Consider the following 54,693-nt stretch of genomic DNA (forward strand, 5'->3'; position numbering starts at 1 on the left):
CGTCGGCCCGCGGCTGACGCGGAGCATGTCGGCATCGGGCCTCTGGCCCGTCACCCTGCGCGCCGGGGACCTCGCTCTCCGGCCGCTGCGGATGGGGGACCGCGCGGAGTGGATGGCCGTGCGATCCCGGAACAGGTCCTGGCTCGCCCCCTGGGAGGCCTCCAACCCCCAGCCCGGCGGCTCCCTGCCCACGTTCCGGGACATGGTGCGCTCGCTCACCCGGCAGGCCCGGGAGGGGTCGGCGCTGCCGTTCGTGATCACCCTCGACGACCCCCGGGCGCGCAGGGCTCCCATTGTCGGGCAGCTCACGGTGTCCTCGATCGTGTGGGGCTCGGCGCTCATGGCCACGCTCGGCTACTGGGTGGACCGCGAGCATGCCGGCCGGGGGATCGCGCCGACGGCGGTCGCGCTCGTGACCGACCACTGCTTCCGTGAGATGGGCCTGCACCGGATGGAGATCAACATCCGCCCGGAGAACGCCCCGAGCCTGCGGGTGGTCGAGAAGCTCGGATTCCGCCACGAGGGCCTGCGCCCCCGCTACCTGCACATCAACGGGGCGTGGGCGGACCACGAGTCCTTCGCCCTCACGGCCGAGGAGGTCCCCGAGGAGGGACTGCTGGGCCGCTGGCTCACCTCCCGGCGGTGAGCGGCGCACGACGGCGCGTCCCCGCCGTCGGCGGCCGCCGCGCCTTCCCGCTGAGGTTCTCGCGACACACCGGCGCTAATACGGGCACGGCCCCGGCGATCCTCCTACGGTTCTGAGTATGGATTTCGCCCTCAGCAGCTCGACGGTGCTCGGCGCTGCCGTGCTCGTGTGGCTGCTGTGGGTTGCCCCGTACTTCCTCCGCCGGCGCGCTGCCGAGCAGCCTGCTGGCGAGGCGACCCTGCTCATGGAGTCGGTGGACCCGCTCCGCCGCGACGTGGCGCACTCTGCACCCTCCTCCCCGGGCAGGGAGCCCCGCACCGGTGCCACGTCGTCTCCGACAGGCCGCGGCGCCGGGCAGCAGCGCCTGCGCATCCGGTGGGGCCGCCTCGCCGTGGCCCTGACGGGGCTCTGCGCCCTCCTGGCAGCCGTCGTCACCCTCGTCCTCATGATCGTGGGCGTCCCTGCCTGGGTCCCGCTGGCCAGCCTGGCTGCCGCCGTGGGCTCCGTCGCCGTGCTCCGCTCCCTGGCCGTGCGCGACCGGAAGCGGCGGCTCGAGACCGCGTTCGGCGCGGCCATGGCCACCCGGGACCCGATCCCCGCTCCGCCCGCGCGGACCGTGCGGAGCGAGGTGTTCGACGCCGGGCGGGAGCCCGCGGCCGCTCCGCGCACGGTGAGCCGGGAGGAGCTGAGGTCGATCGCCCTCGAGGTTGCGAAGGCCTCGCAGGCCAGCGCTGAGGAGGCGGCGCGGGCCAGCGGAGAGCAGGCCCCGGAGTGGGCGCCCGTGGACGTGCCCCGGCCCTCCTACCTCGACGCCGCAAAGGCCGAGCGGCCCGACCCCGAGCCGCTCCAGACCGCCGCCGAGCCCAAGCCCGAGGGGCGTCCCCTCAAGCCTGCGGCAGAGGCCCCCGAACCCGGCTCTGTGCCCGGAGTCCCGGCCCTGGGTACTGCCAAGGCGCCCGCCCGCGGGGGCGCTCTGGGGAACCTCGACGAGGTCCTCCAGCGCCGCCGCGCCTAGCCCGTCCGCGGACCGGCTGGAGCCCGGTACACAGGCCATTGCGATTTGGATTTTGGCGGCCGCACCAGTAACGTAGTTCCCGCACCGAGGGGTCTTAGCTCAGTTGGTAGAGCGCTTCGTTCGCATCGAAGAGGTCAGGGGTTCAAATCCCCTAGGCTCCACATTGTCTCTCGTCAGAGGGCACTTTCAGGGTCCCAGCCGTTCAGGCTGGGACCCTGTCTGCGTTCCTGGCGAGCCAGCTTCCAGCCAGCGCTAGGGCCGCCCGCTGCCCGACCCCGAGTCGGCCTCCGGGCCGCTCCCCGGCGCCGGCGGGTAGGGCGGCTGCTGGGCCGGGTCCTGTGGCTGCTGCTGGGAGCCGTAGGGCGGCTTCTGCTGCGGCGGGTACTGGGGCTGCTGCTGGGACGTGTACGGCGACTGCTGCGGCGGGTACTGCGGCTGCTGCTCCGGCCGATAATCCGGGCGATAGGGCGTCTGCTGCGCCTCGGACCGCCGGAGGTAGCCGGTCCCGGGGTACCTGTCGAAGCGCTGCCCCTGGGGGTTCTCCCGCTGCACGAGCATCACGATCAGCGCGATCCAGCCGAGCACGGGAATGAGGGCGAGCAGCAGGAACCAGGCGCTCAGATTGGCGTCGTGGAGCCGGCGCGCCGCGACGGCGAGGCCGGGCACCACCGTCGCGAAGAACCACAGGCCGCCGAGGGGGCTGGTGCCGGTCGTCTGGCCGTTGATCATGGTGGGGCCGATGGAGTTGAGGATCCCCGAAGCAATCGCCGAGGCGAGGGCCCACCACCAGTATTCGCTGCGGCTTGCGCGCCCCGTGAAGACTGCGTACTTCTGGAAGACGCGCTTGACCGCTTCGACCGGAGGAGCGCCGTAGTAGGGGAGTTCGAGCGGGGGGACTGCTCCGCCGGCCGCGTAATGGGGCTGCTGGATGGTCATGGGAGGCGTTCCTTTCGCCGGATGGTGGGCGATGCCACCATGCTAGGAACGGCGCGGACCGGCGGAGAAGGGTATGAAGGCCCTGAGCGCTCAGCCGAGGAGGCCCAGCCCGCGCACGGCATCCCTCTCCGCCTCGAGCTCCGCGACGGACGCGTCGATCCGCGTGCGGGAGAAGGCCGGGACGTCGAGGCCCTGCACGATCGAGAACCGGCCGCCCTCGCTCCGGACGGGGAACGAGCTCACCAGCCCCTCGGGCACCCCGTAGGAGCCGTCGGAGACCACGCCGGAGGAGGTCCACCGCCCGGGCGTCCCGTGCACCCAGTCCCGGACGTGGTCGATCGCGGCGTTCGCCGCGGACGCGGCGGACGAGGCTCCGCGGGCCTCGATGATCTCGGTCCCGCGCCGGGCGACGCGCGGGATGAACTCGGACTCGAGCCAGTCCTGGTCCACGAGCGTGGGGACGGGCTGGCCGCCCGCGGTGGCGTGGGTGACGTCCGGGTACTGGGTGGCGGAGTGGTTGCCCCAGATGGACACCCCGTCCACGTCCGGGGTGCGGCAGCCGAGCTTGGCCGCGAGCTGCGCGACGGCCCTGTTGTGGTCGAGCCGCGTCATGGCGGTGAAGCGCTCCCGGGGCACGTCCGGGGCGCTCGCCGCCGCGATGAGCGCGTTGGTGTTCGCCGGATTGCCGACCACGAGGACGCGCACGCCGCTGGCCGCGTGGTCGTTGATGGCCCGGCCCTGGGGCGCGAAGATGCCGGCGTTCGCCTCGAGGAGGTCCGAGCGCTCCATCCCCGCTGTCCTGGGCCTCGAGCCCACGAGCAGGGCGATGTCGGCGCCGTCGAACGCCTCCGCCGGACTGTCGGTGACGTCGACCGAGACGAGGGGACCGAACGCGCAGTCGGCGAGCTCGAGGGCCGTGCCCTCGGCGGCCCGCACCGCGGCGGGGACCTCGAGGAGCCTGAGCCGGATCGAGGTGTCCGTCCCGAGCATGGCGCCGCTCGCGATGCGGAAGAGCAGCGCGTAGCCGATCTGGCCTGCGGCTCCGGTGACAGTGACGGTGACAGGCTGCTGGTCGGTCATCCGGCCAGCCTAGCTGCCGCCGCCGAGCCGCGGGAGCCCGCCGTCGGCCGCCTCGTCGACGGGGAGCGGACGGCGCATCGGCCCGGGATCGCGGGCCGCGAGGACCACGAGCGGCACGTCGGCCGCGTGGAGGGCATCGGCGAAGTCGAGGAATGCCGAGACGTCCCCGGAGGCGGCGGCGTCCAGGCGGGGCACGCCGTCGACCACCCAGAGGGCGTGCCGCGGCGCAAGCTCCGCCCAGCGCACGCCCACGGCCCCCGCCCGGCACACCTCGGGGAAGGCGAGCCACAGCAGCTCGGTGTCCGCGGTGCGGGCGTGGAGCACGCCCCCGGGCACGGGGACCTCCGTGCCGTCCCCGGGCGGGACGAAGAGGCCGAGGGACCCGAGCTGCTCCTCGGTGCCCGGCACGAGCACGCGGCCCGCGTCCCAGCCCGGGCGCCCCGCAGCCGCGCCGCCTCGGCTCACAGCCACTGCTTCCACTTAAAGACCAGCCACAGCGCGAAGCCGGCCACCACCATGAGCACGAGCGCATACGGGTAGCCGAGGTCCCACTCGAGCTCGGGCATCGTCTTGAAGTTCATGCCGTAGATGCCCGTGACGAGGGCCGGGGCGAAGAAGATCGCGGCCCAGGAGGAGATCCGCTTGACCTGCTCATTCTGGGCCAGGCTCGTCTCGTTCTGCCGGTTGGCCGTGAGGGTGCCGTCGAGCACGAGCGCGTTCTGCAGGAGGTCGCGGAAAGCGTCGGCGCGGGAGACGATCTGCTCGAGGTGGTCGTGGACGTCGCGGAGGCTGCGCTGGAGCTCGACCTCCACCTTGTACTTCCCGAAGCCTCCCTCGAGGCCCTCGACCATGCGCTTGAGCGGGTGGACGGCCCGCTGGAACTGGATGACCTCGCGCGTGAGCTCGTAGATGCGCCGCGAGACGGCGGGGTCGTTGGCGAAGAGCTGGTCCTCGATCTCGTCGATGTCGTTCTCGAGGCCGGCGACCACCGGCTTGTAGTCGTCCACGACCCTGTCGAGCAGGGCGTACAGCACCGCCTCGGGCCCGTGCCGCAGCAGGCCGGGGTCGGACTCGAGGCGCTTCCTGACCATGCTCACGCCGGCTGTCTCGGCATGCCGGACCGTGACGACGTAGTTCGGGCCCGTGAAGACGTGCAGCTCGCCGAACTCGACCGTCTCCGTCTCGTCGACGTACCGCGCGGGGCGCAGCACGGTGAAGAGCATCTCGTCGTAGCGCTCCATCTTGGGCCGCTGGTGCGCGTTGATCGCGTCCTCGACGGCCAGGTCATGGAGGTGGAACTCGTGGGCGACCTCGGCCATCTCCTCGGGGGAGGGGCGGTAGAGGCCGATCCACGCCATGCTGCCGCCGGTCGCCTCGAGAGTCTCGAAGGTCTGCTCGAGCGATTCGGGGTGGGCGGCCCTGCGGCCGTCGACGTAGACGGCGTTGTCGATGATGGTCACCGGTCCATTATCGGCAGCCCTGCGTCCGACGCCGGTGCTGCCGCGGCCTCCGCGGCGCGGCGTGTGCGGTCCACGGCGCGCCGCAGGAGCGAGTCGGCGCGGTAGGCGATGTGGGCGTGGAGGGCGAGGACCGTCTCCGAGCGGATGACCCCTTTGATGCGCAGCACCTGCCTCAGGGCGGACTGGAGCTCGTGGGTGTCCCCGGCGACGAGGCGGCACCAGATGTCGCCGCGGCCGGAGATCTCGTAGGCCTCGAGCACGGTGGGGATGCGGCGCAGCCCCGCGACGACCGAGTCGAGCTCGCGGTGCACCACCTCGAGGGTGATGAACGCGACCACGTCGTAGCCGAGGGCCTCGAGGTCCACGTCCCGGCCGCTGCCGCGCAGCACCTCGGCGCGCTCGAGCCGGCGCAGGCGGCTCTGCACCGTGTTGCGGGCCACGCCGACCCGGGCCGCGAGCTCGGCGATCTGGGCCCGCGGCTCCTCGACGAGGGCCAGGACGAGTCGGAGATCGGTTGCGTCCAGTGCGCTCATTGATCACTCCAGGGTCAGCGGCGGAACGGATTTTGATCATCGTGGTCAACAGGGGCCGGACCAGATGATCCTCAGGGCCATTCTGCCCGAACGTGAAGCCATGACCCTGATTGCCGAGCTGCGCATGCGGGCGCCCGCGGCCCGGACCGGCTGGGACGCCACGCGCACCATGCGGCTCGTGCTGTCCGGAGCCGTCCTCTTCCTGCTCCTCGTCGGCGCGAACCTCGCGACCCCCTTGTACGCGGGCCTGCAGCAGCGCCTCGGCTACGGCAGCTTCGGCACCGCGGTCGCGTTCGCGAGCTACGTCGTGGCCCTCGTCGGGGTCCTCGTGAGCGCCGGCCACTGGTCCGACCACCTGGGGCGCCGCGCGGCCATGGTCCTGGCCGTCCTTCTCGGCATCGCGGGCAGTGCCGTGTTCGCGTCCGCGGGCTCGCTCGTCCAGCTCTGCGCCGGCCGGGCACTGCAGGGGATGGCCGTAGGCCTGGCCACCGGGGCCTGCGCGGCGGCCCTGCGCGAGCTGCTGCCGCACCGGCCCGAGTGGGCCTCGCGGTTCACGCTGCTCGCCTCCTCGGGCGGGGTCGCGCTGGGGCCGCTCCTCGGCGGGGCCCTGGCCCTCGCCCCGGGTGGCGCGGCCGTGCCGTTCCTCGTCCACACCGCCGCCCTCGCGGCACTGCTGGTACCCCTCGTGCTCGTGCGGGCCCGCCCCGCCCCGCAGCTTCCCGCGGGCGGCCGGCATGGCCGGGTGCTCGCTCCGCGCAGCCTCCGCGGCGCCCTCCCAGCGCCGCCGGCACGGCGCTCGTTCTGGGTCGCCGCGGCCACCGGCTTCCTCAGCTTCGCCGTGTTCGGCTACCAGCTCGCCCTCTCGCCGGGCGTCTTCGCCCGCGCGTTCGGCCTCGCGTCCCCGCCCCTGCTCGGGGCGCTCGCCGGGCTGACCCTCGCGTCCTCGGCGGTGAGCCAGGTGCTCGCCCCGGCCGGCCGGCGTCGTGCCCCGGCGGATGGGCCGCTGGGCCTCGCGCTGCTCGCGGCCTCCCTCGCCGCCCTCGCGTGGGGCACCGCCACGGGGAGCCCGGCCGTCCTCGTCGTCGCGAGCGTGGCGGCGGGCGCGGGGCAGGGCACCGCGTTCCGGGCGGGGTTCGACGCCGTCGCGGGGTCGGTGCCGGCGGAGGAGCACGCCCGCACCGTGAGCCTGCTCTATGTCGTGACCTACCTCGGAAGCGCCGTTCCGGTGGTGGGACTCGGCGCGATCGTCGGGGCCGTGGGCCTGGGGCCGGCGGCCGTCGGCTTCCTGTGCGCTTGCGCCGCGGCGGCGGCCCTGCTCGCTGCGACCTCCCTGCCCCGCCCCGCGCGGGGGCGCTGACCCGGCCCCGTCCGCCGGCGCGCCAGGGGGGCCGGGGGAGGCGGGGAGCGGAAGGCCAGCAAAGGAAAGACTGCAAAGAAGTGCTTGCAAAGAAGTGCTTGCAAAGGACTCTTTGCGAACCTATCCTCGAAGAGTGGAGACAACCCCAGGTAGCGGCACCCCCGGCCCCAAGCGGACCGTCGACGTCGCCTCGCTCAAGGCCCTCGCCCATCCGCTGAGGGTGCAGATCCTCGACACCATCTCGCGGCTCGGCCCCCAGACCTCGGGGACCCTGGCCGAGATCCTGGGCGAGTCCACGGGGGCCACGAGCTACCACCTGCGCCAGCTCGCCCGGCATGACTTCCTGCGGGAGGTCGAGGGCCGGGGCTCGGCCCGCGAGCGGTGGTGGGACCGCCCCAAGGGCAGCCTCCAGATCGTCACGCGCGAGCTCGCCGACGACCCCGCGACGAGCGAGGCCGCCCACCTCGTGAGCCGGGAGTTCGAGCACCACAGGGCGGCCGCCCTCGCGGACTTCATGGAGCGCGGCTGGCTCGAGGAGCCGTCCGACTGGTCGGATTCGGCGCTGGTCAGCACCTCCAATGTCCGCCTCACGGCCGCCCAGCTCGCCGAGGTCTCGGCCAAGCTCGAGGCCTACGCCGAGGAGCTCCTCGCCCCGTACCGCGGGCAGGACGGCGCCGAGGGCGTCCGCCCCGTCCAGGTCCACATCAACGCCTTCCCCCTCGCCGCCGGCAGGCCCGCCGCCGCGGCCCCGCACACCCCCCAGGAGAAGCCATGAGCACCGCCGCCATCGCCCGTCCAGCAGCCCGTCCCGCCCATCGCACCGCCGCCGAGGAGCTCGCGCTCCGGCTCGGCGAGGCCCTGGTCGCCTGGGCGGAGCGCCCCCGCCGCGGCGGGATCGACGTCGAGCGCCTCGCGCAGGCGGAGGACCGGCGCGCCGACGCCCGCTTCGCCGAGCCGCTCGGCCTGCACCACTGGCTGCGCTAGACCCACGCCCGCAGGAGCCGGTGGGGCGGAGGACTCAGTCGGGCAGCGGGCCCCTGCCGGGGATCTGCTCGAAGACGAGCGTCGTCTCGGTGTGCCCCACCACCGGATCGGTCGTCAGGTGGTCCAGGACCCAGTCGCGCAGCTCCTCGGTGCTGCCCACGGCGATGTGCAGCAGGTAGTCCACCGCACCGGAGGTGTGGAACGTGGCCAGCACGCCCGGGAGCTGCGGCACCCGGGAGGTGAAGGCGTCGATCTGGTCGCGGTCGTGCGCGCGCAGGCGCACCGAGATGAGCGCCTGCACGCTGCGCCCCACCGCCGAGAGGTCCACCTTGGCCTCGTACCCCGTGATGATGCCGCGCTCGGAGAGCGAGCGCGTGCGCATGAGCGCCGTCGAGGGGGCGATGCCGACCATCTCGGCAAGCTGCTTGTTCGTCATCCGGGCGTCCTCGACGAGGGCGGCGAGGATCCTGCGGTCGACCTCGTCGAGGGGCTCGCCGCCCGGAGGATGGTGCCCGGCGGCGGGCTGCGGTCGGCCGGGGCTCGGCGTGGTCACGGGTTTCCTCCTCGGTTGGGGCCTGCCCATGATATGTGAGCGGAGCTCAGCGGTCGGAGGGATGCACCGCCCAGGAGGCGACCGCCGTCGTGAGCGCCACCCCTGCGACGCCCAGCACGAGCGCGGCCCAGCCCCCCGCGTGGAACACGAGCCCCCCGGCCCAGCCGAGCAGGCTCGAGCCGCCGTAGTAGCCGAGGTTGTACAGGGAGGCGGCCTGGGCCCTTCCCGCCGGGGCGAGGGCCCCGGTCCAGCCCGAGGCGATCCCGTGGGCGGCGAAGAACCCCGCGGTGAACACGAGCAGGCCGGCCAGGACGGCCGGGAGCGATTCCGCGACCATCGCGACGGCGCCTGCCGCCATCGCGGCGGTGCTCGCCACGAGCACGGTGCGGCGGCCCCAGCGCTCGCTGAGCCGCGCGGCGAAGCCGGAGCTGAAGGTCCCTGAGAGGTAGGCGACGAACACGAGGCTCGCCAGGCTCGCCGGGAGCCAGAACGGCGCCGCCTCGAGGCGGAAGCCCAGGTAGTTGTAGACGGCCACGAAGGAGCCCATGAGCAGGAATGCCTGCGCGTAGAGCATGAGCAGGCGGACGCTGCGCAGCTGTGCGGCGAGCCTGCGCACCACCGAGGCCGCGGCGGCGCCGATCCCGCCCGGCGCGCGCGGGGCTGGGGAGAAGCCCCGGGCCCGCGGGGCGAGGATGATGAAGGCGACGGCCGCCCCCGCCCCGAGCACCGAGACGGCGATGATCCCCAGGCGCCACCCGATCAGGTCCGCGAGCGGGCCGGCGACGAGGCGCCCGGCGAGGCCGCCCACGGTGGTGCCGGCGATGTAGGTGCCCGCGGCCACGGCGGCGTGGGCCCTGCTGACCTCTTCGCTCAGGTACGCGATCGCGATCGCCGGGACGGAGCCGAGGGCCACGCCCTCGAGGAAGCGCAGGGCCAGGAGCGCCTCGAAGCTCGGGGCGAGCGGCCCGGCGAGTCCGAGCACGGTCGCCGCGAGGATGCCCCAGCGCATGGCCCCGACCCGGCCGATCCGGTCGGCGACGAACGACCACGGCAGGACCGCTACGGCGAGGCCCATCGTCGCGAGGGAGACCGTGAGGGCCGCGCGGGCCGGGTCGATGCCGAGCTCGGCGGCGAGGCGGGGGAGGAGGGCCTGGGGCGAGTAGAGCTGGGCGAAGGTGGCCACGCCGGCGAACGCGAGCGCCAGGATGAGCCGCCGGTAGCCGCGGCTGCCCTTCGGGTGGCCCTGCCATCGTGCCGCTGCTGGTGCTGTGCCGGGGCCTGCGCTCATGCCTTCCACCCTAGGAACGCCGCGATGCATGCGTCCAATACACTTGTCGACAGAATGCATGGCGCGAACGCATAGGTGGTGTGCGATGACCTCAGCCAGGCCGCCGGCCCCGCTCCACGGCGAGCTCGCGAGGCTCCTGCCGCTCCTTCCCGTCCTCGACGCTGTCGGCCAGACCCGCCACGTCACCGCGGCGGCCGAGCTCCTGGGCGTGCCCCAGCCGACGGTGAGCCGGGCGCTCGCCCGGGCGGCCGGCGTCGTCGGCGCCGAGCTCGTGCGGAAGGAGGGCCGCGGCATCAGGCTCACGGCTGCGGCGGAACAGCTCCTGCCCGCCGTCCGGACGGCCCTCGAGGAGCTCCAGCGCGGCCTCGATGCGCTCCACGAGCGCGCGCACCAGGCCCGCGGCCTCGTGCGGCTCAGCTTCCAGATGACCTTCGGCGAGTCCGCCGTGCCCGTGTTCGTCAGCGGGTTCCGGGCGGACCACCCTGACGTGCGCTTCGAGCTCATCCAGGGCTCCCGCCAGCACTGCCTCGACACCCTCGCGGACGGCCGGGTGGACCTCGCGATCGTCTCCCCGCGCCCGGAACCCACGCGGGACGTGGACAGCGCCACCCTCCACGTCCAGGGCGTGCGGCTCGCGGTCCCGGCGGGGCACCGGCTCGCCGGGAGGGCGTCCGTGCGGCTCGCCGAGGTCGCGGACGAGCCGTTCGTCGCGCTCGAGCGCGGCTTCGGCATGCGCAGCATCCTCGACCGGCTCGGGCGCGACGCCGGCTTCCGGCCGGACATCGCGTTCTCGGGCCAGGATTCCCGCACGCTGCTCGGGCTCGTCTCGGCGGGGCTGGGCGTGGCGCTCGTGCCGCCCTCGAGCGCGGGGCACGGCGCCGTCTACGGCTCGACGCGCCACGGCGAGGCGCTCGGCTGGGCCGAGCTCGCCCTCGAGGACGAGGGCGCGTTCCGCGAGATCGGGCTCGTCTGGCCGCGGATCGTCGGCGAGCCGCCGCAGGTGCGCCTCTTCCGCGAGCACGTGCTCGCGCTCGACGCCGGCCTGCTCGCCGACGCGTTCGGCCGCTAGGCCGCCCTCGCGCGGGCCCGGCCACGCCGGCGCCGGAGCGCTCAGTGCCCGAACGTCTCCGGATCGGCGGCCTCGGGCCCGTGTCCGTCCAGCGCGTCCAGCGCGGCGAGCTCCTCGCGCGTGAGGTCGAAGCCGAACACGTCGAGGTTCGCCGCGAGCCGCTCGGGGTGGGCCGACTTCGGGATCGCCACGAGTCCCTGCTGCGTGTGCCAGCGCAGCACGGCCTGGGCCGGCGTCACCCCGTGCGCCTCCGCGGCAGCGACCACCGCCCGCTCGGCCAGCAGCTCCTGCCCGCGCCCGATCGGCGTGTAGGACTCGGTGACGGTGCCGTGGCCCAGATTGAACGCGCGGGCCTCGTGCTTGACCCAGTACGGGCTGATCTGGAGCTGGTCGACGTCCGGCGCGACCCCGGTCGAGTCGATGAGCCGCTGCGCGTGCGCGGGGAAGAAGTTGGACGTCCCGATCGAGCGGACCTTGCCCTCCGCCCGAAGCCTGATCAGCCCCTCCCAGGCCTGCACATAGGTGTCCTGGTCGGGGTTGGGCCAGTGGATGAGGAACAGGTCCAGGTACTCCACGCCCAGCCTGCGGACTGCGTTCTCCCAGGCGGTGCGGACGCCGTCGGCGCTGTGCCACTCGCGGTTGAACTTCGTGGTGATGAACACCTCCCCGCGGTCGAGGCCGGAACGGCGGATGCCCTCGCCGACGCCGGCCTCGTTGCCGTAGTTCTCCGCGGTGTCGACGTGCCTGTAGCCGAGCTCGAGCGCGGCCGCGACGACGTCGGCGGCCTGGGCGTCGTCGAGGGGCCAGGTCCCGAGGCCAATTTGCGGGATGTGGTGTCCGGACGGAAGCGTGATGAGCGGTGCCGTTTCCATGGGCCCAGCCTATGACTCCAGCGGCGGATGCGGACCTGGCCGATCGGCGTGCGGGGTCAGCGCCCGAAGCGGGCCACCACGTCCGCGGCCGGCTCGTCCCGCGCCGCGCGCCAGCCGGTCCCGGCCCACAGGCTCGTGCGCTCGGGGCTGCCGGCGCGCACCGAGGCCGCCTTCATCGGGGCCGTGAGGTGGTGGAGCACTGGATAGGCTGCCGGCGCGTCGGGGAACCTGCGCATGAACCCGTTCTCGAGACCGCGCGCCCACTTGCCCGAGAAGGCGCGGGTCGTGGCCGTCCGCGCGAAGTCCGGGGCCGCGAGGGCTGCCCGGTGCACCGCGTTCGTCCCCGCCTCCGGCGTGCGCACGAACGCGGTGCCGAGCTGGACCGCGGCCGCCCCGGCGTCCCGGGCGGCCGCGGCCGCCTCGGGCGTGCCGATCCCGCCGGCGGCCACCAGCGGCAGCCGCGCACCCGCCGCCGAGAGGGCGGCACGGACGGCGGCGACGAGCTCGGGGAGGGTGCCCGCGAACGCCGGCAGGCCGAGGAAGGCCCCCGAGTGGCCGCCGGCATCGGGGTGCTGGACGACGAGGGCGTCCGCGCCGAGCTCGGCGGCGGCGACCGCCTCCTCGGGGCCCGTGACGGTCTGGAGGACGAGTGCTCCCGCAGCCTGGAGGGCCGTCACGGCGCTCCGGGCCGGCAGCGCGAACGTGAACGAGACTGCAGCCGGGACCCGCCCGAGGAGGAGATCGAGCTTGGCCGGGTACCCGTCGTCGTCCGTCCAGCGTGGCTCCGGCACGTCCGCTCCCACGGCGGCGGCCTCGGGCAGGAGCCGTTCCCGGAAGGCGAGGACGGCGTCGCGGTCCGCCTCGGCGGGACCCGGCACGAAGAGGTTGACGCCGAACGGCCGGGCGCCGTCCATCGCGTCGAGCTCCGCGGCGAGCGCCTCGGGCGTCTTGTAGCCGCCCGCGAGGAACCCCAACCCGCCGGCGGCGCCGACCGCCCGGACCAGGTCGGGCCGGCTCGGCCCTCCCGCCATGGGTGCGGCGACCACGCCGCCTCCGAACAGGTCCACCGGCAGCGTCGCATCCATGCGCCCACCCTACGCGGTCAGTAGGCTGGGCAGGTGAGCATCCAGACCCCCTCGGCCGGCCCCATGATCGGCCTCGACATCGGCGGCACCAAGACCCGCGGCATCAAGGTCGTCGACGGGGAGGTGGTGGCCGATCTCGAGGTCGGCAGCGCCAACGTCCAGAACGTGAGCCGCGAGACCGCGGCAGCCAACCTCGCCGAACTCTTCGCGCGGCTCGACGCCGCGGACGCCGCCCTCGTCTTCGCCGGGGCCGGCGGCATCGACACGGCGGCCGACGCCGAGGCGCTCGCCTCGCTGATCCGCCCGCACGTGCCAGCCGCGAGGGTCGAGGTCGTCCACGACTCGCGCCTCCTGCTCGCCGCCGGCGGCGCCCGGACCGGGGTGGCGGTGATCGCGGGGACCGGCTCGGCAGCCTGGGGGACGAACGCCGCCGGCGAGGAGGCCCGCGCCGGCGGCTGGGGCTATCTCCTCGGCGACGAGGGCAGCGGGTACTGGCTCGGCCGCGAGGCCGTCCGCTACAGCCTCCACCGCATGAACCTCGGCCTCGAGCCGGATGCCCTCACCCTCGGCCTGCTGACGGCCACCGGGCTCGCCGAGCCCGGGGAGCTCATCGCCCACTTCCACTCGCCCGAGACGGGCAGGCGCTACTGGGCGCAGCAGTCACGTGTGGTGACGCAGGCCGCCGACGCCGGGCACGCCGGCGCCCGCTTCCTGATCGACCAGGCCGCCCACGACCTCGCGCGGATGGCCGCGCAGGTTGCCAACCAGCTCGGGATCGACGGCCCCGTGATCCTCGGCAGCGGGCTGGGGATGAACGTCCCGCGGCTGCAGGAGGGGTTCCGAGCCGCGCTCGCCGAGCAGGGCATCGACGACGTGCGCGTGCTGGACCGCGACCCCATCTTCGGCACGATCGAGCTCGCCGCCGGCGCGGACGGGGGAGAACCCCTGCCGTGAGCCTGAACGGCCGCCCGACGGACATGGGGCGGCGGACTCCGCAGCACGCCGGGGCCCGCGGCGTGCTGCGCTGATAGGCTCCCCTCAGCACGCCGAGACAGACCGTCAGCGACCATTGAGGTGTACGTGTCCGATCCCATGATCGAGTTCCACGAGGTGAGCAAGGTCTACGGCGGCCTCAAGGCCGTCGACCGCCTGAGCCTGAGCGTGCCCCGGGGGCAGATCACTGTGTTCGTGGGGCCCTCCGGATGCGGAAAGACGACGTCGCTGCGCATGGTCAACCGCATGGTCGAGCCCTCCTCCGGGACCATCACCGTGGACGGCCGCGACGTCGCCGCCGAGCCCGCGCCGCTCCTGCGCCGGTCCATGGGCTACGTCATGCAGGCGGCAGGGCTCATGCCCCACCGCACGGTCGTGGACAACATCGCCACGGTCCCGCGGCTCAACGGGGTCTCCCGCGCCGCCGCCCGGGCCCGCGCACGCGAGCTGCTCGACGTCGTCGGGCTTCCGCAGGACCTCGGCGGCCGGTACCCCGCCCAGCTCTCCGGCGGCCAGCAGCAGCGGGTCGGGGTGGCCCGCGCGCTCGCCGCCGACCCGCCCGTGCTGCTCATGGACGAGCCGTTCAGCGCGGTGGACCCCGTGGTGCGCCACGAGCTCCAGCAGGAGCTCGTGCGACTGCAGCGCGACCTCGGCAAGACCATCGTCTTCGTCACCCATGACATCGACGAGGCCGTGCTCCTGGGCGACAGGATCGCGGTGTTCGCCGTCGGGGGCCGGCTCGCACAGGTCGCCGCCCCCGAGGAGCTCCTGCGCGCGCCGGCGGACGACTTCGTCTCCGGCTTCGTGGGGCGCGACCGAGGCTTCCGCCACCTGGGCTTCTACGACGACTCCGGGCTCGCCGTCGAGCCCGCCGAGACCATCCGCGCGGCGGACGTCCCGTCGGGCCGGGCGGACGAGTGGGCCGTGGCGCTGGGCGCCGACGGGCGCCCGGTGGGCTGGGCGGGGCCCGCGTTCCCCGGCACCCTCGTCAGCGGCGGCTCCCTCCACCGCGCCGGCAGCACGCTGCGCTCCGCCCTCGACGCGGCGCTGTCCTCGCCGTCGGGCCGCGGCGTCGTGGTGGACGACACCGGCCGCCTCCTCGGCACCGTCGGCGCCGCCGAGGTGATCGCGCACGCCGACCGGCGCCGGACCGAGTCCCAGCGTGCCCGCGCCGCCGCCGTCCCGGAGGGCGGCGCCTGATGGAGTGGGCGGTCGCCAACCTGGGCCGGATCCTCTCGCTCACGGGCCAGCACCTTCTCCTGGCCCTGGTCCCGCTCCTCCTCGGGCTGGTCATCAGCCTCCCGCTCGCGCAGGCCGTCCGCCACCGGCGCGCCTGGCGCACCGGACTGCTGACCCTCAGCTCCGTCCTCTACACCGTTCCCTCGCTCGCACTGTTCATCATCCTCCCGGTGGTCCTCGGCACGAGGATCCTCGATCCCCTCAACGTGATCGTGGCGCTCACCGTCTACGCCGTCGCGCTCCTCGTCCGGTCCGCGCTCGATGCCCTCGACTCGGTGGACGGCGAGCTGAGCCTCGCCGCCGAGGCGCTCGGCCACACCCCGGCGACCCGCTACTTCCGGGTCGACCTGCCGCTCTCGCTGCCGGTGCTCGTCGCAGGGCTGCGCGCGGTGTCGGTGAGCAACATCTCCCTCGTGAGCGTCGCCGCGCTCGTGGGCATGCCCAACCTCGGCGTCCTCTTCACGGAGGGCCTCCAGCGGGGCTTCATCACGGAGATCGTCGTCGGACTCGTGGCGATCCTCGTCCTGGCCCTCGTGATGGACCTCGCCCTCGTGCTGGCGGGGCGGCTGCTCTCACCGTGGGCCCGCCTCGTGGACGGCGCGGGGCAGCGGAAGGCGGCACGCTCATGAACCTCCTCGCGCAGACCTGGGCGTGGCTCACCGACCCGATGAACTGGAGCGGGTACTCCAGCATCCCGGGCCGGCTCGGCGAGCACATCTTCTACACGGTGCTCACCCTCGCCATCGCCGCGGCCATCGCCCTGCCCATCGGGGCCTACGTGGGCCACACCGGCCGAGGACGCGTGCTCGTGGTCGCCGCTGCGGGCGCCCTGCGGGCAATTCCCACGCTCGGGCTGCTGGTGCTGTTCGTGCTGCTCGCCGGGATCGGCCTGATGCCCCCGATCTGGGCCCTCGTCATCCTCACCATCCCGCCGCTCCTCGCGGGGACCTACTCGGGCATCGCCGCAGTGGACCCCGTGGTGGTCGACGCCGCGCGGGCCCAGGGGATGCGCGAGTACCAGGTGCTGCTGCAGGTCGAGCTGCCCAACGCGGTCCCGGTCATCTTCGGCGGCGCCCGCGCGGCGATCCTGCAGGTGATCGCGACGGCGACCGTCGTGGCCTACACCAACCTCGGCGGACTCGGCCGGTACATCTTCGACGGCCTGGCCCTCTCCGACTACCCCCAGATGCTCGGCGGCTCGGTGCTCGTGGCCGCCCTCGCCGTCGTGACCGATCTGGTCCTGGGCACGCTCCTGCGCGTCCTGGGACCGCGCACGTCCTCCGCGCTGGAGGCAGCAGCCCCCGCCGCGGCCGTTACGGAAGGAATGCCATGACCCAGCACCCCCTCACCCGCCGCAAGGCGCTGGCCGCCGCGGCGGCGGGCCTCGGCCTGACCCTGGCCCTGAGCGCCTGCGGCGGCTCCTCGAACCCCCTCAGCACCGGCAGCGCGGCGCCCGCCAGCTCTGGCGGCGCCGGCAAGGCCCTGGTCATCGGCTCGGCAGACTTCACCGAGAGCCAGATCATCGCCGAGCTGTACGCCGGCGCCCTCAACGCCGCGGGCGTGCAGGCCACGACGAAGCCCAACATCGGAGCCCGTGAGGTCTACTACAAGGCCGTGCAGGACGGCTCCATCGATGTGGTCCCCGACTACACCGGCAACCTCCTGCTGTACGTGGACCAGAAGGCCACCCAGGTCTCGGCCGCCGACATCGCCGGGGCGCTGCCCGGCAAGCTCCCGCAGGGCCTCGCGATCCTCGACCCGGCCAAGGCCGAGGACAAGGACGCCATGGTCGTCACCAAGGCCACCGCGGCCAAGTACCAGCTCAAGAGCCTCGAGGACATGGCCAAGGTGTGCGGCGACCTCGTGATCGGGGCGCCCGCGACCTTCGAGAAGCGCGCCTACGGCCTCCCCGGGCTCAAGGACAAGTACGGCTGCGCCCCCAAGCAGTTCCAGCCGATGAGCGACGGCGGCGGCCCCGTCACGCTCAAGGCCCTCCTGTCCAACGACATCCAGGTCGCCGACATCTTCACGACCACCCCGTCGATCGCCGACAACGATCTCGTGGTGCTCGACGATCCGAAGAACAACTTCATCGCGCAGCAGGTGGTCCCGCTCGTGCGGACGGACACCGTCACGGACAAGGCCAAGTCCGTGCTCAACGCGGTCTCCAAGCAGCTCACCACCGACGACCTCGTGAACCTCAACCGGGCCGTCAGCGGGAACCAGAAGCAGTCCCCGGCCGACGCCGCGAAGGCGTGGCTGAAGGAGAAGGGCCTCGCCTCCTGACCCTTCCCGGGGCACGCCACAGGGTGTGAGCAGCATCGCACAGGTGCCGCCCACGCCCTGTGGCATATTGGGGGAATGGCCCAGTTCACGCAGTCCTCCAAGCTCCACAACGTCCTGTACGACATCAGGGGCCCGATCCTGGAGGCTGCCCAGCAGATGGAGGCCGAGGGCCACCGCATCCTCAAGCTGAACATCGGCAACCCGGCACCGTTCGGCTTCGAGGCGCCGGACGCCATCCTCGTGGACATGATCCGCCACCTCCCGCACGCCCAGGGCTACAGCGACTCGCGCGGCATCTTCTCGGCCCGCACGGCGGTCTCGCAGTACTACCAGACACGCGGCATCCAGAACATCCACGTCGACGACATCTACCTCGGCAACGGCGTCTCCGAGCTCATCACGATGTCCCTCATGGCGCTGCTCGAGCAGGGCGACGAGATCCTCGTCCCGATGCCCGACTACCCGCTGTGGACGGCCTCGGTGTCGCTGGCCGGCGGCCGCGCCGTCCACTACCTGTGCGACGAGGACCTCGACTGGGAGCCCGACCTCGAGGACCTCGAGTCGAAGATCACCTCGCGCACCAAGGGCATCGTGGTCATCAACCCGAACAACCCCACCGGGGCGGTCTACTCGGACGCCACGCTCCGCCGGATCGTCGAGCTGGCCGAGAAGCACGGCCTGATCATCTTCGCCGACGAGATCTACGAGAAGATCCTCTACGAGGACACGACGCACACCAACCTCGCGGCGTTTACCGGCGAGGACGTGCTCTGCCTGACCTTCTCCGGCCTGTCGAAGGCCTACCGGGTCTGCGGCTACCGCGCGGGGTGGATGGCCATCTCCGGCCCCAAGAAGGAGGCAGCGGACTACCTCGAGGGCATCAACCTGCTGGCGAACATGCGCCTGTGCGCCAACGTTCCGGCACAGCACGCGATCCAGACCGCGCTCGGCGGCTACCAGAGCATCAAGGACCTCATCCTCCCCGGCGGCCGGCTGCTCGAGCAGCGCAACAAGGCGTACGAGATGCTCAACGCGATCCCCGGGGTCTCGACCAAGCAGGCCAGGGGTGCCCTGTACCTGTTCCCGCGGCTCGACCCCGAGGTCTACCGGATCCGCGACGACGAGAAGTTCGTCCTCGACCTGCTGCGCGACCAGAAGATCCTCCTCTCCCACGGCCGGGCCTTCAACTGGCACGCTCCGGACCACTTCCGCATGGTCACGCTGCCGGCCGTGGCGGACATCGAGGAGGCCATCAGCCGTATGGCAGACTTCCTGAGCAGGTACAGGGGCAACTGACCCCGGACGGGTCTGACGGCGAGGGGGCCGCATGGGCAAGCGCAAGGCGGGGCACGGCTTCACCGAGGCACCCGAGGACTTCCTCGTGGTCGGCCCGGACTTCCGGCTGGACCGCATCGACCCCGCCGCGACCCCCGGCTTCACGGGGGGCAAGTCCGACGGCGAGGCGATCCTCGCACAGCGGGATCCGCACCTCGCCGACCTGCAGGAACGCCTGTTCGCGGAGGGCAAGGGCGGCGGGACCCGCTCGCTCCTGCTCATCCTGCAGGCCATGGACACCGCCGGGAAGGGCGGAATGATCAGCCACGTGGTCGGTGCCGTCGACGTCCAGGGCGTCCAGCTCGCCGCGTTCAGGGCGCCGACGGACGAGGAGAAGAAGCACGACTTCCTGTGGCGCGTCGAGAAGCAGCTGCCCGGCCCGGGGATGCTGGGCTGCTTCGACCGGTCCCACTACGAGGACGTCCTCATCCACCGCGTCCACAACTGGGCCGACGCGACCGAGCTCGAGCGGCGCTACTCCGCCATCCAGGACTTCGAGGCGCACCTGCACGCGTCCGGCACCGAGATCGTCAAGGTCATGCTCCACATCAGCCGGGAGGAGCAGCGCCGCCGCCTCGCCGCACGGCTCGACGATCCCACCAAGTACTGGAAGTACAACCCCTCGGACCTTTCCGAGCGCAAGCTCTGGGGCTCCTACATGGACGCCTACCAGATCGCGATCGAGCGCACGAGCACGCCCTATGCCCCCTGGTACGTCGTCCCGGCGGACAACAAGTGGTACGCGCGGATGGTGGTCCAGGAGCTCCTCGTCGCCGCGCTCGAGCGGATGGACCCGCAGTGGCCGGCGCCGGCGTTCGACATCGAGGAGCAGAAGGAGCTGCTGGCGCAGAGCTGACCGCGTCCCGGGGCCTAGGCTTCGGCCGCAGCCCCCGCCGAGGTGCCCTCGCCGCGCGCGGCGTCCAGCCGGCGTCGTGCGCCCTCGAGCCATTCCTCGCAACGGTTCGCGAGAGCTTCGCCCCGCTCCCAGAGCGCGAGCGACTCCTCCAGGCTCACCCCGCCGGCCTCGAGCCGGGATACGACGGCGACGAGCTGCTCGCGCGCCTGCTCATAGGAGAGGTCCTCGAACGTCTCCTTGGTGTCCTCACTCATCGGTCGGTCCTTCCTGCGGGGCTGCGGTCTGGGGGGCTGCGCCGTGGGGCGCGGGGTGGGTGATGTCCGCCAACTGGCCCTCGCTGCGGGCCGCGATGGTCCCGCGGGCGAGCCTGACCCGCAGCGCGGTCCCCGTGGGGGCGTCCTCGGGGGCGCGCACCACGGCGGCGGCCGGCCCATCGAGGATCTGGACGACCGAGTAGCCGCGGTCTAGGGTCTGCTGCGGTGAGAGGGAGCGGACCTGGGCGCGCAGGTGGGCGACGGCGTCGGCCGCGCGGGCGACGGCGCCGCCCACAGCGGACCGCGAGCGCACCCTGAGGCGCTCGAGCTCCTCGTGCCGGGTGTCCACCATGGTCTGCGGCGCGGCCAGCACGGGCCGGCTCCGGATCGAGGCGAGCCGGTCGGATTCCCGCTCGACGAACAAGCGCACCTGCCGGTCGATCCGGTCGCGGCACTGCCGCACGCGCAGGAGTTCCTCGGCCACGTCCGGCACGATCCGCTTCGCCGCATCCGTGGGGGTCGAGGCGCGCAGGTCGGCGACGTCGTCGAGGATGGGCCGGTCAGCCTCGTGCCCGATGGCGCTGACGACAGGGGTCGCGGCATCGGCCACCGCCCTGACGAGGGACTCGTTGCTGAAGGCGAGCAGGTCCTCGAGCGAGCCGCCGCCGCGGGCGATCACGATGACGTCGACCTCCGGTCGGGCATCGAGCTCCTTCAGCGCCGCGAGGACCTCGGCCACCGCGTTCGTGCCCTGGACCGCGACCTCGCGGACCTCGAAGGCGACGGCGGGCCAGCGCAGGGCCGCGTTGCGCATGACGTCCTTCTTGGCGTCGGAGTCGCGGCCGGTGATCAGGCCGATCCGGTGGGGGAGGAGCGGCAGGCGCTTCTTTCGCTCCTCGGCGAAGAGCCCCTCGGCGCCGAGCGCCTGGCGCAGGTTCTCGATGCGGGCCAGCAGGTCACCGAGCCCCACCGGGCGCATGTCCCGCACGGCCATGCTCAGCCGGCCGGTCTTCAGCCACATCTCGGGCTTGACGAGGGCCACCACGCGGGAGCCGCGCTGGACCGGCTCGCGGAGCCGGGCCATGACGGTGCCCCAGGCGGAGGCTGGCAGGGAGATCTCGGCGTCGACATCGCGGAGCGTCATGTAGGCGGTCTGGCCGCGGCGCGTCATCTCGATGACCTGCCCCTCGATCCACACGTGGGGCGAACGCTCGATGTGCTCCTTCAGCTTGCGGGAGAGCACATGGAGCGGCCAGGGATTCTCGGGGCTGGTGTCAGAGGCGCGTGCGGGCAGGGTTGAGGCCTGGCCCTCGCCTGTCCCGTCCCGGGCCTCGTCGCCGGCTGCTCCCGCCGGGTCCGGGCGGGCGGTGCTGCTCATGGCGTCTGGGCTCATGGAATCTGGGGATGCTTCCATCTCTGCCACCATAGTTCACCACTATCACGCCCCTCCGACACTCCGGCGGCCTCAGCGGCCCGCAGCGGCGGCGGCCCGGCGTCGCGGGAGGTGGCATCGGCGTCGCTAGGATGGTGGCGTTGCCGACCCCGGGAAGTCCATGCGCTCCGTTTTCTCCGCCCTGTCCATCCTGCTCGCCGTCGTGCTCACTGCGGCCGCCGTCCCCTCGCTGTGGATCGACCGCAACGTGGTGGACGAGGGCGGGTTCGTCCGCCTGCTCGAACCGCTGCGGAGCGATTCCGCGTTCCAGTCCTCGCTCGCGACCTCGCTCGGGACCACCGTTGCTTCGGCCTCCGGCGTCCCCCAGGCTTTCCAGCCGGCGGCGACGCGGCTGGCGAACGAGATCACGAACGGCCTGACCACGGACCCGGGCTTCCCCGCGGCCTGGGACGAGACGCTGCGCGAGAGCCACCGGCTGAACTTCACCCAGGCCGCGGCGTCGACCTCGGCGTTCACCCTCGAGCTGCGTCCCTTCGTCGATGTGCTGCTCAAGAGGCTCGGCTCGAGCCTCGGCGTGCAGGCGGGCCAGGCGCCGAGCATCCAGGTTCCGGTGGGCACAGCGCAGCAGCGCTCCTGGCTCACTGCCGCCCAGGAGGCGGCCTCGTACGCCTGGCCCCTCACGGTGGGCGCCGTGCTCGCCTTCGCGCTCGGGCTCCTGTTCGCACGACGCCGGGGGGTCGCCCTCGGCTGGTCGGGCCTGGGCCTGCTCCTGGTCGCCGCCGTCCTCGCAGCGGGGGCCTTCCTGGCCTCCGGCGTGGCCTCGGCGCAGGGCGGGTCGGGGAGCGTCGCCACCGTCTTCGCGACGCGGGCGGGGAAGCTCTTCGCCGACTCGTTCCTGCCGTGGGCGGGGGTCGTGGCCCTCGTGGGGGCCGCCTGCCTCCTGCTCGCGATCGCGCTCGGCGTCCTGCGGCGTGGGGTCCGCGGCCGCCGGTAGCATGGAAACCATGAGTGTCACCTCGGTTCCCCTGTCCATGCCCACGGTCCCGCGGCGGCGCCGCGCGCCTGAGGACGTGGCCGCCGCGGTTCCCGTCTCCGGCGAGAAGAAGGTCCTGCTCGCCGCCCCGCGGGGGTACTGCGCAGGGGTCGACCGGGCCGTGATCGCCGTCGAGAAGGCGCTCGAGCACTACGGGGCGCCCGTGTACGTGCGCAAGCAGATCGTCCACAACCGGCACGTCGTCGAGACCCTCGAGGAGCGCGGCGCCGTCTTCGTCGAGGAGACCGACGAGGTCCCCGAGGGCGCCCTCGTAGTCTTCTCTGCGCACGGGGTGAGCCCCGCCGTCGTGCGCTCCGCCGAGGAGCGCGGGCTGCGGACCATCGATGCGACGTGCCCGCTCGTGACCAAGGTGCACCGGGAGGCCGTCCGCTTCGCCCGGGACGACTACGAGATCCTGCTCATCGGCCACGAGGGCCATGAGGAGGTCGAGGGCACGTACGGCGAGGCCCCGGAGAACACCCAGGTGGTGAACTCGCCCGAGGAAGCCGACACCATCCAGGTCAAGGACCCGGACAAGCTCATCTGGCTCTCGCAGACCACGCTCTCCGTCGACGAGACGATGGAGACCGTGCGCCGGCTGCGTGAGCGTTTCCCCAACCTCCAGGACCCGCCCAGCGACGACATCTGCTATGCGACCTCGAACCGCCAGGCGGCGATCAAGAAGATTGCCCCGCAGGCTGACCTCGTGATCGTGGTCGGATCGGCCAACTCGTCGAACTCGGTCAGGCTCATGGAAGTGGCCCTCGAGTACGGCGCGAAGGCGGCCTACCGGGTCGACTTCGCCAACGAGGTGGACGAGTCCTGGTTCGAGGGAGTCGAGACGATCGGCCTGACCTCCGGTGCTTCCGTCCCGGACGTGCTCGTGCAGGACGTCCTGCGGCTCGCCGCCGAGTACGGCTACGGCACCGTCGAGGAGGTCGTCACCGCGGAGGAGGACATCCTGTTCTCGCTCCCCAAGGAGCTCCGCGCCACCCTGCGCGATGCCGGCGATGCGAGCCGCGGCCTCGGCGGTCGAGGGCGACGCCCCCAGAGCTGACGCCGAGGTCACCCCGTGGGGCGCCGAGGTCACCCCGTGGGGCGTCGACGTCACCCCGTGGGGCGCTAAGGGCGGCAGGGGGAGTAGGTCCGCGGGTTCCGGCTCACCCACCGCTGGCGACGCCGACCCGTGAGAAGTGCCTCTTTCCACCAGGAGTGCCCGAAAGCGGCACTTGCCGACGAAAACGGCACTTCCGCGGCCGATGACCTGTGACGTCGTCCCGGTCGGGGCGTCCAACACCCGACGTCGCGGTCCCGTGGGGTGACGTCGCGGTCCCAAGGCCCGACGTCGAGTTCCCACGGCGTGACGTCGCGGTCCCAAGGGGTGACGTCGACGGCATGGTCCCCCTGACGTCAGGCTCAGGCCCCCGGCGACCCGGGCGCCCAGCCCGCGGCCGGGCGCCTCGGTACCCGCCAGAGGCAGGCGGGGCGCCTCGAACCCGCCCGGCTGAGTTCGCGGGCCGAGGTCAGGCCGAATGCATCCGTGAGCCGTCCTCGCCGTCCTCGAGGTCCCGCCCGGCGTCCCCACCGCCACCGCTCCCCGCCGGGACGCCTCCGAGCGTTCCCGGCAGCGCGGTGATCCCGTTGTCCTTCCACAGCTGCTCGTCGAGCAGTTCGCTTGCACTCAGGACGCGGGGTGTGGTCTCGACGGGCGGCAGCTCCGGCAAAGTCTCGGGGGAGCCGAGGTCGAGGGCGCTGATCCGGCGCGCGGTCGGGAGGACCCGCGACTCGAGCGCCCCGATGAAGGCGTTGTACCGTTCCACGGATCCCTTGAGGGAGGACCCGAGGCGGGCCACGTGGCCGCCCATCGTGCTCAGCCGCCCGTAGAGCTGCTGGGAGAGGTCGAACAGCTCGCGGGCGTTCTCGGTGAGCAGCTCCTGCCGCCAGCCGAAGGCGACACCCTTGAGGAGGGCCATGAGCGTTGCGGGGGACGCGAGCGCCACGTTGCGCCCGAAGGCGTAGTCGAGGAGGCCGGCGTCGGCCCGGAGGGCCTCGGCGAGGAAGGACTCTGCGGGAAGGAAGCAGACAACCAGTTCTGGACTGGACCCGACGGCCTCCCAGTACTTCTTGCTGCCCAGGGCGTCAACGTGCGCCCGCAGTGCCTTGGCGTGCTCGGCGAGGTGCCGGTCCCGCTGCGCGATGCCCGCGGGGCTCTGGTCCTGCGCATGCTCCTGGGCCTTGAGGTACGCCCCGAGCGGGACCTTGGAGTCGACGACGATCTGCTTGCCGCCCGGCAGCTGCACCACGAGGTCGGGCCTGACCGCCCCGCCGTCGCCCGAGGTCGAGACCTGTTCCGCGAAGTCCACGCGGTCGAGCATCCCCGCAGCCTCCACCACGCGGCGGAGCTGGATCTCGCCCCACGTGCCGCGGGAGGAGTTGTTCGCGAGGGCCGCAGTCAGGGCGTGCGCCGACTGCAGCAGCGCCGCGTCCGAGGCCCGCGCATCCTGCAGCTGCTGGGCGAGCTGGCCGAACTGCTCCACCCGGTCCCGCTCCAGCACGGCGACGGCGCGCTGGACGGCGCTGAGCTTCTCGGCCACCGGGGCAAGGGCATGGAGGACGGTGTTCTCCTGCTCGTCGATCGAGGTCAGGGCGGCGTTCTGCCGCGCCAGGAGGTCCCGCTCCGCTCCGGCCGCGGCCAGCGCTGCCTCCGCCGACGCAAGGCGGGACTGCAGCGCGGGGAGGTCGCCGCCGTCGTGCGCGGCCTGCCGCCGCTGCCGGGCGGCCCCGGCCAGCGCCCCGAGCACGAAGGCGAGCAGCGCCACGAGCACCATCACGAGAATCTGCGTTCCGTCCATGGCCCCACTGTTGCATGGGCCACCGACAATTCTCGGCGGGCGCCGCCGGCGGAGGGACCGGCACCCGCGCCGGTATGATGGATGACCGTGGCTCTCACTATCGGAATCGTCGGTCTCCCCAACGTCGGCAAGTCGACGCTCTTCAACGCCCTCACCCGCAACCAGGTTCTCGCGGCGAACTACCCGTTCGCCACGATCGAGCCGAACGTGGGCGTGGTGAGCCTCCCGGACCCGCGCCTGGACACTCTCGCCCAGATTTTCGGCAGCGCCCGCATCCTCCCCGCGACCGTCTCCTTCGTGGACATCGCCGGCATCGTCAAGGGCGCCTCCGAGGGCGAGGGCCTCGGCAACCAGTTCCTGGCCAACATCCGCGAGGCCCAGGCGATCGCCCAGGTCATCCGTGTCTTCGACGACCCCGACGTGGTGCACGTGGACGGCAAGGTGGACCCGCGCTCCGACATGGAGACCATCAATACCGAGCTGATCCTCGCCGACCTGCAGACGATCGAGAAGGCCCTCCCGCGCGTCGAGAAGGAAGTCAAGATCAAGAAGCGCGAGGCCGCCGAGCTCGCCGCCATCGAGGCCGCGAAGAAGGTCCTCGAGCGCGGCGACACGATCTTCTCCTCGATCGCCTCCGACAAGCTCGACATGGAGCACCTCAAGGAGCTCAACCTCCTCACCGCCAAGCCCTTCATCTACGTCTTCAACGCGGACGAGGGCATCCTCGGCAGCCCGGAGAAGCAGGCGGAGCTGCGCACCCTCGTGGCCCCGGCCGACGCCATCTTCCTCGACGCCAAGCTCGAGGCCGACCTCGTCGAGCTCTCCGAGGAAGAGGCCCGCGAGATGCTCGAGATGAACGGCCAGGACGAGTCCGGCCTGGACCAGCTCGCCCGGGTCGGTTTCCACACCCTCGGCCTCCAGACCTACCTCACGGCTGGCCCGAAGGAGGCCCGCGCCTGGACCATCCGGCAGGGCGACACCGCGCCCCAGGCCGCCGGCGTGATCCACTCCGACTTCCAGCGCGGCTTCATCAAGGCCGAGGTCGTGCACTTCCAAGACCTCGTCGACGCCGGGTCGATGAGCGAGGCGAAGGCCCGCGGCAAGGTCCGGATCGAGGGCAAGGACTACGTGATGGCCGACGGCGACGTGGTGGAGTTCCGCTTCAACGTCTAGTCGCGGCCCGGCTGGAAGCCCTTCAGCCCAGCTAAGCGGCGGTGGCAGCGCCGGCTGCGCCCCGGTGTCTTGTGACATCGGTCCGGCCTGCCACCGCCGCTTGGCCCTTACCCAGACGGCACGGCCCCGAACGTACCGCTTCTCGGCAGATCCGTTCCGGAGGGCGCCGTCAAGCGCCCCACGGGAGGGCAGCCGGGACGGGCGTCCTCTGCGCGATCGCGGGGGAGAGGGCCTGCGGATCCAGAGTGCGCCGCTCCCGGACGGCGTCGGCGTACAGGTGAGGCTGGTGGAGGTGCCCGCGGGCGAACGCGGTCACGCTGTCGCCGGGCTCGTCGGCGCTGGACAGCCTCGCCGGGCCGTCGGGGCATTCCGGAGCGAGCGCGAAGGCCATGAGGAACGCGCCGGCGCGCTCCCGCAGGTCCCTTTCCGCGCTCAGATAGTCGGTCGTGACGAGGGCCGCCGTCCCTTCTTCCGGCGAATCCGCGGGCCACTCGCCGGTCTCGAACGCGGTGAGCGCGGCCGGCAACGTGCTCTCACGCAGCCCGGGGTCGTCGTCGGTGCCGCTGACCGCGTCGAGCACCTCCCGGTAGGCGAGGGCGTTGGCAACGTCTGCCTTCAAGGCGGCGCAGGCCGACGGGAGCGCGGACCAGTCGCTGCCGCGGACGCCCCGGTGGTCCTCGACCGCGGCAGCGAGCCTCTCCACCGCTGCGCCGACGTGGTGCCGGGCTGGCCGCGCCGCGCGCGGGAAATCCTCCAGCAGCAGGTGCACCGCGGCATCCGGGAGGAGGCCGAGGGCGGTCATCGAGGTGGGCTCGTCGGTGGGCCAGAACGTCCCGTCGAACCGAAGCAGCGTCCCGGTCTCGGGGTCGGAGAGCGGACAGAGCAGGGACAGGGCAGCGCGGTAGTCAGGAGCATCGCTCATGGTGTGACCGTTCCCACAAGCCCGGCCCGGCAAACGTGGCCGCCGAACGCGCCCGGCAAACGGTCATGCTCCCGGACACGATCGAGGCAACCTCGCTAGGCTGGGCAGGGACCGGCCGCGGGCGCCAGGCGTCCCGCGGATGCCGATGCCGAAGGCGAGCCTGAGCCATGACAGCCACCGACGCAGCAACGACACTCACAGACGAGCGCCTCGAGGACCTCCACCGCTGGTGGCGCGCCGCGAATTACCTCTCGGTCGGCCAGATCTACCTCCGCGACAACCCGATCCTGCGCGGGCCGCTCGAGTCCGCCCACGTCAAGGCGCGCCTGCTGGGCCACTGGGGGACCACCGCCGGCCTGAACTTCATCTACGCCCACCTCAACCGGGCCATCATCGAGCGCGACCAGGCGATGCTGTTCGTCACCGGCCCGGGTCACGGCGGTCCGGCCAACGTCGCCAACGCCTACCTCGAGGGCACGTACTCGGAGATCTACACCCGCTTCGGCGACGACGAGGACTCCCTGCGCGAGCTGTTCCGGCAGTTCTCCTATCCCGGGGGCATTCCGAGCCACGCGGCACCCGAGACGCCGGGCTCCATCAGCGAGGGCGGGGAACTGGGCTACTCGCTCGCGCACGCCTTCGGGGCGGCGTTCGACAATCCGGACCTCGTGGTCGCGTGCGTGGTCGGCGACGGCGAGGCCGAGACGGGGCCGCTGGCCACGAGCTGGCAGTCCACCGCCTTCCTCGATCCGGCGCGGGACGGGGCCGTCCTGCCGATCCTGCACCTGAACGGGTTCAAGATCGCCAACCCCACCGTCCTCGCGCGGCGCCCCGAGGAGCAGGTCCGCAAGTACTTCGAGGGGCTCGGGTACGCGCCGCGCTTCGTCACCGTGACCGACCCCTCCGCGCAGGCCCAGGCGCACCGGGACTTCGCCGCTGCGCTCGACGACTGCCTCGAGGGGATCGCCGCGATCCAGCGCCGCGCCCGCGACGCGGGGGAGCGCCCGGCAGACTCGGTGCCGGAGCCCTGGCCCATGATCGTCTTCCGCTCCCCGAAGGGCTGGACGGGCCCGGCCACGGTGGACGGCAAGCCAGTTGAGGGCACGTGGCGCGCCCACCAGGTTCCGCTCAGCGCCGTCCACGAGAACCCCGAGCACCTGGCCCAGCTCGAGGAGTGGATGTGCTCCTACCGCCCGGAGGAGCTCTTCACGCACGACGGCGCCCGCTCGCCCGAGCTGGCCAGGCTCGCCCCGCGCGGTGACCGCCGCATGAGCGCCACGCCCTACGCCAACGGCGGCCGGCTGCTGCGCGACCTGCGCCTCCCCGAGCCGACGGCGCACATGGTCCCGGTGGAGGCGCCCGGCGTCGTGCGTGCGGGGGCGATGGCCAACCTCGGAGGCTGGCTGCGCGAGGTGATCCGCGCGAACCCCACGGACTTCCGGCTGTTCGGCCCGGACGAGACCGCCTCGAACCGGCTGCAGGACGTCTACGAGGCCACGGACAAGGTCTGGCAGGAGCGGATCGAGGACGTGGACGAGCACCTGGCCCGGGCGGGCCGGGTCATGGAGGTCCTCAGCGAGCACCTGTGCCAGGGCTGGCTCGAGGGCTACCTGCTCACGGGCCGGCACGGCGTCTTCACCTCCTACGAGGCGTTCGTGCACATCGTGGACTCGATGTTCAACCAGCACGCCAAATGGCTCAAGGTCCACCGCGAGCTGGCCTGGCGCATGCCGGTGGCCTCGCTGACCTACCTGCTCTCGAGCCACGTGTGGCAGCAGGACCACAACGGCTTCTCGCACCAGGACCCCGGCTTCATCGACCACGTGGTCAACAAGAAGGCAGAGGTGGTGCGCGTGTACCTCCCGGTGGACGCGAACACCCTCGTCTCCACGATGGACCACTGCCTGCGGAGCCGCGACTACGTCAACGTGGTCGTTGCCGGGAAGGCCCCGGCCCTGCAGTGGTTCGGGCCGGAGGAGGCCCGGCTGCACTGTGCGCGGGGGATCGGGATCCTCGACTTCGCGGGCAGTGAGGTCCCCGGCGAGGAACCGGACGTGGTGCTCGGCTGCGCGGGCGACGTCCCCACACTGGAGGCCGTGGCCGCAGCGCAGATGCTGCGCCGGGACCTCCCGGACTTGAAGGTGCGCGTGGTCAACGCCGTCGACCTCATGCGCCTCCAGGACGAGCGCGAGCACCCGCACGGGCTCCCGGACCGGGAGTTCGACGCCCTGTTCACCACCGACCGGCCGGTCGTCTTCGCGTACCACGGCTACCCGTGGCTCATCCACCGCCTCACCTACCGGCGTGCGAACCACCGCAACCTCCACGTGCGCGGCTACATCGAGGAGGGCACGACGACGACCCCGTTCGACATGGCGATGCTGAACCGGATCGACCGGTTCCATCTGGCGATCGATGTCCTCGACCGCGTCCCTGGCCTTGCGGAGCGCTGCGCGGGCCTGCGCCAGCGGTACCAGGACGATCTCGCGCAGGCGCGGGCGCACACGCGCGAGTTCGGCGAGGACCCCGCGCCGATCCGCGACTGGGCCCTGGGGGAGGGGCCCCGCTCGAGTGATTGACGGCCCCGACCTACCGCGGCGTAAGCGCGCGCTCGGCAGGCCGGGAGCGATTGGGAAGTGCCAATCGCGGTCACAATCGAGACCCCCGCCTCCAGAACATGAAAGATATGTTGCATCTTGATAACGACGCTGATCTGAAACGGAACTTTCGTAGCCACCCCGCTCAGCGGCGGGCTAGTCTGTCGGTCATGTGAGGCGCGCCACGCCATCCGCTGGGGAAGGCGGGCCCGCCTGCGGCCGGGGTACCGGCACACGTCTACAGAAGCACTAGAGGAGGCGGAATGCGTTTCGGGCGTATTTCCAAGGCGGTGGGCGTCACCGCGGTTGCCGCGGTCGCGCTCAGCGCCTGCGCGACCCAGGGCGGCGGTTCGAACACCAGCACCGCATCGGCCGGCGCCAAGCAGGGGGGTACCGTCACGGTCGTCGAGGTGAACGCGTTCAACACGTTCAACTCGAACACTGCTGACGGCAACACCGACATCAACTCGAAGATCAGCTACCCGACGCACTCGGGGTTCTACTACATCGACAACAAGCTGAACGTCGTCCACAACGACAAGTTCGGCAAGCTCGAGAAGGTCTCGGACTCCCCGCTCACCGTCAAGTACACGATCAACGACGGTGTGAAGTGGTCCGACGGCACGCCCGTCACCGCCTATGACGTCGCGCTCCAGTGGGCGGCAGCCTCGGGCTGGTACGACGACGCCAACCCCAAGGCCAAGACCGGAACCTCCTACTTCTCGACGGCCGGTGACACCACGGGCCTGAACAACACGGAGTTCCCGGAGGTGTCCTCCGACGGCAAGTCGATGACCCTCAAGTACACCCAGCCGTTCGCCGACTGGGAGATCGCGCTCGGCTCGGTCGTGGACATCCCCTCCAACGTCGTGGCCAAGCACGCCGGCCTCTCCGACGGCAAGGGGCTCTATGACCTCATGAAGGGCCTGAAGAAGGGCGACCCGGCGAAGCCGCAGCCTGCGAATGAGACGCTCAAGAAGGCCGCCGACTTCTACAACACCGGCTTCGACACCAAGACGCTCCCGAGCGACACGAGCCTGTTCCTCTCGAACGGCCCGTTCATCGTCAAGGACATCGTTCCGGACCAGTCGATGACCCTCGTGCGCAACAAGGACTACAACTGGGGCCCGACCCCGAACGTCGACTCGATCGTCGTCCGCTACATCGGCTCCTCGCCCGCCCAGGTCCAGGCCCTCAAGAACGGCGAGGCGGACATCATCGCCCCGCAGGCCTCCGCCGACACGATCGAGCAGCTCAAGGCCATCCAGGGCGTCACGGTCGACCAGGGCAACCAGCTCTCCTACGACCACCTCGACCTGAACTACTCGGGCCCGCTGGCCGACAAGGATGTGCGCACCGCGTTCATGCTGACGGTCCCGCGCCAGGACATCGTCGACAAGATCATCAAGAAGCTCGATCCGAACGCCAAGCCGCTCGACTCGCAGATCTTCGTCCCGCAGCAGGCGGCGTACGCGGACACCGTGAAGAACAACGGCTCGGCTGACTTCCAGCAGGTCAACATCGACAAGGCCAAGCAGCTCCTTGCCGGCAAGACCCCGACGATCCGCATCATGTACAACAAGGACAACCCGAACCGCGTGGACGCGTACACCCTCATCGCCGCCAACGCGACGAAGGCCGGGTTCAAGATCGTCGACGGCGGCCTCGGCAAGTCCGACTGGGGCAAGGCGCTCGGCAAGGGCGGCTACGATGCCACGATCTTCGGCTGGATCAACCCGGGCGTGGGCGTCTCCGGCGTCCCGCAGATCTTCAAGACCGGCAACGGCTCGAACTTCAACCAGTTCTCCGATCCCGAGGCCGACAAGCTCATGGACCAGCTGATCCAGACCACGGACCAGAGCAAGCAGGTTGACCTCGAGAAGCAGATCGACCAGAAGATCTGGGCCTCTTCGTACGGCCTGCCGCTGTTCCAGTCCGTGGGGGTGGACGCCTACAGCGACAAGGTCACCGGCGTGAAGTACATGCCGAACCAGACCGGTGTCTGGTGGAACTTCTGGGAGTGGGCTACCAAGTAGCCCCTCGGAGTTCTGATGCGCAGCGGAGCGCCGGGACCGAGCTCGAAGGTCCCGGCGCTTTGCAGCGCCCCCGGCAGATCCCGCCACCTGCCGACGGGTGCCGCGCCGAACGCGTGGCGAAGCCCTCGGCCCCCCAGCGCCGCCCCCCATCCTTTCGGGGCGGACCACATTAGAGGTACAACGAAACATGGTGACTTACGTCGTCCGGCGCCTCATCACCGCAGCACTGATCCTTCTCGGAGCGTCCTTCCTGGTGTACATCCTCACCGCGCTCTCCGGGGATCCGCTCGAGGAGTTCCGCGCCAGCTCAGCCCCCAATGCCCCCCAGCTCATGCAGGCGCGGTCCCAGCTCCTCGACCTGGACACGCCGGCACCCATCCGATACTTCAAGTGGCTCGGCGGTGCCGCCGGGTGCCTCGTCGGCCAGTGTGACCTCGGCAAGAACCTCGCAGGCCAGCCGGTCACCCAGGCGCTCGGCCAGGCCCTCGTCCAGACTCTGACCCTCGTCACAGGCGCCACGGTCCTCGCCATCCTCATCGGCGTCGCGCTTGGCATCATCACCGCCCTGCGCCAGTACAGCGCGCTCGACTACGGCGTGACGTTCATGGCCTTCCTCTTCTTCTCCCTGCCCATCTTCTGGGTCGCCGTCCTGCTCAAGGAGTACGGCGCCATCGGGTTCAACAACTTCCTGGCGCACCCCAACATCCCGCTGCCGGTAGCGCTCGGCATAGGGCTCGTCTTCGGTCTCGTGACCGCGATCGCGGCCGGCGGCACGGCGCGGCGGAGGGCGATCGTCGGGGCCATCGTGTTCGCGTTCGTCGCCATCGTCCTCGTGATCGCGGACCTCACCCAGTGGTTCCGCTTCCCGGGCCTGGGCCTCGGCGTCATCCTCATCGCGGGCGTGGGCATCGCCTTCGGCGTGACGGTCCTCGCGGCCGGCCTGCAGAACCGCCGCGCCCTCTACGCGGGGCTGACCACGGTGGTCATCGGGGCCGTCCTGTACTTCCCCATCCAGCCGCTGCTCGACCTCGCCACGCCGCTGATGATCATCATCCTCGCGGTCATCACCGTGGCCGTCGGCCTCGCCGCGGGCTACTTCTGGGGCGGGTACGACCGCGGCCAGGGGATGCGCGTCGGGGCGATCACCGCCTTCATCGTCGCCGGCCTGATCATGCTCGACCGCTTCATGCAGTCGTGGCCCGCCTACTTCGACAGCAGCAAGATCCGCGGCCGCCCGGTCGCCACGATCGGCGCCTCGACGCCGAACCTCCAGGGCGACTTCTGGGCCTCGGGGATCGATTCCTTCACCCACCTCATCCTCCCCACGGTGGCCCTCATCCTGGTCTCGCTCGCGAGCTACACGCGCTACACGCGCTCGTCGATGCTCGAGGTCATGAACATGGACTACATCCGCACGGCCCGCGCCAAGGGCGTGAGCGAGCGCAGCGTCGTCATGCGCCACGCGTTCCGCAACGCGCTCATCCCGATCGCCACCGTGGTCGCGCTGGACATCGGCCAGCTGATCGGCGGAGCCGTGATCACCGAGACGGTCTTCTCGGTGCGGGGCATGGGCTTCATGTTCCTCGACGGCATCTCGCACGTGGACCCGAACCCGGTCATGGGCGTGTTCCTGTGCGTGGCCATCACCGCCCTCGTCTTCAATCTCATCGCGGACCTCGTGTACTCCGCGCTCGATCCTCGCGTTAGGGTGAAGTGACATGAGCCAGCAGTCTCAGCAGCAGGAGACCGTGGCCGGCACCCCGGCCCCCGTCCAGCAGAGCGAGCCGGCGGCGGGCGTCGAGCCCGTGATCGAGGCCAAGGGCCTCAGCCTCGGGCAGATCGTCCGCAAGCGCTTCTTCGGGCACACGGGCGCGCTCATCGGCCTGGTCGTCTTCGCGGTCATCTTCATCCTCGCCTTCTCCTCCGAGGGGTGGGGCCCCATCCCCGGCTGGTGGAAGTTCCAGCACGACCAGGTGACCCCGCTCGTCAACGACGGCACCCCCACGTGGACCCTCGCGCCGTTCAGCTTCGGAGAGCACCCGTTCGGCCAGGACCGGATCGGGCGCGACCTGTTCGCGATGACGATGCGCGGCGCCCAGCAGTCGATCATCATCATGATCATCATCGGCCTCGTCGCCGGGATCATCGGCGTCGTCGTCGGGGCCCTCGCCGGCTACTTCCGAGGCTGGGTCGAGGCGGTCCTCATGCGCCTGACCGACGTCATCATCATCATCCCCGTGCTGCTCCTCGCGGCTGTCATGTCCCAGACGGCCGGCCGCCGCGACTCGGGCACCTGGTTCGCCCAGTTCGCGGCGAACAACGGCGTCGTGGTGCTCGGCATCTTCCTCGGCCTCGTGGTGTGGGTGGGCCTCGCCCGCCTCGTGCGCGGCGAGTTCCTCTCGCTGCGCGAGCGCGAGTTCGTCGACGCCGCACGCATCTCGGGCGCCTCGAACGCGCGGATCATCTTCAAGCACATCCTGCCCAACGCCGTGGGCGTCGTGATCGTCAACGGCACGCTCATCATGTCCTCCGCCATCCTCCTCGAGACGGCGCTGTCCTACCTGGGCGTCGGAGTCAAGGCGCCGGACACCTCGCTCGGGCTGCTCATCTCCCAGAACCAGGAGGCCTTCTCGACGAGGCCGTGGCTCTTCTGGTGGCCGGGCCTGTTCATCGTGCTCATCTGCCTGTGCATCAACTTCATCGGCGACGGCCTGCGCGACGCGTTCGACCCGCGGCAGAAGAAGTTCAACGCGAAGAAGGCGAAGGCACGCAGCACCCACGCGAGCGCGGGCACTGAGGTCGCCCCGGCCCCCGGGCTGGACGTCGGCGAGGGTGTGAGCTCCGTGTCCGGCTACGTCCCGGACAGCGAGGCCTTCGGCGGCGCGCCCGAGCGCCGGACCGAGGACCCGACCGGCAGGAACGCGTGACGTGCGCCCCCTGACTTCCCGGCGCCCGCCAGCGGGCTCAGGCCAGGATGGTCACCGCGGAGGCCACCGCGAGGACCACACCGAGCGCCAGGATGCCCCACTCCACGCGGTGCGACACCGGGGTCTCGTCGGCGCGGCCGGCGGCCACCGCGCCGCGCTCCATGAGTTCGGCCCAGCGGCGGCGCACGAGGATGGCCGCCTGGCCGGAGACGGTGTTGCCCAGGTCGCCGGGGCGCACCGTGTGCTCGGGGCCGTAGCTGCTCTCGGGCAGACCGGTCAGGTGCTCCGGCTGGGCGCGGCGGGCACCGAGAGCGCCCGGCGCGGGCGCGGCCCAGGCGGCGAAGCGTCCCCGGGCCGTGCCGAGGGTCAGGGCGTACTTCGTGTCGACGTAGGCCAGGGCCTCCCACGGCACGCCGATGCGGCGGGCGGGGTTGACGAGCTCGACGCCGGCATCGCTCACCACGACGGCCGGGCGCCAGAACAGCGCCCAGCCCGCGTAGGCCATGAGCGCGAGCGGGGCGACGAAGCGCAGGCCGGGCAGCCCCGCCTGCGCGACCGTGACCACGAGTCCCAGCGCGGCGAGCGCCCACAGCAGGAGGGCCAGCAGCCTGTTGCTGCGGGCCCGGTAGACGTCGGTCTGGCCGGCATGGTGCATCGCGCTCATGCCCCCCATGATGCAGGACGTCGGATCGAATGCAGGATTCCGCTCCCCGAGCCGAGGTGCTCGGGCGGGGCGGCGGACGGAAGGAAGCACAACGATGGCTGAGAACCTCGGCACGGCGGGGGAGCCCCGCAGGTCCAGGAACCGGGGCGAGAAGGTCGCGGCGGACCTGGTGAAGGGCCAGAAGGTCCTCGAGGTCAGCGACCTGAGCGTCGACTTCGGGGTCGAGAAGGAGTGGGTCCCCGCGGCGATCGGCCTCAACTACGAGGTCAAGGCGGGCGAGGTCCTCGCGATCGTCGGAGAGTCCGGCTCGGGCAAGTCGGCCAGCTCCATGGCGCTCCTCGGCCTGCTGCCCTCCAACAGCAGGGTCTCGGGCAGCGTCAAGCTCATGGGCAAGGAGCTCATGGGCAAGGACCGCGCGGCCGCGACGCGCAGCGTGCGCGGCAACGACGTCGCGGTCATCTTCCAGGAGCCGATGACCGCCCTCAACCCCGTGTACACGATCGGCAACCAGATCGTGGAGACCATCCGGCTCCACAGCGCGGTCTCGCCGGACGAGGCCAAGGCCAAGGCGATCAAGATGCTCGAGCTCGTCGAGCTGCCCGATCCGGTGAAGGCCTTCAAGTCCTACCCGCACCAGCTCTCGGGGGGCCAGCGCCAGCGCGCGATGATCGCCCAGTCGCTCTCCTGCGACCCGAAGCTGCTCATCGCCGACGAGCCGACCACGGCCCTCGACGTGACCGTGCAGGCCGAGATCCTCGACCTCATGCGCCACCTCAAGGACAAGCTCAACAGTGCCGTGATCCTCATCACGCACGACATGGGCGTGGTCGCAGACCTCGCCGACCGGATCGCCGTGATGCGGCGCGGCCTGATCGTCGAGACGGGCTCGGCCGAGGAGATCTTCCACCGCCCGCAGCACCCCTACACCCAGGCGCTGCTCGCCGCGGTGCCCCACCTCGGGCAGGGCGGGGAGGGCACTGCGGACGACGTCGACATCACGGCCGCGCTCGCCGCGGCCACCGGCGCGGAGCTCGAGGCGGTGGACGCGGCCGAGCTCGCCGCCCGCGAGCGGGAGAACGAGCGCGCACTGGCGGCCCACGCGGCCGCGGCGGCGGGGCGCGGGGAACCGGTCCTGTCCCTCGAGAACGTCGCGATCGAGTACCCCAAGCAGGGGCGGGTCGCAGCGTTCCGCGCTGTGGAGGGCGCGAACCTCACCGTCTACCCCGGCCAGGTCGTCGGCCTCGTGGGGGAGTCGGGCTCGGGCAAGACGACCATCGGCCGCGCCGCCGTCGGGCTGCTCCCCGTCGCCGAGGGATCGCTCAAGGTCACCGGGCGCGAGATCTCGAACCTGAAGAAGAACTCGAAGGAGCTCCACGGCATCCGGCGCTCGGTGGGCATGGTGTTCCAGGACCCGTCGTCGTCGCTCAACCCCCGCCTGCCGATCGGCGAGTCCATCGGCGAGCCGATGCTCCTCGCCGGTGTGGCGAAGGGCGCCGAGCTGCAGAAGAAGGTCGAGGTGCTCCTGGACCAGGTCGAGCTCCCGCGCGGATACCGCAACCGGTACCCGCACGAGCTCTCGGGTGGCCAGAAGCAGCGCGTGGGCATCGCCCGTGCGCTCTCGCTCAAGCCCAAGCTCATGGTGGCCGACGAGCCCACGTCCGCCCTCGACGTGTCCGTGCAGGCCAAGGTGCTCGAGCTGTTCCAGGCGCTTCAGAAGGAGCTCGGGTTCGCGTGCCTCTTCGTCACCCATGACCTCGCCGTGATCGACGTGCTCGCCGACTACATCTGCGTCATGCAGCGCGGCCGCATCGTCGAGCAGGGCTCGCGCGATGCGATCCTCCGCAACCCGCAGGAGGCGTACACGCAGCGCCTGCTCGCGGCGGTCCCGCTGCCCGATCCGGAGAAGCAGCGCGAGCGGCGCGAGCTGCGCGAGCTGCTCGCCACGAGCGGCATCGACTGACGCGGCCGTCCCGCGCGGGACGGGGACGACGACGGAGGGGAACCTGCCAGCGGCAGGTTCCCCTCCGTCGTCGTGCGCCGCCTCCCGCTAGGTGATGCCCAGGCCCTGCTTCTCCAGCGCTGCGGCGAGGACCGGGGCGAGCCGGGCACGGCCGGCCGGCTTGAGGTGGACGCGGTCCGCGAGCTGGTCCTTGAGGTGGTAGCGGGAGATCCAGTCGCCGCAGCTGATGAACGGGACGCCCAGGCCGTCCGCCGTGCGCCGCAGCAGGGTGTCCACGCGGTTGCGTCGCCCGCCGCCGTCGGCAGCCGCGCGGGCGAGCGTGCCCACCATGACGATCCGCGAGCCGGGATAGGTGCGGCGCAGCTCGGCGACGAGGGTCCGGGCGCCGGAGGCGATCGCCGCGTTGCCGGACCCGCGGGAGGCGTCGTTGCCGCCGCCCTCGACGACCACGAGGCGGGGTGTGCCCGCGGGCAGGCGCCAGTCTCCGCGCCGCAGCGCCTCCACGTAGGCATGCGTCCGCCGGTTGCCCACTGAGTACCCGGTGCCGCCGGCGCCCGCGAAGTACACCGAGTAGCCCGCCCCCCGGAGGCCGCCGCGCACCCAGCTGTCCTGCGGGACGGACTGCGAGTCGCCGATGAGCACGGCCGTGCGGGAGAGGTCCCCGAGGACCGGCTCGACGCGCTGGGTGAGCGGGTCCACCCAGAGCGAGCCGAGTGGGAGGTACCGGGCGGGCGTGAGCCGGCGCGCCGTCGTCGTGCGCGGGGAGGTGACCAGCGGCGCGCTGCCGAAGAAGACGGGCCCGGGGTTGCCCGCATACCGGGCCGGCGCGGGGGCCGGGAGCTGCGGCGCCGAGGACGGGGCGGGGAGGACCTGCGAGGCCTCGCAGCCTGTGAGGAGGACGGCCAGGAGCGCCACGATCACGGCCGCGGCCGAGCGGTTCGCGCGACGTGGGGCTCGGTCCATGCCTGTCCTTTGTGAGAGTCGATCGTCACTATCATGCGTCTCACGAGCCACATTGCACCAATGCCCAAGGACCCTGCGGACGGGCAGGTCCCGCCGAGAGAGTAAAATTGTCTGTGCTGGCCCTCTACGGGGTCTGTTCCGCTGTGCCTCCGGCCCGACCCGACGGGTCCCGCGTCGGGCGCCGGACAAAGTCGCGAACCACCCGAATCGAGCCTCACGCGTATGACTGAAACTGTGTCCACCGCTTCCCGCACCGACCTCCGCAACGTTGCCATCGTCGCGCACGTCGACCACGGCAAGACCACCTTGGTCGACGCCATGCTGCGACAGACGAACTCCTTCGCCTCCCACGGCGAGGTCGAGGAGCGCGTGATGGACTCCGGCGACCTCGAGCGCGAGAAGGGCATCACCATCCTCGCGAAGAACACGGCCGTGCGCTACGCTGGCCCGTCCGCGGCGAAGGCCGGGGAGCCCGAGGGCATCACCATCAACGTCATCGACACCCCGGGCCACGCCGACTTCGGCGGCGAGGTCGAGCGCGGCCTGTCGATGGTGGACGGCGTGGTGCTCCTCGTCGACGCCTCCGAGGGCCCGCTCCCGCAGACCCGCTTCGTTCTCCGCAAGGCCCTCGCGGCCCACAAGCCGGTGATCCTCGTGGTCAACAAGACCGACCGCCCGGATGCCCGCATCGACGAGGTGGTCCACGAGAGCATGGACCTCCTGCTCGGCCTCGCCTCCGACCTCGCGGACGAGGTGCCCGACCTCGACCTGGACAAGGTCCTCGACGTGCCGGTCGTGTACGCCGCCGCCAAGGTCGGCGCCGCCTCGCTCGAGCAGCCCGCGAACGGGCAGGCGCCCGGCAACAGCGACCTCGAGCCGCTCTTCGCCACGATCCTCGAGCACATCCCTGCCCCGACGTACGATCCCGAGGGCGTCCTGCAGGCGCACGTGACGAACCTTGACGCCTCGCCGTTCCTCGGCCGCCTCGCCCTCCTGCGCATCTACAACGGCACGCTGCGCAAGGGCCAGCAGGTCGCGTGGGCCCGCCACGACGGCACGCTCAAGACCGTCAAGGTCACCGAGCTGCTCGCCACCAAGGCGCTCGAGCGCGTCCCGGCCGAGTCCGCAGGCCCCGGCGACATCGTCGCCGTCGCCGGCATCGAGGACATCACGATCGGCGAGACGCTCACCGACGTCGACGACCCGCGCCCGCTGCCGCTCATCACCGTCGACGACCCCGCCATCTCCATGACGGTGGGCATCAACACCTCGCCGCTGGCCGGCCGCGTCAAGGGCGCCAAGGTCACCGCGCGCCAGGTCAAGGACCGCCTCGACAAGGAGCTGATCGGCAACGTCTCGATCCGCGTCCTGCCGACGCAGCGCCCGGACGCCTGGGAGGTCCAGGGCCGCGGTGAGCTGGCTCTGGCCATCCTGGTCGAGCAGATGCGCCGCGAGGGCTTCGAGCTCACGGTCGGCAAGCCGCAGGTCGTGACGAAGAAGGTCGACGGCAAGGTGCTCGAGCCGATGGAGCACATGACGATCGACGTGCCCGAGGAGTACCTCGGCGCCGTGACCCAGCTGCTCGCCGCGCGCAAGGGCCGCATGACCAACATGGCCAACCACGGCACCGGCTGGGTCCGGATGGAGTTCATGGTCCCCTCCCGCGGCCTGATCGGCTTCCGCACCAAGTTCCTCACGGACACCCGCGGCGCGGGCATCGCCTCCTCGATCGCGGAGGGCTACGAGCCGTGGCAGGGCGAGATCGAGTACCGCACCAACGGCTCGCTCATCGCGGACCGCGCGGGGGTGGCGACCCCGTTCGCCATGATCAACCTCCAGGAGCGCGGCACGTTCTTCATCCAGCCCACGGCCGAGGTGTACGAGGGCATGATCGTCGGCGAGAACTCGCGCGCCGACGACATGGACGTCAACATCACCAAGGAGAAGAAGCTCACCAACATGCGCTCCTCCACCGCGGACAACTTCGAGGGCCTGACCCCGCCGAAGACGCTCACACTCGAGGAGTCCCTCGAGTTCGCCCGCGAGGACGAGTGCGTGGAGATCACGCCGGAGGCGATCCGCATCCGCAAGGTCATCCTCGACGCCAACGAGCGCCTCAAGGCCGCGCGCAGCCGCGCCCGCGCCTAACCCTCCACCCGTTTCGGGTACGCATCCCGTCGCCTTTTCGGCATTTCGGGTACGACGCCGGCCGGCGCCTTCCACGCGGAAGGTGCCGGCCGGCGTCGTTCGTGTACCCGGAACGGGAAAACCGCTACGAGATGCGTACCCGAAACGGGAAAACCGCGACGAGATGCGTACCCGAAACGCAGAGGGGGCGGGGCGGGGGATGATGCGGGGATGGCCGGCGGGGCGCCGGGTCAGTCTGCCGTGGGGTCCCGGTGGTGGGCGATCATGAGGGACGTGGCCTCCCCGTCGGGGTCGCTCGGCATAGCTACGTACTCGTCGACGACCTCGCGCAGCCGGGCCATGAGCTCGGACCGGTGCTGCTCGTTGAGCCTCAGCCCGAGCCGCCAGACCTCGATGTCCTCGGGGGAGAGGGCTGCGGTCTCCTGCACGAACGTCTCGATCAGGACGGGGGAGACGTCGTCGACCTTCTGGCTCCAGGACTTGCGGGTCGCGAGGTACGGCACCTCTTTGGCCCCGCGGTTTCCGCGCCGCTCCGGGAGCGCCTCGAGGAACCCAGTGGCCACTAGCGTGCGCACATGGTGGAGGCACGAGGCGGGATTGATGCCGAGGAGGTCGGCGATCTCCTTGTTGGTGCGGGGGTGGTGGAGGCACATGCGCAGGATGCGCAGCCGCAGCGGGGAGCTGAGCGCTCGGCCCTTGGCCGCCTCGTCCGACTGGGTCATGGAACCACTCTAGCCGCGAGTGATTGACAGTTCTCAATCACTGGGCCCACACTGGCCGCATGGCCTCCCGCACCTCCGGCGACCTGGCTTCCAACGCCCTCGTCCGCAGCCGCTCATTCCTCGCTTTCTGGACCGGACAGGGGATCAGCCAGCTCGGCGTCCAGCTGGGCCAGCTCGCGCTCCCTGTGCTCGCCGTGAGCCTGCTCGGAGCCGGCGAGATGGACCTCGGTGTGCTCAACGCCGCCGCGATGGCAGCTTTCCTCGTGGTGGGGCTGCCCGCCGGCGCCTGGGTGGACCGCTGGCTCAAGCGGCGCACCATGATCCGGGCCGATCTCGTCCGGATGGCCGCGATGCTCGCGGTCCCGGTGCTGTGGTGGGCGGGGGCGCTGCAGATGTGGCACCTGTACGTCGTCGCGGCCGTCGTGGGAGTGGCCACCGTGTTCTTCGATGTGGCGTACCAGAGCTACATCCCCCTCCTCGTGCCCCGTGCCCAGGTCTCCGAGGCCAACGGCAAGCTCGAGGCCACCGCCCAGGTCGCGCGCATGGGCGGTCCGGCCCTCGGTGGGTTCCTGCTGACCCTCGTGAGCGCGCCCGTGCTGTTCGCCGCCGAGGCGGGCGGGTACCTCGCCTCCGCCCTGTGCCTGACGAGGGTCCACGACACCGAGGAGCCCGCCGCGCCCCGCGAGGGCAGCAGCCTGGTGGCCGAGATCCGCGAGGGGGCGGCTTTCGTGGCGACCCACCGCCTGATCCGGCGCATCGTCGCCAGCACCGCGACCAGCAACCTCTTCTCCTCGCTCGCCTACGTCCTGATGCCGCTCGTGATCCTCCGGGAGCTGGGCCTCGGCCCGGCGGGGCTCGGCGTCATGCTCTCGATCGGGTCCGTGGGCGGCCTCCTCGGCGCCTTGGCGACGCCGCGGCTCGCCGCGCTCACGGGCGAGGGCCCGCTCCTGCCGCTCGGGCTCATGGTGGGCGGCTGCGCGGTGGTCCTCTTCCCGCTCGCCCTCGCCGCCGGGCCGGGCCCGCTGGCGCTCGTCCTGCTCAGCGTGGGGGAGTTCGCCATGAGCTTCGGGGTGATCGTCTACAACGTCATGCAGGTCAGCATGCGCCAGCGCGTCTGCCCGCCCCGGCTCCTCGGGCGCATGAACGCCTCGATCCGCTGCGTGGTGTGGGGGGTCATGCCGATCGGCTCGCTGCTCGGCGGCTGGCTCGGGGAGCGGTGGGGCCTCGTCCCGACCCTGTGGGTCGGCATCGCGGGACAGCTCCTGGCGGTCCTTCCCGTCGCGCTCGGCCCCTTCTTCCGGCTCCGGACCCTGCCCGACGCGGTCGAGGAGTAGCGGGCGGGCTGGCCGCGGCCCCTCAGAGCCTCTGGTCGCGGAGGGAGTTGACCATGCCGTGCAGGGACGCCTCCAGGAACCGGACCACGTCGTCGGCACCCGTGTCCCGCTCGATCGCCAGGCTGATCAGGGTCTCCTCGGCGAAGGCCACCCAGGACCGCAGCGCGATGCGGAGCAGCTCGGTGTCCGGCAGCCCCAGCTCGATGAAGGAGTCCGACAGCCGCTCCGCGTTCAGCTCCCGCGACTCGTCCACGATCTTCCGCACGGCCGGGTCACCGCTGGCGGTGCCCCTGACCAGCGAGTAGAAGGTGCCGCGGTGCTCCTGCACAAAGAGGGTGATCCTCAGCAGCGTGTCCCGGATCCGCTCCCGCGGCGCGAGCTCCTGACGGGGAGCGCTCGCGACGAGCAGGCTGTCCCTCGCCGTCGTGACCACTGCGAGGTGCATGCCCTGACGGGTCTCGAAGTAGTGGAACACGAGCGGGCGCGAGACGCCGGCCCGGCGGGCGAGCTCGTCCATGGTGAGCTCGTCCAGTGTGTGGTCGGTCAGGAAGTTCACTCCGACCGCGACGAGCTGCGCCCTCCGGTCCTGGGGGCTGAGGCGGGCGCGGTGCGGTTCGGACACAGCAGAAAGTCTACTGATCGGTGGGCCAGTACCTGGGACCCCTATTGACTAGCTGTCAACAGGCTCGGTATCTTCGACGAGTTCCCCGCCGCCCCGGGCGGGCCCTGTTCCAGGAGGATCAATGAAGTTCCCCGTCTCGCAGCGCGTCCGCAGGATGCGCGCGTCCCACGCTGGCCGCATCATCCTCGTCGCGGTGCCCGCGGCCCTTGCCGCCTCGCTCCTGATGGGCGGCGTCGCCGAGGGCGCGGTGCCCGTCTCCTTCGCCGTATCCGGCAGCCAGTTCCAGATCGGCGCCTCCAAGCTCAGCGGAACCGGGTTCTCCCAGTACGCCGGCGTCGCCAAGGACACCGAGGGCAAGGAGCACGCCGTCGCGATCGCGAACATCAAGAGCGCCACCCTCTCCGACCTGTGCCAGGCGGTGGTCACCGAGACCCCGCTGGGCAAGGTGGGCGTGCTCATCAAGGCCGGCGGCGGGAACAGCCCGGCCTCCGCGTCCGATCTGCAGATCGGCATGACCGGGCTGAAGGGCGATGCGGCCTTCGGCAACATCCGCATCGGTGTCGACGCCTCGACCGTCAACACCGCTGCGAAGGGCTCGGTGGGCGACTTCGCGCAGGACTCCGGCAGCATCACGATCAACAACCTGCAGCAGACCGCCTGGAGCACTCAGGCTTCGGTGTTCACCCTGACCGGGATGAGCATGCAGCTGACGGACGGGTCCAAGGGATGCTTCTGACGTCTCGCGCAGCCATGACGAGGGAGACCGCACCCATGACCACGGACCACGGCGTCCCCGCGCTGTCCCGCAGCGCGACGGCAAGCGGCGGGGCCCGCGGATTCCGGCACTGGCGCCGGGGCCGTCCGTTCATCGGCGGCCTGCTGGCCGCCCTCGGCGGGGTGGAGATGTTCTTCTCCGGGCAGCTCGACCTCGGCCACCTGCACATCCAGCTCGGCATCGAGGGCCTCCAGGCCACGGTCATCCCGATCGCGCTGGTGCTGCTGGGGGTCCTGTCGGTGACCATGCCGGCGCACCACGTCTTCTACGGCATCCTGACCCTCGTGGTCGCGATCTACTCCCTCGTCGGCGTGAACATGGGCGGCTTCATCGTCGGCATGCTCCTCTCGGGAGCCGGGGGAGTGCTGGTCGTCGCGTGGATGGGCCCGGCGGAGGCCAGGCGGGGAAAGAGGGCGGAGTGAGCCTGCGCCGCACCCGCGCCGTGGCCGCCGTCCTGACCGGCTCGGTCCTCGCGCTGCCCTTCACCCTCGGAGCCGCGCGCGCCCCTGACAGCGTCCCGACGGCGCTCTGCGTGCCGCTCCTGGTCTCCTGCCCCACCTCGACGCCGAGCCCCTCGGCGCCGGGGGCGGGCACCCCCACCCAGGCCCCGGCCGCTCCCGGGCCCCTTCCCTCCGTCCCCGGCACCCTGCTGCCCGGGCTCGGGTCAAGCCCCAGCGTGCCGGCGGTTCCGGGCGCGGGGTCGACGGCGAGCCCTACCCCCACCGCGACCCCCGAGCCCACCTCCAGCGCGCCGGTGCCGGCGCCCCGGGACGGCGGGACGCCGGTGTTCACCAAGACCCCGGCCTCCATGGGCTCCCAGGGCCTGTCCTTCACTGGCCTCAGTTCGGTCAGCATCGTCACGGTGCCGACCGCCGACGGCAGCGGCCAGCGCGCCCTGAAGATCACCGCCGACTCGATCACCATCACGGGGTTCACCCTCACCGTGCGGCAGCCCCACGGCCCCGGCCTCGTGACCTCTGCGGACAAGATGGTGCTCAGCGGGCATGTCAGCGTCTACCTCGGATCGGTCACGGGCACGACCTCCAACGGGCGCAGCCTGGCGCTCGGCACCGACACGCCCCCGCCGCTCGACGACGTCGCGCCAGGCCTCCTTCGGGTCACCATGGGCCTGGTCGGTGCCACGGCGGATTCGATCAGCTACACCAACACCAACCAGCGGATGGTGCAGCCCTAGCCCTCAGACCCCCGCCGGCCACGTCGTTGCGGCGGGGGAGGCACGGGCTTCGCCGCCGCAACGTCGCCGAGGCGCACGACGGCGGTGCCGCGCCTCGTGCGCACGGTGACGGTCTCGCCGTCGCACGCCACCAGATCCCCGAGCGCGTCGGTGAACCCGCCCGGCACCCGCGACCGCACGACCACGCGCGTGCCGAGCGGGAGGGAACGGAGGAGGTCCGCCGGGGTGGAGGGCATGCTCCATCGTAGGCACCGTCGCCGCGGCCCCGTGTGACGTTGGAGTGGCGGCGGCCGGGCGATAGATAATAGGCTCAATCGGCCCGGTAGTAGTGGTGGAAGAGAGGGTGGCACCGTGACATACGTGATCGCACAGCCGTGCGTGGATGTGAAGGACAAGGCCTGCGTCGAGGAGTGTCCCGTCGACTGCATCTACGAGGGCGAGCGGTCCCTGTACATCCACCCGGACGAATGCGTCGACTGCGGCGCGTGCGAGCCCGTGTGCCCGGTCGAGGCCATCTACTACGAGGACGACGTCCCGGACGAGTGGAGCGACTACTACAAGGCCAACGTCGAGTTCTTCGATGACCTCGGTTCGCCCGGCGGTGCCGCGAAGCTCGGCAACACCCACAAGGACCATCCCCTCGTGGCGGCCCTCCCGCCGCAGAGCGCCGACAGCTGAGCGTGCGGAACGGACCCAGCTCTACCCGGCAGTTCGGCCTCGACCTGCCCGACTACCCGTGGGAGGCCATGGCGCCCTACCGGGCGAAGGCGGCCGAGCACCCGGGCGGCGTCGTCAACCTCTCGATCGGCACGCCGGTCGATCCCACCCCGGAGGTGGTGCAGGAGGCCCTGCGCGCCGCCGCGGACGCCCCCGGCTACCCGACCGTGCACGGGACGACCGCGCTGCGCGAGGCCGTCGTCGAGTGGTTCGCCCGCCGCCGTGGGGTGACGGGGCTGGACGAGCAGGCGGTCATGCCCACCGTCGGCTCGAAGGAGCTCGTGGCGTGGCTGCCGTTCCTGCTCGGGCTCGGCGAGGGCGACGTCGTCGTCCGGCCCACCGTCGCCTACCCGACCTACGACATCGGCGCGCGCCTCGCCGGCGCGACCGCGGTCGCCGCGGACAGCCTAGAGGAGCTCGACGACGCCACGCGGGCCAGGGTCCGCCTCGTCTGGGTCAATTCGCCCGGCAACCCCACCGGCGCGGTGCGGGACGCCGCCGAGCTGCGCACCGTCGTCGACCGTGCGCGGGAGCTCGGCGCCGTGGTGGCCTCGGACGAGTGCTACGCCGAGCTCGGATGGGGGGCGTGGGACGCCCAGCGCGGCGGCGAGCCGGTCCCGTCCGTGCTGGACCCACGGGTGAGTGGCGGCGACATGACCGGACTCCTCAGCGTGTACTCGCTGAGCAAGCAGTCCAACCTGGCCGGGTACCGCGCGGCGTTCGTCGCCGGCGCCCCGGAGCTCATGCCCAACCTCGTCAACAGCCGCAAGCACGCGGGCATGATCATGCCGTACCCCGTGCAGGAGGCCATGCGCGTGGCCCTCGGCGACGAGGCCCACGTCCTCGCCCAGAAGGACCTCTACCGGTCCCGGCGCGAGCGGCTCCTGCCCGCCCTCGAGGCGTTCGGCCTCACACTCTCGCACTCGGAGGCGGGCCTGTACCTGTGGTGCACCGCGGGCGAGGACACGTGGGCGACCGTGGGGCGGCTCGCGGGGCTCGGCATCGTCGTCGGCCCGGGCGTCTTCTACGGCGAGGCCGGCCACGGGTTCGTGCGGGTGGCCCTCACGGGCACCGACGAGCGCATCGACGCCGCCGTGGAGAGGCTCACAGAGCGCTAGCGGGCGCGGGTCCCGGCGCGGTCCCCGGGGCCGGCCGTAGGCCACAGGACCGCCGGTATCAATTAGTCCCGAGAACGATCTGGGAGTAGCTTTAGAGGGTTGCGAGCTACCCATGAAGGGGAACCATGACTGAGATGAATGGCGCCGTCCTGCGCCACGAAGGGGGAGAGCTCCCGCTTCCCCGCATCGCCGCCGTCGAGGGAAACGACGGCTATGACGTCTCGAAGCTGCTGAAGGAGACGGGCGCCGTCACCTTCGACCCCGGCTTCATGAACACCGCAGCCACGACTTCCGCGATCACGTTCATCGACGGCGATGAGGGCATCCTCCGCTACCGTGGCTACCCGATCGAGCAGCTGGCACAGCACTCGAGCTTCCTGGAGGTCTCGTACCTCCTCATCTACGGGAACCTTCCGACCCCGGCCGAGCTCGACGCGTTCGACCAGCGCATCCGCAGGCACACCCTGCTGCACGAGGAGCTCAAGAGCTTCTTCGCCGGGTTCCCGCGGGACGCGCACCCGATGCCCGTGCTCTCCTCCGCCGTGTCCGCGCTGTCGACGTTCTACCAGGATTCGCTGGACCCGTTCAACGAGGAGCAGGTGGAGCTCTCCACCATCCGCCTCATGGCGAAGCTGCCGGTCATCGCGGCCTACGCGCACAAGAAGTCCGTCGGGCAGCCGCTGCTGTACCCGGACAATTCCATGAACCTCGTGGAGAACTTCCTGCGCCTGTCCTTCGGGCTGCCCGCCGAGCCCTACGAGCTCGACCCGCTCGTGGTCAAGGCCCTTGACACCCTCCTCATCCTGCATGCGGACCACGAGCAGAACTGCTCGACCTCGACCGTGCGCCTCGTCGGATCGGCCAACGCGAATATGTTCGCCTCCGTCTCGGCCGGCATCAACGCGCTCTTCGGCCCGCTGCACGGCGGCGCGAACGAGGCCGTCCTGAACATGCTGCGCCGGATCCAGGCCGACGGCATTGCGCCCGAGGACTTCATGGAGAAGGTCAAGAACAAGGAGGACGGCGTCCGGCTCATGGGCTTCGGGCACCGTGTCTACAAGAACTACGACCCGCGCGCCAAGATCATCAAGGCGACCGCGCACGAGATCCTCGGCAAGCTCGGCGGCAACGACCAGCTCCTGGAGATCGCCATGCGCCTCGAGGAGAAGGCCCTCGCGGACGATTACTTCATCCAGCGCAAGCTCTACCCGAACGTCGACTTCTACACGGGGCTCATCTACAAGGCGATGGGCTTCCCGGAGAAGATGTTCACGGTGCTCTTCGCGATCGGGCGCCTCCCGGGCTGGATCGCCCAGTGGCGCGAGATGATCAAGGACCCGCAGACCAAGATCGGGCGCCCGCGCCAGCTCTACGTGGGCGAGGCGGAGCGGGACTACCCCGCCCGCTGACCCCTCGGGGTCTCGGGTGCGACGACGGCCGGTGCCTTCCGCTGGGAAGGCACCGGCCGTCGTCGTACTCCGGGGTCAGGAGGCCTGGTAGCCCATGGGGTTGTTCTTCTGCCAGCGCCAGTGGTCCTCGCACATCTGCTCGATAGTGCGGGTGGTGGCCCAGCCGAGGTCCCGGTGGGCTGCGGAGGCGTCGGCCCAGAAGGCCGGGAGGTCGCCGGCGCGGCGGGGCGCGATCTCGTAGGGGATGGGCTCGCCCACGGCCTTCTCGAAGGCGTGGTGCATCTCGAGCACGCTCGTGCCCATGCCGGAGCCGAGGTTCCAGCGGTGCACGCCGTCGTGGTCGCGGAGGTAGTCCAGCGCGGCGGCGTGGCCCTCGGCGAGGTCGACGACGTGGATGAAGTCGCGCTGGCAGGTGCCGTCCGGGGTGTCGTAGTCGCCGCCGAACACCATGAGCTTCTCGCGCCGCCCCACGGCGACCTGCGCGATGAACGGGACGAGGTTGTTCGGGATGCCCTGTGGGTCCTCGCCGATGAGGCCGGAGGAGTGCGCGCCGACCGGGTTGAAGTAGCGCAGCAGTGCTATGCGCCAGGCCGGGTCGGAGGCGCCGAGGTCGGTGAGGATGTCCTCGATCTGCTCCTTGGTTCGCCCGTACGGGTTCATGGCGCCGATCTCCATCGACTCCACGTAGGGGATGGGATTGCGGTCGCCGTAGACGGTGGCCGAGGAGGAGAAGACGATGGTGCGCACGCCGCGGCGCTCCATGACCCGCAGGAGCGCGATCGTGCCGGCGACGTTGTTGAAGTAGTACTCAAGCGGGATCTGCGCCGACTCGCCCACGGCCTTGAGGCCGGCGAAGTGGATCACGGCCTCGGGCGAGTGCTCCGCGAAGACCGCATCGAGGGCGTCCTCGTCCGTGATGTCCGCCTGGACGAACGCGGCCTCGCGCCCCGCCAGTCCGGCGACGCGTCGGAGGGCCTCCGGGCTCGAGTTGGAGAGGTTGTCGACCGCGACGACGTCGTGCCCGGCTTCGAGGAGGGTCAGGACCGTGTGGGAGCCGATGTAGCCGGTGCCACCGGTGACGAGGATGCGCATGGGCCCCATCCTATCGAGATCACCGCAGCGGCGGCGGGGGTGCTGCGCCGCGCCCCGCGGCCGCCAGGGCGCACAAGTGTGCTAGGAACAAGGGGTGCCCAGAAACGTGGACGCGGCCCTGCGCCGCCAGCAGATCGTGGAGGCGGTCAAGAGGATCGTCGTGGCCGACGGCCTGGGGCGCGTCTCGCTGCGGGAGGTCGCGGCCGAGGCGGGCCTCGTCGTCGGGTCGGTGCGGCACTACTTCGCCACCTCGGCCCAGCTCGCGGCGCACGCCTTCGAGGCGGTCACGGACGGCGTCCTCGCCCGGCTCGAGGCAGCGGCGGCCGAGCCGTCCGCTGTGACCGATGAGGTCGTCGTGGCACAGCTGTGCCAGCTCCTGCCCCTCGATGAGGGCCGCGCCGTGGACCTGTGCGTGTGGACGGAGTTCAAGCTCGCGGCCCGCACGCGGCCCGAGCTGGGTGCCGAGGCGGAGCGGAGCCACCGTGCCGTCGCGGCGACGCTCGGACGCGCACTGGTGCGCCTGCGTCCCGGGCTCGGCCAGGAGGACCTCGTGCGGGAAGCCGAGCGGCTCCTGGCCACCGTCGAGGGCCTCGGCCTGCACGCCATGCTGCACGGCAGGTGGCTCGATGCGGACCTGTGCACGGACGTCCTCCGGGCGCAGGTCGCGAGCATCGGACTCGCCGGCGCCGGGGCCCCGTGTGCCGCGGCGGGAATACACTGAGAGAAGACCGGCAAGGAAGCGAATAACCCATGCACCACACCGGAGGACCCGGCTGGCGGATCACGATGGACACGTCTGGCCCCCTGCTCCTCGCGCTCTACCTCAAGGACCATGCGGGGCTCACCGGGGCCGGGATGCCACCCGTGGCCGCGGCGCAGCCGCGGGTCCGCGAGGCAGACCATCATCAGCTCATGCAGCACGTGGGCGGCCTTCCGGCCCTCCGGCGCGAGTGGGAGGCATGGTGGCAGCACCTCATCGAGAGCCACCCCGAGATGACCCCCGCCGTGGAGCCCCCGGGGTTCCCCGCCTTCGGCGCGACGCCCGCCCTGCAGCGCTCCCTCCAGGCCCACTTCGGGGCGGCCCTCACGTGGGCGCGCGAGCGGCGGGCCGAGTACGAGCGGCTCGAGAAGGAGCGCGAGGCCAGCGGTGCCACTTCGGTGCTGCGGGAGGTCGTCGAGGAGCGCCAGCTCGAGGTCGGCCCGTCGGCCAAGGACTTCACCCTGACCATCATCGAGCTTCCCCTGTCCGAGGACCGGGCGTGGCTCGTCAACGCGGACAAGGTCATCATGAGCCAGGGGCTTCTCGCGGACCCCGAGGCGTTCAGGAGCTACCTCACCCCGGTCGTCGAGATCCTCGTCTGAGAGCGCGTCAGGGTGCCGCGGCCACCGTCACGGTCACGGTGCCTTCGGGCGCGGCGGAGTCGGTCCAGCCCTTGTTCCCGTCCCGGATCCAGCTGTGTCCGGCATAGTCGACCTGGGTGACCGCCAGCTGCTTGGCGTTGGCCACCGCCCACTGGGCCACCGACCAGCCCTCGGCGCCCTGGGCCCGCACCGTGACCGTCCGGCCGCCGGCGGCCGCGGGCAGCGCGCCGTAGGCTGCCGTCAGCTGCGACCTGACGGCGGACGGGTCGCCGGCGGCCTCCGGCTTCCGCAGCGTGCAGGTCAGCGCCGCCTCTGACTGGCCGGTGAGGGCCGAGGCGAAGGCGCGGCCCGTGTCCTCGTGCTGGGCGTAGGCCTCGGGGAAGCCGGAGCGCTGGACCTCCTGGGCGGCCTCCGTGATCGAGAGGTCCTGGTAGCCGCGGATCTTGACCAGCCCGTCGTAGAACGCGTTCGTCGCGTACTCCGGGTCCATGATCTGCGCCTCGGTGCCCCACCCCTGGGAGGGGCGCTGCTGGAAGAGCCCCCTGGAGTCGGGGCCGGCCCTGTCGCCGTAGCTGAGGTTGCGCAGCTTGGACTCCTGCAGGGCCGTCGCGATCGCGATCGTGGCGGCCCGCGGGGGCAGGCCGCGCCGGACCGAGATCGCCGCGATGAGCGAGGCATTGGCCGCCTGGTCGGTGGCGAGCTGCTGCTGGGAGTCGCCGAGCGGGGCCGTGCAGCCCTCGACGATGGGCTTGTCATTCCGGTTCAGCACGAGCGAGGTGATGTAGATCCCCACGCCGGCCAGCGCGAGGGCCACGAGGACGGTGAGGGCACGCCGCACTCTGCGGGCGTTGGCCATCCGGGGACTCCTTGCTTCTGACGAGGGGGGCAGGGGCGGCCGGCGCCGTGCGCGGGCCGCCCCGGGACGCGGGGAGCGTCAGTTGGCGTGCAGGGCCTCGTTGAGCTCGACCGTCTGGCCGTTGCGGGGGAGCGCCTCGACCTGACCGGTCGTGGAGTTGCGGCGGAACAGGAGGTTCGACTGGCCCGAGAGTTCGACGGCCTTGACGACCTTCTCCGCGTTCTCGCCGAAGGCATCCTTGAAGCCGCCGATGCGCACCCGCGTCCCGGCGGTGACGTAGAGGCCCGCCTCGACCACGGAATCGTCGCCGATCGAGATGCCCACGCCGGAGTTCGCGCCGAGGAGCACGCGCTCGCCGAGGGCGATCCGCTCGCGGCCGCCGCCGGACAGCGTGCCCATGATGGACGCCCCGCCGCCCACGTCGGTCCCGTCGCCCACCACGACGCCGGCGGAGATGCGGCCCTCGACCATCGAGGTGCCCAGAGTGCCGGCGTTGAAGTTCACGAAGCCCTCGTGCATCACGGTGGTCCCCTCGGCGAGGTGGGCGCCGAGGCGCACGCGGTCGGCGTCGGCGATGCGGACCCCGGAGGGCACGACGTAGTCGACCATGCGCGGGAACTTGTCCACGCCGAAGACCGTGACGGCGCCGCGGCGCCGCAGCCGGGCGCGCGTGGCCTCGAAGCCTGCCGGGTGGCACGGGCCGAAGTTGGTCCACACGACGTTCGGCAGCTTGCCGAACACGCCGTCGAGGTTGACCGTGTTCGGGCGCACGAGCCTGTGGGAGAGGAGGTGGAGGCGCAGGTAGGCGTCCGCGGTGTCGGCAGGGGCCTGTTCGAGGTCGATCTGGACGAAGACCACCTTGGTCTGCGTGCCCCGATCGGCGTCGGCGCCGTGCTCCGCGGCCTCCACGAGCTCGGCCGGGGCGGCGTCGACAACGGCGTCGTCCGCGAGGTGTTCGGCGGCCTCGCCGAGTGCCGGGGCGGGGAACCACACGTCGAGCACGGTGGCCTCGTCGGCTCCGGTCGCAGAGGGTGCCACGTGGATCGTGGCGAGGCCGAAGCCGTGGGCGGCGCGGGGTGCGGCAGGGGTCTCAGTCATGGTTCCCAGTCTATCGGCGGCCGTGCGGCCGTTCGGCATCGCGCAGGCCGCCAGAACTATGCTGGGCGGGTGACTTCACCAGCCCCCGCGGACCTTGACCTGACGCAGGACGTCGCCCTCCTCACCGCCGCGCTCCTCGACATCAGGAGCGTCTCGGGCGAGGAGACGGCCCTCGCAGACGCGATCGAGCGCGCGCTGCGCGCCCAGACCTCGCTGTCGATCACGCGCGACGGCGATGCGATCGTCGCGCGCTCCGGGCTCGGCCGGAGCGAGCGGGTCATCCTCGCGGGCCACATCGACACCGTTCCGCTGCCTGCCGTCGACGGCGCGCGGGGCACCGTCCCGTCGTCGTGGGACGGCGAACCGGGGGAGGGGACGCTGTGGGGCCGCGGCGCGACCGATATGAAGGGCGGCGTTGCTGTCCAGCTCGCCCTCGCCGCCCGCCTGTTCCCGGCCGCCGGGACGCACGACGCCGGCGCCTCGCCGGCCGCTGCGGCGTCCCCGAGCCGGGACGTCACCTTCGTCTTCTACGACCACGAGGAGGTCGAGGCCTCCAAGAGCGGGCTGGGACGCCTCGCGGCGCACCACCCGGACCTGCTGGCCGGCGACTTCGCGATCCTCCTCGAGCCCACCAACGGCACGGTGGAGGGCGGCTGCAACGGCACGCTGCGCGTCGAGGTGTCGACCGTCGGGGAGGCCGCACACTCGGCCCGTGCCTGGATGGGCCGCAACGCGATCCACGCGGCCGCCCCCATCCTCGCCCGCCTCGCCGACTACTCTCCGGCGACCGTGACCGTGGACGGCCTCGACTTCCGGGAGGGCCTCAATGCGGTGGGGATCTCCGGGGGGACTGCCGGGAACGTCATCCCGGACCGCTGCACGGTCACCGTCAACTACCGCTTCGCGCCGGACAAGGGGCTCGAGGAGGCGGAGGCCGTGGTGCGGACCCTCCTGGCGGGCTTCGAGGTGGTCCGCACCGACGGGGCCTCCGGAGCCCGGCCCGGGCTGAACCACCCCGCGGCGGCCGCGTTCGTCGCCGCCGTGGGCCGGGACCCGCTGCCCAAGTACGGGTGGACGGATGTGGCGAGGTTCTCCCAGCTCGGCGTGCCGGCCGTCAACTTCGGACCCGGCGATGCGCTCCTGGCCCACAAGGACGACGAGCGGGTCGAGGCGGCCGCCGTCCGGGAGTGCCTCACGTCCCTCGAGGCCTGGCTCCGCGCTTAAACGTCTCTGGGAGTCAGCTCCTGTGAGTCATCTCCAGCGGATGGGCCCGCAGGACGTGACTCCCAGAAGGTGACTCCCAGAAGGGGCGTGTCAGATCTGCGCGGCGGCGTCCTGGGCCGCTGCCATGGCGGTGCCCTTGCGGGCCCCGGAAACGCGCTGGCTCCTGCGGAGGCGGCTCTCTGCGAACTTCGCAAGGCCGGAGAGGATCAGGCACATGCCCACGTACAGCACACCGGCCACGATCGCCGCGGGGACGATCGGTGAGCCGTACTGCGCCTGCGAGCCGAAGTACTTCGCCTGGAACAGGATCTCGTTGTAGGTGACGATGAAGCCCAGGGCGGTGTCCTTGAGCGTCACGACGAGCTGGGAGATGATCACCGGCAGCATCGAGCGCACGGCCTGCGGCAGCAGGATGGACTGCATGACCTGGGACTTGCGCAGGCCGATGGCGTACCCGGCCTCCCGTTGGCCCTTGGGGAGGGCCTCGATGCCCGCGCGGAAGACCTCGGCGAGCACCGAGCCGTTGTAGAGGATCAGCGCGATCGCCACGGCGACGAACGGCGGCCAGTTCACACCGAAGAGCGGCGGGAGCCCGTAGTAGATCATCATCATGAGGATCAGCACGGGGATCGCGCGGAACAGCTCCGTGAACCAGTGGAA

The 54,693-nt window shown here is 71.7% G+C and carries 55 protein-coding genes and 1 tRNA gene (2 of these 56 only partly in view); 34 read left to right on the forward strand and 22 right to left on the reverse strand.

Annotation, left to right across the window (positions count from 1 at the left end):
- The 4 genes from galU to J2W21_RS16060 form a co-directional block, all read left to right on the forward strand.
- Positions 1–17 carry the final stretch of a UTP--glucose-1-phosphate uridylyltransferase GalU gene (gene galU / locus J2W21_RS16045; RefSeq protein WP_307115513.1) on the forward strand. It extends 904 nt beyond the left edge of the window, so only the last 17 of its 921 coding nucleotides appear in the window; its start codon lies off the left edge, out of view; its stop codon occupies positions 15–17.
- An 8-nt stretch (positions 18–25) separates the two neighbouring features.
- Positions 26–646 carry a GNAT family N-acetyltransferase gene (locus J2W21_RS16050; RefSeq protein WP_307115514.1) on the forward strand — a complete coding sequence of 207 codons (621 nt, stop codon included), beginning with the start codon at positions 26–28 and terminating at the stop codon, positions 644–646.
- A gap of 118 nt (positions 647–764) precedes the next feature.
- On the forward strand, positions 765–1,661 hold the full coding sequence (locus tag J2W21_RS16055) for a hypothetical protein (RefSeq protein WP_307115515.1): 897 nt from the start codon (positions 765–767) through the stop codon (positions 1,659–1,661).
- Between the two features lie 88 nt (positions 1,662–1,749).
- Positions 1,750–1,822, forward strand: a tRNA-Ala gene (locus J2W21_RS16060).
- A gap of 91 nt (positions 1,823–1,913) precedes the next feature.
- Here the strand turns inward: J2W21_RS16060 and J2W21_RS16065 are convergent.
- The 5 genes from J2W21_RS16065 to J2W21_RS16085 form a co-directional block, all read right to left on the reverse strand.
- Positions 1,914–2,597 (reverse strand): DUF805 domain-containing protein, encoded by a 684-nt coding sequence (locus J2W21_RS16065; protein WP_307115516.1) that lies wholly within the window; start codon positions 2,595–2,597, stop codon positions 1,914–1,916.
- 90 nt (positions 2,598–2,687) lie between these two features.
- Positions 2,688–3,677, reverse strand: coding sequence for a malate dehydrogenase (locus J2W21_RS16070; RefSeq protein ID WP_307115517.1), 990 nt, complete (start codon positions 3,675–3,677; stop codon positions 2,688–2,690).
- 9 nt (positions 3,678–3,686) lie between these two features.
- Positions 3,687–4,142 carry a hypothetical protein gene (locus tag J2W21_RS16075; protein WP_307115518.1) on the reverse strand — a complete coding sequence of 152 codons (456 nt, stop codon included), beginning with the start codon at positions 4,140–4,142 and terminating at the stop codon, positions 3,687–3,689.
- On the reverse strand, positions 4,139–5,137 hold the full coding sequence (locus J2W21_RS16080) for a magnesium and cobalt transport protein CorA (RefSeq protein ID WP_307115519.1): 999 nt from the start codon (positions 5,135–5,137) through the stop codon (positions 4,139–4,141). Before J2W21_RS16080 ends, J2W21_RS16075 begins: the two co-directional genes overlap by 4 nt.
- Entirely contained in the window at positions 5,134–5,670 is a 537-nt protein-coding gene (locus J2W21_RS16085) for an Lrp/AsnC family transcriptional regulator (protein ID WP_307115520.1), read from the reverse strand. Before J2W21_RS16085 ends, J2W21_RS16080 begins: the two co-directional genes overlap by 4 nt.
- Before the next feature lie 100 nt (positions 5,671–5,770).
- Here J2W21_RS16085 and J2W21_RS16090 point away from each other — a divergent pair, with 100 nt between their 5' ends.
- The 3 genes from J2W21_RS16090 to J2W21_RS16100 all read left to right on the forward strand — a co-directional run bounded on the left by J2W21_RS16090 (position 5,771) and on the right by J2W21_RS16100 (position 8,011).
- A complete protein-coding gene (locus J2W21_RS16090) occupies positions 5,771–7,027 on the forward strand; it encodes an MFS transporter (protein ID WP_307115521.1) in 1,257 nt (418 codons plus the stop codon).
- Between the two features lie 133 nt (positions 7,028–7,160).
- On the forward strand, positions 7,161–7,802 hold the full coding sequence (locus J2W21_RS16095; protein WP_307115522.1) for an ArsR/SmtB family transcription factor: 642 nt from the start codon (positions 7,161–7,163) through the stop codon (positions 7,800–7,802).
- Positions 7,799–8,011 (forward strand): hypothetical protein, encoded by a 213-nt coding sequence (locus J2W21_RS16100; protein WP_307115523.1) that lies wholly within the window; start codon positions 7,799–7,801, stop codon positions 8,009–8,011. Before J2W21_RS16095 ends, J2W21_RS16100 begins: the two co-directional genes overlap by 4 nt.
- A gap of 34 nt (positions 8,012–8,045) precedes the next feature.
- Here the strand turns inward: J2W21_RS16100 and J2W21_RS16105 are convergent, their stop codons facing one another.
- Positions 8,046–8,564 (reverse strand): Lrp/AsnC family transcriptional regulator, encoded by a 519-nt coding sequence (locus tag J2W21_RS16105; protein WP_307115524.1) that lies wholly within the window; start codon positions 8,562–8,564, stop codon positions 8,046–8,048.
- Between the two features lie 46 nt (positions 8,565–8,610).
- The gene (locus J2W21_RS16110; protein ID WP_307115525.1) at positions 8,611–9,852 is read right to left on the reverse strand and encodes an MFS transporter; all 1,242 of its coding nucleotides are present in this window, start codon (positions 9,850–9,852) and stop codon (positions 8,611–8,613) included.
- An 85-nt stretch (positions 9,853–9,937) separates the two neighbouring features.
- Between J2W21_RS16110 and J2W21_RS16115 the strand changes: the two genes are divergently transcribed.
- The gene (locus J2W21_RS16115; RefSeq protein WP_307115526.1) at positions 9,938–10,921 is read left to right on the forward strand and encodes a LysR substrate-binding domain-containing protein; all 984 of its coding nucleotides are present in this window, start codon (positions 9,938–9,940) and stop codon (positions 10,919–10,921) included.
- A gap of 41 nt (positions 10,922–10,962) precedes the next feature.
- Here the strand turns inward: J2W21_RS16115 and J2W21_RS16120 are convergent, their stop codons facing one another.
- On the reverse strand, positions 10,963–11,793 hold the full coding sequence (locus J2W21_RS16120) for an aldo/keto reductase (RefSeq protein WP_307115527.1): 831 nt from the start codon (positions 11,791–11,793) through the stop codon (positions 10,963–10,965).
- 56 nt (positions 11,794–11,849) lie between these two features.
- Complete coding sequence (locus J2W21_RS16125; protein ID WP_307115528.1) at positions 11,850–12,878, reverse strand: nitronate monooxygenase; 1,029 nt, start codon at positions 12,876–12,878, stop codon at positions 11,850–11,852.
- Between the two features lie 63 nt (positions 12,879–12,941).
- Here J2W21_RS16125 and J2W21_RS16130 point away from each other — a divergent pair, with 63 nt between their 5' ends.
- The 7 genes from J2W21_RS16130 to J2W21_RS16160 all read left to right on the forward strand — a co-directional run bounded on the left by J2W21_RS16130 (position 12,942) and on the right by J2W21_RS16160 (position 19,587).
- A complete protein-coding gene (locus J2W21_RS16130; protein ID WP_307115595.1) occupies positions 12,942–13,832 on the forward strand; it encodes an N-acetylglucosamine kinase in 891 nt (296 codons plus the stop codon).
- Between the two features lie 126 nt (positions 13,833–13,958).
- On the forward strand, positions 13,959–15,071 hold the full coding sequence (locus J2W21_RS16135; RefSeq protein WP_307115529.1) for an ABC transporter ATP-binding protein: 1,113 nt from the start codon (positions 13,959–13,961) through the stop codon (positions 15,069–15,071).
- Positions 15,071–15,739 (forward strand): ABC transporter permease, encoded by a 669-nt coding sequence (locus J2W21_RS16140; protein ID WP_307115530.1) that lies wholly within the window; start codon positions 15,071–15,073, stop codon positions 15,737–15,739. Before J2W21_RS16135 ends, J2W21_RS16140 begins: the two co-directional genes overlap by 1 nt.
- Positions 15,736–16,443, forward strand: a complete 708-nt coding sequence (locus J2W21_RS16145; protein WP_307115531.1) for an ABC transporter permease — start codon at positions 15,736–15,738, stop codon at positions 16,441–16,443. The genes J2W21_RS16140 and J2W21_RS16145 overlap by 4 nt, the downstream gene beginning before the upstream one ends.
- Complete coding sequence (locus tag J2W21_RS16150; protein WP_307115532.1) at positions 16,440–17,396, forward strand: ABC transporter substrate-binding protein; 957 nt, start codon at positions 16,440–16,442, stop codon at positions 17,394–17,396. The genes J2W21_RS16145 and J2W21_RS16150 overlap by 4 nt, the downstream gene beginning before the upstream one ends.
- A 75-nt stretch (positions 17,397–17,471) precedes the next feature.
- On the forward strand, positions 17,472–18,692 hold the full coding sequence (locus J2W21_RS16155) for a pyridoxal phosphate-dependent aminotransferase (protein ID WP_307115533.1): 1,221 nt from the start codon (positions 17,472–17,474) through the stop codon (positions 18,690–18,692).
- A 31-nt stretch (positions 18,693–18,723) separates the two neighbouring features.
- Positions 18,724–19,587, forward strand: a complete 864-nt coding sequence (locus tag J2W21_RS16160; protein WP_307115534.1) for a polyphosphate kinase 2 family protein — start codon at positions 18,724–18,726, stop codon at positions 19,585–19,587.
- Positions 19,588–19,601: 14 nt separating this feature from the next.
- Here J2W21_RS16160 and J2W21_RS16165 read toward each other — a convergent pair whose 3' ends face one another.
- Entirely contained in the window at positions 19,602–19,841 is a 240-nt protein-coding gene (locus J2W21_RS16165) for an exodeoxyribonuclease VII small subunit (RefSeq protein WP_307115535.1), read from the reverse strand.
- Positions 19,834–21,219: an exodeoxyribonuclease VII large subunit gene (gene xseA / locus J2W21_RS16170; RefSeq protein ID WP_307115536.1), complete on the reverse strand. Its 1,386-nt coding sequence runs from the start codon at positions 21,217–21,219 to the stop codon at positions 19,834–19,836. The genes J2W21_RS16165 and xseA overlap by 8 nt, the downstream gene beginning before the upstream one ends.
- A 175-nt stretch (positions 21,220–21,394) precedes the next feature.
- Between xseA and J2W21_RS16175 the strand changes: the two genes are divergently transcribed.
- On the forward strand, positions 21,395–22,228 hold the full coding sequence (locus J2W21_RS16175) for a hypothetical protein (protein ID WP_307115537.1): 834 nt from the start codon (positions 21,395–21,397) through the stop codon (positions 22,226–22,228).
- A 10-nt stretch (positions 22,229–22,238) separates the two neighbouring features.
- Positions 22,239–23,324: a 4-hydroxy-3-methylbut-2-enyl diphosphate reductase gene (locus J2W21_RS16180; protein ID WP_307115538.1), complete on the forward strand. Its 1,086-nt coding sequence runs from the start codon at positions 22,239–22,241 to the stop codon at positions 23,322–23,324.
- 466 nt (positions 23,325–23,790) lie between these two features.
- On the opposite strand, the gene J2W21_RS16185 is transcribed toward J2W21_RS16180, so the two are convergent.
- Positions 23,791–25,119, reverse strand: a complete 1,329-nt coding sequence (locus J2W21_RS16185; RefSeq protein ID WP_307115539.1) for a DNA recombination protein RmuC — start codon at positions 25,117–25,119, stop codon at positions 23,791–23,793.
- Between the two features lie 87 nt (positions 25,120–25,206).
- Between J2W21_RS16185 and ychF the strand changes: the two genes are divergently transcribed.
- A complete protein-coding gene (gene ychF / locus J2W21_RS16190; protein ID WP_307115540.1) occupies positions 25,207–26,292 on the forward strand; it encodes a redox-regulated ATPase YchF in 1,086 nt (361 codons plus the stop codon).
- 169 nt (positions 26,293–26,461) lie between these two features.
- Here ychF and J2W21_RS16195 read toward each other — a convergent pair whose 3' ends face one another.
- Positions 26,462–27,214, reverse strand: coding sequence for a hypothetical protein (locus tag J2W21_RS16195; protein ID WP_307115541.1), 753 nt, complete (start codon positions 27,212–27,214; stop codon positions 26,462–26,464).
- Positions 27,215–27,381: 167 nt separating this feature from the next.
- Here J2W21_RS16195 and J2W21_RS16200 point away from each other — a divergent pair, with 167 nt between their 5' ends.
- The 4 genes from J2W21_RS16200 (at position 27,382) to J2W21_RS16215 (ending at position 34,774) form a co-directional block, all read left to right on the forward strand.
- Positions 27,382–29,793 (forward strand): phosphoketolase family protein, encoded by a 2,412-nt coding sequence (locus J2W21_RS16200; protein WP_307115542.1) that lies wholly within the window; start codon positions 27,382–27,384, stop codon positions 29,791–29,793.
- Positions 29,794–30,074: 281 nt separating this feature from the next.
- The gene (locus tag J2W21_RS16205) at positions 30,075–31,847 is read left to right on the forward strand and encodes an ABC transporter family substrate-binding protein (protein ID WP_307115543.1); all 1,773 of its coding nucleotides are present in this window, start codon (positions 30,075–30,077) and stop codon (positions 31,845–31,847) included.
- A 187-nt stretch (positions 31,848–32,034) separates the two neighbouring features.
- Complete coding sequence (locus J2W21_RS16210) at positions 32,035–33,564, forward strand: ABC transporter permease (RefSeq protein WP_307115544.1); 1,530 nt, start codon at positions 32,035–32,037, stop codon at positions 33,562–33,564.
- A gap of 1 nt (position 33,565) precedes the next feature.
- On the forward strand, positions 33,566–34,774 hold the full coding sequence (locus J2W21_RS16215; RefSeq protein ID WP_307115545.1) for an ABC transporter permease: 1,209 nt from the start codon (positions 33,566–33,568) through the stop codon (positions 34,772–34,774).
- Between the two features lie 37 nt (positions 34,775–34,811).
- Here the strand turns inward: J2W21_RS16215 and J2W21_RS16220 are convergent, their stop codons facing one another.
- Positions 34,812–35,438 carry a PH domain-containing protein gene (locus tag J2W21_RS16220; RefSeq protein ID WP_307115546.1) on the reverse strand — a complete coding sequence of 209 codons (627 nt, stop codon included), beginning with the start codon at positions 35,436–35,438 and terminating at the stop codon, positions 34,812–34,814.
- 94 nt (positions 35,439–35,532) lie between these two features.
- Here J2W21_RS16220 and J2W21_RS16225 point away from each other — a divergent pair, with 94 nt between their 5' ends.
- Entirely contained in the window at positions 35,533–37,398 is a 1,866-nt protein-coding gene (locus J2W21_RS16225; protein ID WP_307115547.1) for an ABC transporter ATP-binding protein, read from the forward strand.
- Between the two features lie 87 nt (positions 37,399–37,485).
- Here J2W21_RS16225 and J2W21_RS16230 read toward each other — a convergent pair whose 3' ends face one another.
- The gene (locus J2W21_RS16230; RefSeq protein ID WP_307115548.1) at positions 37,486–38,361 is read right to left on the reverse strand and encodes an SGNH/GDSL hydrolase family protein; all 876 of its coding nucleotides are present in this window, start codon (positions 38,359–38,361) and stop codon (positions 37,486–37,488) included.
- 222 nt (positions 38,362–38,583) lie between these two features.
- Between J2W21_RS16230 and typA the strand changes: the two genes are divergently transcribed.
- Complete coding sequence (gene typA, locus J2W21_RS16235) at positions 38,584–40,509, forward strand: translational GTPase TypA (RefSeq protein ID WP_307115549.1); 1,926 nt, start codon at positions 38,584–38,586, stop codon at positions 40,507–40,509.
- A gap of 230 nt (positions 40,510–40,739) precedes the next feature.
- Here the strand turns inward: typA and J2W21_RS16240 are convergent, their stop codons facing one another.
- Positions 40,740–41,231, reverse strand: coding sequence for an ArsR/SmtB family transcription factor (locus J2W21_RS16240; RefSeq protein WP_307115550.1), 492 nt, complete (start codon positions 41,229–41,231; stop codon positions 40,740–40,742).
- 59 nt (positions 41,232–41,290) lie between these two features.
- On the opposite strand from J2W21_RS16240, the gene J2W21_RS16245 reads away from it, so the two are divergent.
- The gene (locus J2W21_RS16245) at positions 41,291–42,565 is read left to right on the forward strand and encodes an MFS transporter (protein ID WP_307115551.1); all 1,275 of its coding nucleotides are present in this window, start codon (positions 41,291–41,293) and stop codon (positions 42,563–42,565) included.
- A 22-nt stretch (positions 42,566–42,587) separates the two neighbouring features.
- On the opposite strand, the gene J2W21_RS16250 is transcribed toward J2W21_RS16245, so the two are convergent.
- Positions 42,588–43,187: a TetR/AcrR family transcriptional regulator gene (locus tag J2W21_RS16250; RefSeq protein WP_307115552.1), complete on the reverse strand. Its 600-nt coding sequence runs from the start codon at positions 43,185–43,187 to the stop codon at positions 42,588–42,590.
- A 121-nt stretch (positions 43,188–43,308) separates the two neighbouring features.
- Here J2W21_RS16250 and J2W21_RS16255 point away from each other — a divergent pair, with 121 nt between their 5' ends.
- From J2W21_RS16255 to J2W21_RS16265, 3 genes are read left to right on the forward strand one after another with little or no spacing between them, the layout of a single operon-like run.
- Positions 43,309–43,923: a DUF6230 family protein gene (locus J2W21_RS16255; protein ID WP_307115553.1), complete on the forward strand. Its 615-nt coding sequence runs from the start codon at positions 43,309–43,311 to the stop codon at positions 43,921–43,923.
- A 35-nt stretch (positions 43,924–43,958) separates the two neighbouring features.
- Positions 43,959–44,384, forward strand: a complete 426-nt coding sequence (locus tag J2W21_RS16260) for a DUF6114 domain-containing protein (protein ID WP_307115554.1) — start codon at positions 43,959–43,961, stop codon at positions 44,382–44,384.
- A complete protein-coding gene (locus J2W21_RS16265) occupies positions 44,381–45,157 on the forward strand; it encodes a hypothetical protein (RefSeq protein WP_307115555.1) in 777 nt (258 codons plus the stop codon). The genes J2W21_RS16260 and J2W21_RS16265 overlap by 4 nt, the downstream gene beginning before the upstream one ends.
- Here J2W21_RS16265 and J2W21_RS16270 read toward each other — a convergent pair.
- Complete coding sequence (locus tag J2W21_RS16270; protein ID WP_307115556.1) at positions 45,154–45,393, reverse strand: putative acetyltransferase; 240 nt, start codon at positions 45,391–45,393, stop codon at positions 45,154–45,156. The genes J2W21_RS16265 and J2W21_RS16270 overlap by 4 nt on opposite strands.
- A gap of 115 nt (positions 45,394–45,508) precedes the next feature.
- Between J2W21_RS16270 and fdxA the strand changes: the two genes are divergently transcribed.
- From fdxA to J2W21_RS16285, 3 genes are all read left to right on the forward strand, one after another.
- Positions 45,509–45,835 carry a ferredoxin gene (gene fdxA / locus J2W21_RS16275; RefSeq protein WP_066499004.1) on the forward strand — a complete coding sequence of 109 codons (327 nt, stop codon included), beginning with the start codon at positions 45,509–45,511 and terminating at the stop codon, positions 45,833–45,835.
- Positions 45,836–45,837: 2 nt separating this feature from the next.
- A complete protein-coding gene (gene dapC, locus J2W21_RS16280) occupies positions 45,838–46,992 on the forward strand; it encodes a succinyldiaminopimelate transaminase (RefSeq protein ID WP_307115557.1) in 1,155 nt (384 codons plus the stop codon).
- A 125-nt stretch (positions 46,993–47,117) separates the two neighbouring features.
- Complete coding sequence (locus J2W21_RS16285; RefSeq protein WP_307115558.1) at positions 47,118–48,401, forward strand: citrate synthase; 1,284 nt, start codon at positions 47,118–47,120, stop codon at positions 48,399–48,401.
- A gap of 75 nt (positions 48,402–48,476) precedes the next feature.
- Here the strand turns inward: J2W21_RS16285 and galE are convergent, their stop codons facing one another.
- On the reverse strand, positions 48,477–49,493 hold the full coding sequence (gene galE / locus J2W21_RS16290) for a UDP-glucose 4-epimerase GalE (protein ID WP_307115559.1): 1,017 nt from the start codon (positions 49,491–49,493) through the stop codon (positions 48,477–48,479).
- Positions 49,494–49,587: 94 nt separating this feature from the next.
- Here galE and J2W21_RS16295 point away from each other — a divergent pair, with 94 nt between their 5' ends.
- On the forward strand, positions 49,588–50,214 hold the full coding sequence (locus tag J2W21_RS16295) for a TetR/AcrR family transcriptional regulator (RefSeq protein WP_307115560.1): 627 nt from the start codon (positions 49,588–49,590) through the stop codon (positions 50,212–50,214).
- Between the two features lie 29 nt (positions 50,215–50,243).
- Entirely contained in the window at positions 50,244–50,855 is a 612-nt protein-coding gene (locus J2W21_RS16300; RefSeq protein WP_307115561.1) for a hypothetical protein, read from the forward strand.
- 7 nt (positions 50,856–50,862) lie between these two features.
- On the opposite strand, the gene J2W21_RS16305 is transcribed toward J2W21_RS16300, so the two are convergent.
- Complete coding sequence (locus tag J2W21_RS16305; RefSeq protein WP_307115562.1) at positions 50,863–51,711, reverse strand: hypothetical protein; 849 nt, start codon at positions 51,709–51,711, stop codon at positions 50,863–50,865.
- A gap of 78 nt (positions 51,712–51,789) precedes the next feature.
- Entirely contained in the window at positions 51,790–52,809 is a 1,020-nt protein-coding gene (gene dapD, locus J2W21_RS16310) for a 2,3,4,5-tetrahydropyridine-2,6-dicarboxylate N-succinyltransferase (protein WP_307115563.1), read from the reverse strand.
- A 69-nt stretch (positions 52,810–52,878) separates the two neighbouring features.
- On the opposite strand from dapD, the gene dapE reads away from it, so the two are divergent.
- Positions 52,879–54,033: a succinyl-diaminopimelate desuccinylase gene (gene dapE / locus J2W21_RS16315; protein WP_307115564.1), complete on the forward strand. Its 1,155-nt coding sequence runs from the start codon at positions 52,879–52,881 to the stop codon at positions 54,031–54,033.
- 90 nt (positions 54,034–54,123) lie between these two features.
- On the opposite strand, the gene J2W21_RS16320 is transcribed toward dapE, so the two are convergent.
- Positions 54,124–54,693 carry the 3' portion of an amino acid ABC transporter permease gene (locus tag J2W21_RS16320; RefSeq protein WP_307115565.1) on the reverse strand. It continues 303 nt past the right edge of the window, so the window shows 570 of its 873 coding nt (coding positions 304–873); the start codon falls outside the window, past its right edge; the stop codon is at positions 54,124–54,126.

The sequence above is a fragment of the Sinomonas atrocyanea genome, from assembly GCF_030811715.1.
In the GTDB taxonomy this organism is placed as follows: domain Bacteria; phylum Actinomycetota; class Actinomycetes; order Actinomycetales; family Micrococcaceae; genus Sinomonas; species Sinomonas atrocyanea_A.

Bases quoted from the DNA above. Each gene is read 5' to 3' on its own strand.
- J2W21_RS16050 (WP_307115514.1), top strand. From the start codon at position 26: ATGTCGGCATCGGGCCTCTGGCCCGTCACCCTGCGCGCCGGGGACCTC.
- J2W21_RS16055 (WP_307115515.1), top strand. From the start codon at position 765: ATGGATTTCGCCCTCAGCAGCTCGACGGTGCTCGGCGCTGCCGTGCTC.
- J2W21_RS16065 (WP_307115516.1), bottom strand. From the start codon at position 2,597: ATGACCATCCAGCAGCCCCATTACGCGGCCGGCGGAGCAGTCCCCCCG.
- J2W21_RS16070 (WP_307115517.1), bottom strand. From the start codon at position 3,677: ATGACCGACCAGCAGCCTGTCACCGTCACTGTCACCGGAGCCGCAGGC.
- J2W21_RS16085 (WP_307115520.1), bottom strand. From the start codon at position 5,670: ATGAGCGCACTGGACGCAACCGATCTCCGACTCGTCCTGGCCCTCGTC.
- J2W21_RS16090 (WP_307115521.1), top strand. From the start codon at position 5,771: ATGACCCTGATTGCCGAGCTGCGCATGCGGGCGCCCGCGGCCCGGACC.
- J2W21_RS16100 (WP_307115523.1), top strand. From the start codon at position 7,799: ATGAGCACCGCCGCCATCGCCCGTCCAGCAGCCCGTCCCGCCCATCGC.
- J2W21_RS16110 (WP_307115525.1), bottom strand. From the start codon at position 9,852: ATGAGCGCAGGCCCCGGCACAGCACCAGCAGCGGCACGATGGCAGGGC.
- J2W21_RS16115 (WP_307115526.1), top strand. From the start codon at position 9,938: ATGACCTCAGCCAGGCCGCCGGCCCCGCTCCACGGCGAGCTCGCGAGG.
- J2W21_RS16120 (WP_307115527.1), bottom strand. From the start codon at position 11,793: ATGGAAACGGCACCGCTCATCACGCTTCCGTCCGGACACCACATCCCG.
- J2W21_RS16125 (WP_307115528.1), bottom strand. From the start codon at position 12,878: ATGGATGCGACGCTGCCGGTGGACCTGTTCGGAGGCGGCGTGGTCGCC.
- J2W21_RS16130 (WP_307115595.1), top strand. From the start codon at position 12,942: ATGATCGGCCTCGACATCGGCGGCACCAAGACCCGCGGCATCAAGGTC.
- J2W21_RS16140 (WP_307115530.1), top strand. From the start codon at position 15,071: ATGGAGTGGGCGGTCGCCAACCTGGGCCGGATCCTCTCGCTCACGGGC.
- J2W21_RS16145 (WP_307115531.1), top strand. From the start codon at position 15,736: ATGAACCTCCTCGCGCAGACCTGGGCGTGGCTCACCGACCCGATGAAC.
- J2W21_RS16150 (WP_307115532.1), top strand. From the start codon at position 16,440: ATGACCCAGCACCCCCTCACCCGCCGCAAGGCGCTGGCCGCCGCGGCG.
- J2W21_RS16155 (WP_307115533.1), top strand. From the start codon at position 17,472: ATGGCCCAGTTCACGCAGTCCTCCAAGCTCCACAACGTCCTGTACGAC.
- J2W21_RS16160 (WP_307115534.1), top strand. From the start codon at position 18,724: ATGGGCAAGCGCAAGGCGGGGCACGGCTTCACCGAGGCACCCGAGGAC.
- J2W21_RS16165 (WP_307115535.1), bottom strand. From the start codon at position 19,841: ATGAGTGAGGACACCAAGGAGACGTTCGAGGACCTCTCCTATGAGCAG.
- xseA (WP_307115536.1), bottom strand. From the start codon at position 21,219: ATGAGCAGCACCGCCCGCCCGGACCCGGCGGGAGCAGCCGGCGACGAG.
- J2W21_RS16175 (WP_307115537.1), top strand. From the start codon at position 21,395: ATGCGCTCCGTTTTCTCCGCCCTGTCCATCCTGCTCGCCGTCGTGCTC.
- J2W21_RS16180 (WP_307115538.1), top strand. From the start codon at position 22,239: ATGAGTGTCACCTCGGTTCCCCTGTCCATGCCCACGGTCCCGCGGCGG.
- J2W21_RS16185 (WP_307115539.1), bottom strand. From the start codon at position 25,119: ATGGACGGAACGCAGATTCTCGTGATGGTGCTCGTGGCGCTGCTCGCC.
- J2W21_RS16195 (WP_307115541.1), bottom strand. From the start codon at position 27,214: ATGAGCGATGCTCCTGACTACCGCGCTGCCCTGTCCCTGCTCTGTCCG.
- J2W21_RS16200 (WP_307115542.1), top strand. From the start codon at position 27,382: ATGACAGCCACCGACGCAGCAACGACACTCACAGACGAGCGCCTCGAG.
- J2W21_RS16205 (WP_307115543.1), top strand. From the start codon at position 30,075: ATGCGTTTCGGGCGTATTTCCAAGGCGGTGGGCGTCACCGCGGTTGCC.
- J2W21_RS16210 (WP_307115544.1), top strand. From the start codon at position 32,035: ATGGTGACTTACGTCGTCCGGCGCCTCATCACCGCAGCACTGATCCTT.
- J2W21_RS16215 (WP_307115545.1), top strand. From the start codon at position 33,566: ATGAGCCAGCAGTCTCAGCAGCAGGAGACCGTGGCCGGCACCCCGGCC.
- J2W21_RS16220 (WP_307115546.1), bottom strand. From the start codon at position 35,438: ATGAGCGCGATGCACCATGCCGGCCAGACCGACGTCTACCGGGCCCGC.
- J2W21_RS16225 (WP_307115547.1), top strand. From the start codon at position 35,533: ATGGCTGAGAACCTCGGCACGGCGGGGGAGCCCCGCAGGTCCAGGAAC.
- J2W21_RS16230 (WP_307115548.1), bottom strand. From the start codon at position 38,361: ATGGACCGAGCCCCACGTCGCGCGAACCGCTCGGCCGCGGCCGTGATC.
- typA (WP_307115549.1), top strand. From the start codon at position 38,584: ATGACTGAAACTGTGTCCACCGCTTCCCGCACCGACCTCCGCAACGTT.
- J2W21_RS16240 (WP_307115550.1), bottom strand. From the start codon at position 41,231: ATGACCCAGTCGGACGAGGCGGCCAAGGGCCGAGCGCTCAGCTCCCCG.
- J2W21_RS16245 (WP_307115551.1), top strand. From the start codon at position 41,291: ATGGCCTCCCGCACCTCCGGCGACCTGGCTTCCAACGCCCTCGTCCGC.
- J2W21_RS16255 (WP_307115553.1), top strand. From the start codon at position 43,309: ATGAAGTTCCCCGTCTCGCAGCGCGTCCGCAGGATGCGCGCGTCCCAC.
- J2W21_RS16260 (WP_307115554.1), top strand. From the start codon at position 43,959: ATGACCACGGACCACGGCGTCCCCGCGCTGTCCCGCAGCGCGACGGCA.
- J2W21_RS16270 (WP_307115556.1), bottom strand. From the start codon at position 45,393: ATGCCCTCCACCCCGGCGGACCTCCTCCGTTCCCTCCCGCTCGGCACG.
- J2W21_RS16285 (WP_307115558.1), top strand. From the start codon at position 47,118: ATGACTGAGATGAATGGCGCCGTCCTGCGCCACGAAGGGGGAGAGCTC.
- galE (WP_307115559.1), bottom strand. From the start codon at position 49,493: ATGCGCATCCTCGTCACCGGTGGCACCGGCTACATCGGCTCCCACACG.
- J2W21_RS16300 (WP_307115561.1), top strand. From the start codon at position 50,244: ATGCACCACACCGGAGGACCCGGCTGGCGGATCACGATGGACACGTCT.
- J2W21_RS16305 (WP_307115562.1), bottom strand. From the start codon at position 51,711: ATGGCCAACGCCCGCAGAGTGCGGCGTGCCCTCACCGTCCTCGTGGCC.
- dapD (WP_307115563.1), bottom strand. From the start codon at position 52,809: ATGACTGAGACCCCTGCCGCACCCCGCGCCGCCCACGGCTTCGGCCTC.